Source organism: Nocardioides sp. Root190, from assembly GCF_001428565.1.
Taxonomy (GTDB): domain Bacteria; phylum Actinomycetota; class Actinomycetes; order Propionibacteriales; family Nocardioidaceae; genus Nocardioides.
Genome location: NZ_LMIA01000013.1, coordinates 338,278 through 392,480 on the forward strand (window position 1 = coordinate 338,278; position 54,203 = coordinate 392,480).

The 54,203-nt window shown below is 71.1% G+C and carries 48 protein-coding genes, 1 tRNA gene and 1 other RNA gene (1 of these 50 running past the window's edge); 29 read left to right on the plus strand and 21 right to left on the minus strand.

The features are described from left to right. Window positions 1-1,995 carry the 5' portion of an NAD(+) synthase gene (locus tag ASE01_RS22160; protein ID WP_056757879.1) on the minus strand. Its footprint begins 54 nt before the window's first position, so only the first 1,995 of its 2,049 coding nucleotides appear in the window; the start codon lies at window positions 1,993-1,995; its stop codon lies off the left edge, out of view. 22 nt (window positions 1,996-2,017) lie between these two features. Between ASE01_RS22160 and ASE01_RS22165 the strand changes: the two genes are divergently transcribed. The 3 genes from ASE01_RS22165 to ASE01_RS22175 all read left to right on the plus strand — a co-directional run bounded on the left by ASE01_RS22165 (window position 2,018) and on the right by ASE01_RS22175 (window position 4,744). After that, window positions 2,018-2,557 (plus strand): VOC family protein, encoded by a 540-nt coding sequence (locus ASE01_RS22165; RefSeq protein ID WP_235536149.1) that lies wholly within the window; start codon window positions 2,018-2,020, stop codon window positions 2,555-2,557. 104 nt (window positions 2,558-2,661) lie between these two features. Next, window positions 2,662-3,540, plus strand: a complete 879-nt coding sequence (gene panB, locus ASE01_RS22170) for a 3-methyl-2-oxobutanoate hydroxymethyltransferase (protein WP_056757887.1) — start codon at window positions 2,662-2,664, stop codon at window positions 3,538-3,540. 55 nt (window positions 3,541-3,595) lie between these two features. Continuing rightward, on the plus strand, window positions 3,596-4,744 hold the full coding sequence (locus tag ASE01_RS22175; RefSeq protein ID WP_056757891.1) for a PQQ-dependent sugar dehydrogenase: 1,149 nt from the start codon (window positions 3,596-3,598) through the stop codon (window positions 4,742-4,744). Between the two features lie 17 nt (window positions 4,745-4,761). Here ASE01_RS22175 and ASE01_RS22180 read toward each other — a convergent pair whose 3' ends face one another. Continuing rightward, window positions 4,762-6,789, minus strand: a complete 2,028-nt coding sequence (locus ASE01_RS22180; protein ID WP_056757894.1) for a M3 family metallopeptidase — start codon at window positions 6,787-6,789, stop codon at window positions 4,762-4,764. 9 nt (window positions 6,790-6,798) lie between these two features. Next, window positions 6,799-8,130 carry a hypothetical protein gene (locus ASE01_RS25085; protein ID WP_056757897.1) on the minus strand — a complete coding sequence of 444 codons (1,332 nt, stop codon included), beginning with the start codon at window positions 8,128-8,130 and terminating at the stop codon, window positions 6,799-6,801. A gap of 137 nt (window positions 8,131-8,267) precedes the next feature. Between ASE01_RS25085 and ASE01_RS22190 the strand changes: the two genes are divergently transcribed. Beyond that, window positions 8,268-8,933 (plus strand): thymidine kinase, encoded by a 666-nt coding sequence (locus ASE01_RS22190; RefSeq protein ID WP_056758238.1) that lies wholly within the window; start codon window positions 8,268-8,270, stop codon window positions 8,931-8,933. A gap of 1 nt (window position 8,934) precedes the next feature. On the opposite strand, the gene ASE01_RS22195 is transcribed toward ASE01_RS22190, so the two are convergent. The 3 genes from ASE01_RS22195 to ASE01_RS22205 form a co-directional block, all read right to left on the minus strand. Further along, a complete protein-coding gene (locus tag ASE01_RS22195) occupies window positions 8,935-10,074 on the minus strand; it encodes an alkaline phosphatase family protein (RefSeq protein ID WP_157537721.1) in 1,140 nt (379 codons plus the stop codon). Between the two features lie 5 nt (window positions 10,075-10,079). Then, a complete protein-coding gene (locus ASE01_RS22200; RefSeq protein WP_056757900.1) occupies window positions 10,080-10,649 on the minus strand; it encodes a DUF5998 family protein in 570 nt (189 codons plus the stop codon). A 74-nt stretch (window positions 10,650-10,723) separates the two neighbouring features. Continuing rightward, window positions 10,724-13,447, minus strand: a complete 2,724-nt coding sequence (locus ASE01_RS22205; RefSeq protein ID WP_235536150.1) for a bifunctional GNAT family N-acetyltransferase/acetate--CoA ligase family protein — start codon at window positions 13,445-13,447, stop codon at window positions 10,724-10,726. Window positions 13,448-13,539: 92 nt separating this feature from the next. Here ASE01_RS22205 and ASE01_RS22210 point away from each other — a divergent pair, with 92 nt between their 5' ends. Genes ASE01_RS22210 through ASE01_RS22225 form a run of 4 tightly spaced genes read left to right on the plus strand, consistent with a single transcriptional unit; the run spans window position 13,540 to window position 19,092 of the window. After that, window positions 13,540-16,089, plus strand: coding sequence for a DNA topoisomerase (ATP-hydrolyzing) subunit A (locus ASE01_RS22210; protein WP_056757903.1), 2,550 nt, complete (start codon window positions 13,540-13,542; stop codon window positions 16,087-16,089). Window positions 16,090-16,093: 4 nt separating this feature from the next. Beyond that, window positions 16,094-16,813 (plus strand): LppX_LprAFG lipoprotein, encoded by a 720-nt coding sequence (locus ASE01_RS22215; RefSeq protein ID WP_056757905.1) that lies wholly within the window; start codon window positions 16,094-16,096, stop codon window positions 16,811-16,813. A gap of 11 nt (window positions 16,814-16,824) precedes the next feature. Next, window positions 16,825-18,588: an MFS transporter gene (locus ASE01_RS22220; RefSeq protein WP_235536152.1), complete on the plus strand. Its 1,764-nt coding sequence runs from the start codon at window positions 16,825-16,827 to the stop codon at window positions 18,586-18,588. 9 nt (window positions 18,589-18,597) lie between these two features. Beyond that, the gene (locus tag ASE01_RS22225; RefSeq protein WP_056757912.1) at window positions 18,598-19,092 is read left to right on the plus strand and encodes a beta-class carbonic anhydrase; all 495 of its coding nucleotides are present in this window, start codon (window positions 18,598-18,600) and stop codon (window positions 19,090-19,092) included. A gap of 33 nt (window positions 19,093-19,125) precedes the next feature. Here the strand turns inward: ASE01_RS22225 and ASE01_RS22230 are convergent, their stop codons facing one another. Further along, the gene (locus ASE01_RS22230; RefSeq protein WP_056757915.1) at window positions 19,126-19,815 is read right to left on the minus strand and encodes a PaaI family thioesterase; all 690 of its coding nucleotides are present in this window, start codon (window positions 19,813-19,815) and stop codon (window positions 19,126-19,128) included. Window positions 19,816-19,895: 80 nt separating this feature from the next. Between ASE01_RS22230 and ASE01_RS22235 the strand changes: the two genes are divergently transcribed. Continuing rightward, window positions 19,896-20,864 carry a GlxA family transcriptional regulator gene (locus ASE01_RS22235; protein ID WP_056757917.1) on the plus strand — a complete coding sequence of 323 codons (969 nt, stop codon included), beginning with the start codon at window positions 19,896-19,898 and terminating at the stop codon, window positions 20,862-20,864. Between the two features lie 26 nt (window positions 20,865-20,890). Then, a complete protein-coding gene (locus ASE01_RS22240; protein WP_056757919.1) occupies window positions 20,891-21,625 on the plus strand; it encodes a DJ-1/PfpI family protein in 735 nt (244 codons plus the stop codon). Window positions 21,626-21,671: 46 nt separating this feature from the next. Here the strand turns inward: ASE01_RS22240 and ASE01_RS22245 are convergent, their stop codons facing one another. Beyond that, entirely contained in the window at window positions 21,672-22,046 is a 375-nt protein-coding gene (locus ASE01_RS22245; RefSeq protein ID WP_056757923.1) for a hypothetical protein, read from the minus strand. Between the two features lie 182 nt (window positions 22,047-22,228). On the opposite strand from ASE01_RS22245, the gene helR reads away from it, so the two are divergent. Both helR and ASE01_RS22255 read left to right on the plus strand, forming a co-directional pair. Then, window positions 22,229-24,457 (plus strand): RNA polymerase recycling motor ATPase HelR, encoded by a 2,229-nt coding sequence (helR, locus tag ASE01_RS22250; RefSeq protein ID WP_056757925.1) that lies wholly within the window; start codon window positions 22,229-22,231, stop codon window positions 24,455-24,457. A 65-nt stretch (window positions 24,458-24,522) separates the two neighbouring features. After that, window positions 24,523-25,542, plus strand: coding sequence for an LLM class flavin-dependent oxidoreductase (locus ASE01_RS22255; RefSeq protein WP_056757930.1), 1,020 nt, complete (start codon window positions 24,523-24,525; stop codon window positions 25,540-25,542). A 43-nt stretch (window positions 25,543-25,585) separates the two neighbouring features. Here the strand turns inward: ASE01_RS22255 and ASE01_RS22260 are convergent, their stop codons facing one another. After that, window positions 25,586-27,583 carry a DNA gyrase/topoisomerase IV subunit B gene (locus tag ASE01_RS22260; RefSeq protein ID WP_157537723.1) on the minus strand — a complete coding sequence of 666 codons (1,998 nt, stop codon included), beginning with the start codon at window positions 27,581-27,583 and terminating at the stop codon, window positions 25,586-25,588. A gap of 402 nt (window positions 27,584-27,985) precedes the next feature. Between ASE01_RS22260 and ASE01_RS22265 the strand changes: the two genes are divergently transcribed. The 5 genes from ASE01_RS22265 (at window position 27,986) to ASE01_RS22285 (ending at window position 32,218) form a co-directional block, all read left to right on the plus strand. Next, window positions 27,986-28,207 carry a hypothetical protein gene (locus tag ASE01_RS22265; protein WP_056757932.1) on the plus strand — a complete coding sequence of 74 codons (222 nt, stop codon included), beginning with the start codon at window positions 27,986-27,988 and terminating at the stop codon, window positions 28,205-28,207. 100 nt (window positions 28,208-28,307) lie between these two features. Continuing rightward, entirely contained in the window at window positions 28,308-29,321 is a 1,014-nt protein-coding gene (locus tag ASE01_RS22270; RefSeq protein WP_056757935.1) for an ABC transporter substrate-binding protein, read from the plus strand. 7 nt (window positions 29,322-29,328) lie between these two features. Then, window positions 29,329-30,372 carry a FecCD family ABC transporter permease gene (locus ASE01_RS22275; protein ID WP_082606314.1) on the plus strand — a complete coding sequence of 348 codons (1,044 nt, stop codon included), beginning with the start codon at window positions 29,329-29,331 and terminating at the stop codon, window positions 30,370-30,372. Continuing rightward, on the plus strand, window positions 30,369-31,427 hold the full coding sequence (locus ASE01_RS22280) for a FecCD family ABC transporter permease (RefSeq protein WP_056757938.1): 1,059 nt from the start codon (window positions 30,369-30,371) through the stop codon (window positions 31,425-31,427). The genes ASE01_RS22275 and ASE01_RS22280 overlap by 4 nt, the downstream gene beginning before the upstream one ends. Next, window positions 31,424-32,218, plus strand: coding sequence for an ABC transporter ATP-binding protein (locus ASE01_RS22285; RefSeq protein WP_056757941.1), 795 nt, complete (start codon window positions 31,424-31,426; stop codon window positions 32,216-32,218). Before ASE01_RS22280 ends, ASE01_RS22285 begins: the two co-directional genes overlap by 4 nt. Before the next feature lie 74 nt (window positions 32,219-32,292). Here ASE01_RS22285 and ASE01_RS22290 read toward each other — a convergent pair whose 3' ends face one another. From ASE01_RS22290 to ASE01_RS22300, 3 genes are all read right to left on the minus strand, one after another. Next, window positions 32,293-33,774 carry an RNA polymerase sigma factor gene (locus ASE01_RS22290; RefSeq protein ID WP_056757944.1) on the minus strand — a complete coding sequence of 494 codons (1,482 nt, stop codon included), beginning with the start codon at window positions 33,772-33,774 and terminating at the stop codon, window positions 32,293-32,295. A 195-nt stretch (window positions 33,775-33,969) separates the two neighbouring features. Then, window positions 33,970-34,530 (minus strand): HhH-GPD-type base excision DNA repair protein, encoded by a 561-nt coding sequence (locus ASE01_RS22295; RefSeq protein WP_056757947.1) that lies wholly within the window; start codon window positions 34,528-34,530, stop codon window positions 33,970-33,972. After that, on the minus strand, window positions 34,485-35,711 hold the full coding sequence (locus tag ASE01_RS22300) for an MFS transporter (protein ID WP_056757950.1): 1,227 nt from the start codon (window positions 35,709-35,711) through the stop codon (window positions 34,485-34,487). Before ASE01_RS22300 ends, ASE01_RS22295 begins: the two co-directional genes overlap by 46 nt. 152 nt (window positions 35,712-35,863) lie before the next feature. Between ASE01_RS22300 and ASE01_RS22305 the strand changes: the two genes are divergently transcribed. Then, the gene (locus ASE01_RS22305) at window positions 35,864-36,553 is read left to right on the plus strand and encodes a DUF6989 domain-containing protein (RefSeq protein WP_056757953.1); all 690 of its coding nucleotides are present in this window, start codon (window positions 35,864-35,866) and stop codon (window positions 36,551-36,553) included. On the opposite strand, the gene ASE01_RS22310 is transcribed toward ASE01_RS22305, so the two are convergent. From ASE01_RS22310 to ASE01_RS22320, 3 genes are read right to left on the minus strand one after another with little or no spacing between them, the layout of a single operon-like run. Next, the gene (locus ASE01_RS22310; protein ID WP_056757956.1) at window positions 36,554-37,162 is read right to left on the minus strand and encodes a TetR/AcrR family transcriptional regulator; all 609 of its coding nucleotides are present in this window, start codon (window positions 37,160-37,162) and stop codon (window positions 36,554-36,556) included. After that, window positions 37,163-37,474, minus strand: a complete 312-nt coding sequence (locus ASE01_RS22315; RefSeq protein WP_056757959.1) for a hypothetical protein — start codon at window positions 37,472-37,474, stop codon at window positions 37,163-37,165. Then, entirely contained in the window at window positions 37,474-37,725 is a 252-nt protein-coding gene (locus ASE01_RS22320) for a hypothetical protein (RefSeq protein WP_082606315.1), read from the minus strand. The genes ASE01_RS22315 and ASE01_RS22320 overlap by 1 nt, the downstream gene beginning before the upstream one ends. Window positions 37,726-37,816: 91 nt before the next feature. On the opposite strand from ASE01_RS22320, the gene ASE01_RS22325 reads away from it, so the two are divergent. The 3 genes from ASE01_RS22325 to ASE01_RS22335 are packed head-to-tail and all read left to right on the plus strand — an operon-like array spanning window position 37,817 to window position 41,147. Then, window positions 37,817-39,352: a circularly permuted type 2 ATP-grasp protein gene (locus tag ASE01_RS22325; RefSeq protein WP_082606316.1), complete on the plus strand. Its 1,536-nt coding sequence runs from the start codon at window positions 37,817-37,819 to the stop codon at window positions 39,350-39,352. Continuing rightward, window positions 39,352-40,302: an alpha-E domain-containing protein gene (locus ASE01_RS22330; RefSeq protein ID WP_056757964.1), complete on the plus strand. Its 951-nt coding sequence runs from the start codon at window positions 39,352-39,354 to the stop codon at window positions 40,300-40,302. Before ASE01_RS22325 ends, ASE01_RS22330 begins: the two co-directional genes overlap by 1 nt. Then, window positions 40,302-41,147, plus strand: coding sequence for a transglutaminase family protein (locus ASE01_RS22335; protein WP_200958965.1), 846 nt, complete (start codon window positions 40,302-40,304; stop codon window positions 41,145-41,147). The genes ASE01_RS22330 and ASE01_RS22335 overlap by 1 nt, the downstream gene beginning before the upstream one ends. A gap of 10 nt (window positions 41,148-41,157) precedes the next feature. Here the strand turns inward: ASE01_RS22335 and ASE01_RS22340 are convergent, their stop codons facing one another. Beyond that, window positions 41,158-41,613 (minus strand): tetratricopeptide repeat protein, encoded by a 456-nt coding sequence (locus tag ASE01_RS22340; protein WP_235536154.1) that lies wholly within the window; start codon window positions 41,611-41,613, stop codon window positions 41,158-41,160. A 21-nt stretch (window positions 41,614-41,634) separates the two neighbouring features. After that, complete coding sequence (locus ASE01_RS22345; RefSeq protein WP_056757971.1) at window positions 41,635-42,618, minus strand: NAD(P)-dependent alcohol dehydrogenase; 984 nt, start codon at window positions 42,616-42,618, stop codon at window positions 41,635-41,637. Window positions 42,619-42,774: 156 nt separating this feature from the next. Here ASE01_RS22345 and rnpB point away from each other — a divergent pair. After that, window positions 42,775-43,160: RNase P RNA component class A (gene rnpB / locus ASE01_RS22735), an RNA gene on the plus strand. Window positions 43,161-43,233: 73 nt separating this feature from the next. Beyond that, window positions 43,234-43,307: transfer RNA gene (locus ASE01_RS22350), tRNA-Gly, on the plus strand. 90 nt (window positions 43,308-43,397) lie between these two features. Here the strand turns inward: ASE01_RS22350 and ASE01_RS22355 are convergent. Genes ASE01_RS22355 through ASE01_RS22370 form a run of 4 tightly spaced genes read right to left on the minus strand, consistent with a single transcriptional unit; the run spans window position 43,398 to window position 48,583 of the window. Further along, entirely contained in the window at window positions 43,398-44,129 is a 732-nt protein-coding gene (locus ASE01_RS22355) for an ABC transporter ATP-binding protein (RefSeq protein WP_056757974.1), read from the minus strand. Next, window positions 44,126-45,991, minus strand: a complete 1,866-nt coding sequence (locus tag ASE01_RS22360) for a dipeptide/oligopeptide/nickel ABC transporter permease/ATP-binding protein (protein WP_056757976.1) — start codon at window positions 45,989-45,991, stop codon at window positions 44,126-44,128. The genes ASE01_RS22355 and ASE01_RS22360 overlap by 4 nt, the downstream gene beginning before the upstream one ends. Beyond that, window positions 45,991-46,986, minus strand: coding sequence for an ABC transporter permease (locus tag ASE01_RS22365; protein ID WP_056757978.1), 996 nt, complete (start codon window positions 46,984-46,986; stop codon window positions 45,991-45,993). Before ASE01_RS22365 ends, ASE01_RS22360 begins: the two co-directional genes overlap by 1 nt. A 7-nt stretch (window positions 46,987-46,993) precedes the next feature. Then, window positions 46,994-48,583 (minus strand): ABC transporter substrate-binding protein, encoded by a 1,590-nt coding sequence (locus ASE01_RS22370; RefSeq protein WP_056757981.1) that lies wholly within the window; start codon window positions 48,581-48,583, stop codon window positions 46,994-46,996. Window positions 48,584-48,728: 145 nt separating this feature from the next. Here ASE01_RS22370 and ASE01_RS22375 point away from each other — a divergent pair, with 145 nt between their 5' ends. The 6 genes from ASE01_RS22375 to ASE01_RS22400 all read left to right on the plus strand — a co-directional run. Then, window positions 48,729-49,307, plus strand: coding sequence for a TetR/AcrR family transcriptional regulator (locus ASE01_RS22375; RefSeq protein ID WP_056757984.1), 579 nt, complete (start codon window positions 48,729-48,731; stop codon window positions 49,305-49,307). Then, a complete protein-coding gene (locus ASE01_RS22380; RefSeq protein ID WP_056757987.1) occupies window positions 49,304-50,764 on the plus strand; it encodes an amidase in 1,461 nt (486 codons plus the stop codon). The genes ASE01_RS22375 and ASE01_RS22380 overlap by 4 nt, the downstream gene beginning before the upstream one ends. Window positions 50,765-50,775: 11 nt before the next feature. Beyond that, window positions 50,776-51,690, plus strand: coding sequence for an alpha/beta fold hydrolase (locus ASE01_RS22385; protein WP_157537725.1), 915 nt, complete (start codon window positions 50,776-50,778; stop codon window positions 51,688-51,690). Between the two features lie 4 nt (window positions 51,691-51,694). Further along, window positions 51,695-53,233, plus strand: coding sequence for an acyl-CoA synthetase (locus ASE01_RS22390; RefSeq protein WP_056757992.1), 1,539 nt, complete (start codon window positions 51,695-51,697; stop codon window positions 53,231-53,233). Between the two features lie 11 nt (window positions 53,234-53,244). Continuing rightward, window positions 53,245-53,529: a hypothetical protein gene (locus tag ASE01_RS22395; protein WP_056757995.1), complete on the plus strand. Its 285-nt coding sequence runs from the start codon at window positions 53,245-53,247 to the stop codon at window positions 53,527-53,529. 200 nt (window positions 53,530-53,729) lie between these two features. Continuing rightward, on the plus strand, window positions 53,730-54,203 hold a 474-nt coding region (locus ASE01_RS22400; RefSeq protein ID WP_056757997.1), incomplete at its 3' end, for a DUF222 domain-containing protein.

The following is a 54,203-nucleotide window of genomic DNA, read 5'->3' on the forward strand; positions in this document are numbered from 1 at the left end:
CGACGGCATCCGCCAGTCACCGCGCGGGGACATGGTCCCGCCGGCGCTGACCTTCGGACCGTTGGGCAGCGCCGAGCGCTTGAACTGACTGGCGAAGAACTTGCGGACGAAGACCTCGAGCCACTTCCGGACCGTCGGCAGGTCGTACGACGTCCGCCGCTCCTCCGGGAACCCGGGCGGCCACTCCCCCGAGCCCTGGTCGTGCCAGGCGTGCCAGGCGAGGAAGGCGATCTTGCTCGGTCGGTAGCCACGGCGGATCACGTGGAAGAGCGTGAAGTCCTGGAGCGCGTAGGGACCGGTGGAGTCCTCGGTCGCCTGCGGCTTCTTGCCCTCCTCGGTCGGGATCAGCTCCGGGGTGATCTCCTGCTCGAGGATCTCGCGCAGCACCTGGTCGGCCTCGTCGTCGTACGTGCCGTCGTGGAGCTGGTTGCTGTCGATGACCCAGCGGATGAGGTGCTGGATGAGGGTCTTCGGCACGCCGGCGTTGACGTTGTAGTGCGACATCTGGTCGCCCACGCCGTAGGTGCACCACCCCAGCGCGAGCTCGGAGAGGTCGCCCGTCCCGAGCACGATCCCGCCCCGGTGGTTGGCCAGTCGGAACAGGTAGTCCGTGCGCAGACCGGCCTGGACGTTCTCGAAGGTGATGTCGTAGACGGGCTCGCCGTCGCTGAACGGGTGGTCGAGGTCGTGCAGCATCTGGGTCGCGGCCGGTGTGATGTCGAGCTCGGCGAAGGTGCAACCGAGCGCGGTCGCGAGCCGGGTCGCGTAGGACTTGGTGAGGTCCCCGGTCGCGAAGCCGGGCATCGTGAAGGCGTGGATGTCGCTGCGCGGGCGCCCCAGCCGGTCCATCGCCTTCGCCGCCACGATCAGCGCATGGGTGGAGTCCAGACCACCGCTCACACCGATCACGATCTTCGGCTGGCCGATGGCCCGCAGTCGCTGCTCGAGCCCGGAGACCTGGATGTTGTAGGCCTCGTAGCAGTCCTGCGCGAGGCGGGCCGCGTCGTCCGGGACGAACGGGAAGCGGTCGACCTTGCGGAGCAGGCCGATGTCACCGGTCGGCGGGGCGAGGGTGAACTCGACGGTGGTGAAGCCGTCGACACCGACACCCCGGCGGTTGTCGTCGAAGGTGCCCTGCCGCAGCCGCTCCTGGCGGAGCAGGTCGAGATCGACGTCGACGACGGTGGCGCGCGCCCCGTCGGGGAAGCGCTCGGTCTCGCCGAGCAGGTCGCCGTTCTCGTAGACCATCGTCTGGCCGTCCCAGGAGAGGTCGGTGGTCGACTCCCCCTGCCCGGCAGCCGTGTAGAGGTACGCCGCGGCGCACCGCGCACTCGCCGACTGCACCAGCAGCCGGCGGCCGTCGGAGCGTCCGACCGTGATCGGGCTGGCCGACAGGTTGGCCAGCACTGTCGCCCCCGCCAGCGCGGCCTGCGCGCTCGGCGGGATCGGCACCCACATGTCCTCGCAGATCTCGACGTGCAGGTGCAGGCCCGGCACGTCGGTCGCGCTGAAGATCAGGTCCGGTCCGAGGGGGACCTCCTGTCCGGCGAGGTCGACGGTGCCGCCGACGAGGTCGTCGCCCGGCGCGAACCAGCGCCGCTCGTAGAACTCGCGGTAGTTCGGCAGGTAGGACTTCGGTGCGACGCCCAGGATGACCCCGCGGTGGATCACCACGGCAGCGTTCACCAGGCGCGTGCCGTACTCGATCGGCGCACCGACCACCAGGACGGGCAGCAGGTCCACGGACGCGGCAACGAGGTCCTCGATGGCGGTCCGGACCGCCGCGAGCAGGGTGTCCTGCAGGAACAGGTCGTCGACCGCGTAGCCGGTCAGGCTGAGCTCGGGGAAGACCGCGACGGCCACTCCCCGGTCGTGGAGCAGTCGGGTCTCGTCGAGGATGCGCGCAGCGTTGGTCGCGGGGTCGGCGATCGCCACCGGCAGGGTGACGGCGGCGACCCGGGCGAACCCGTGGGCATAGGCCGAGTAGAAGTCCACAGCAGGAGTCTAGGGATGGACGATGAGTACCGCGCCGGACGCCGGTCTCCCCTGCATGAGCATCACGAGCAGCCACATCCAGCCGTGCCTGTGGTTCGACGACCGACTCGAGGAGGCGGCGCGCTTCTACACCGGCATCTTCCCGAACTCCTCGATCGGTCACCTCAGCCGCTACAACGACGCCGGGCACGGCACCCCCGGGGCGGTGATGGCCGGCGAGTTCACCCTCGACGGCCTCGAGTTCCGCGGGATCAACGGAGGGCCGGAGTTCCGGTTCACCGAGGCCGTGTCGTTCTCGGTGAGCTGCCGCGACCAGAGCGAGGTCGACTACTACTGGGACTCGCTGAGCGACGGAGGCGAGGAGTCGGTGTGCGGCTGGCTCAAGGACCGCTTCGGGTTGTCGTGGCAGATCGTGCCCACCCGCCTCTACGAGCTGGTGAGCGATCCGGACCGGGAGCGGGCCGAGGCTGCGACCCGGGCGATGCTCGGCATGCGCCGGATCGTGGTCGCCGAGCTCGAGGCGGCCGCAGACGCCGCGGCACCCCCGTCCGGGCATGGGTGATCCAACACACAGCGCGGACCGGACGCCTCGCGACTAGCCTCGTTGTTGCCCTTCACGAACGTGGACCCGACCTCGGGCCGCGAGTCACCACAAGGAGCTCGACGATGAGCAGCAGCACCCCCGAAGAGACCGCGCCGTACGGCGGCGCACCCACCCCGGCAGCCACGGCAGCCACCGCGATCGCACCGATCAAGCGCGTCCGCACCCACCACCTGCGCGAGCTCAAGCAGCGCGGTGAGCGCTTCTCGATGCTCACCAGCTACGACCAGCTGACCGCGCAGATCTTCGACGAAGCCGGCATCGAGCTGCTCCTCGTCGGCGACAGCGCGTCGAACAACGTCCTCGGCAACACGACGTCGCTCCCGGTCACGGTCGACGAGCTGATCCCGCTGACCCGCGCCGTGAGCCGCTCGGTCTCGCGCGCGATGGTCGTCGGGGACCTCCCGTTCGGCTCCTACCAGGCCTCGCCCGAGCAGGGCTACCTCACCGCCGTCCGCTTCATGAAGGAGGGCGGCGCGCACTGCGTCAAGCTCGAGGGCGGCGTCGAGATGGCGCCGCAGATCGAGAAGATGGTCCAGGGCGGCATTCCCGTGATGGCCCACATCGGCTTCACTCCCCAGTCCGAGCACACCCTCGGCGGCTACCGCGTCCAGGGCCGTGGCGAAGCGGCCGAGCGCGTGATGCGCGACGCCCTCGCGGTCCAGGAGGCCGGCGCGTTCGCGGTCGTCATGGAGATGGTGCCCGGCGACGTGGCCGCCGAGGTCACCGCCAGGCTGGAGATCCCGACCATCGGCATCGGCGCCGGCAACCAGTGCGACGGCCAGGTCCTCGTCTGGCAGGACGCCTTCGGTCTGCGCACCGGCAAGCTCCCCCGCTTCGTCAAGCAGTACGCCGACCTCCGCTCCGTGCTCCTCGACGCTGCCCGTGCCTACGACTCCGAGGTCAAGGACGGGAGCTTCCCCGCTCCCGAGCACACCTTCTGAGCGCACCTTCTGAGCGCACCTTCTGAGGTGGGACCTGACGGCGTACCGTCGTCACATGCGTGCACGCATCGCCCTTCTCGGAGCTCTTGCCCTCGTGACGTCCCTCCTCGGCGGCGCCGGTCCCGGCGTCGCCGAGGCGGCGGCCTCGCCCGCCCTCGACGTCGAGGTGGTGGCCTCCGGCCTCGACCACCCGTGGGAGGTCGGTGTGCTGCCGGGCGGTCAGCTGCTCGTGACCCAGCGGGAGCGGCGGACGCTCACGCTGATCAACCCGACCACCGGCGCCAAGCGCGACCTCGCGTTCCCGAGCTCCTCGGTGTGGGCGCAGGGCGAGACCGGTTTGCTCGGCCTGGCCGTCGACCCGGGATTCGCCTCCAACCGGCGGATCTACACCTGCTCGGGCTGGAAGCTCTCGACGGGCGCCCACGACATCCGGGTGATCGCGTGGCGCCTCGACGCCGGACTGACCAAGGCGACCTCGGCCGGCACGCTGATCGGCGGGCTTCCCTCCAACAGCACCGGTCGCCACGGTGGCTGCCGCCTGATGGTCCAGAGCAGTGGCGCCCTGGTCATCGGCACCGGCGACGCCGCAAAGGGCACCAACCCGCAGTCCCTGAGCTCGTACGGCGGCAAGATCCTACGTCTGCACCGCGTCACCGGCAAGCCGTGGCCCAGCAACCCGTGGGCGACCAGCAAGAGCAACCGCCGCTTCATCTACAGCTACGGCCACCGCAACGTGCAGGGCCTGGCCCAGCGCCCGGACGGCTCGTTGTGGGCGGTGGAGCACGGCAGCTACCGCGACGACGAGATCAACCTGATCGGCAGCGGACGCAACTACGGGTGGAACCCCGTCCCCGGCTACGACGAGAGCCGACCCATGACCGACGGGAGCCTGCCAGGCGCCCAGTACGCCGCGCGCTGGCGCTCCGGCGACCCGACCATCGCACCCTCGGGCATGGACGTCGTCGTGGGCAGCCGCTGGGGCGACCTCAACGGCGCACTCGCCGTCGCCGTGCTCAAGGGCAAGCGCCTGATGTTCGTGAAGTTCGACCGCACCGGCCGCTACCAGTTCACCCGCTACCCCGCCGAGCTGCGCACCTACGGCCGCCTCCGCGACGTCACCCGCACCCCCGACGGCTCGCTCCTCGTCACCACCGACAACGGCGGCGGCAACGACCTGGTCCTGCGGGTCCGCCCCGCCACCTGACTCGAGCGGCGGAGAGATCAGGTCAGGCCGCGGCGCACCAGCAACGGCTCGATCGGCGCCGGGCGGCCACGCCAGGCGGCGTACGACTCCAGCGGGTCACGGGTGCCGCCGATCCCGATGACGTGCTCGACGTACTGGTCGCCGTTGGCGCGGGTGAGGCCGCCGTTCTCCCGGAACCACGCGACGGTGTCGGCGTCGAGCACCTCGCTCCAGATGTAGGAGTAGTAGGCCGAGGCGTAGCCGGAGCTGAAGCTGTGGGCGAAGTACGGCGTGGAGTAGCGCGGCGGCACGGCCGGGTTGTCGAGGCCCACCGCGGCCAGCGCCCGCTGCTCGAACGCCTGCACCTCGTCGGGGTCGGTCGGCACGTCCTCGGGAGCGAGCTCGTGCCAGGCGAGGTCGATCAGGGCGGCCGCGAGGTACTCGCTCGTGCCGAAGCCCTCGTTGAACGTCTCGGCCGAGCGGATCCGCGCGACGACGTCCTCCGGGATCGGCTCCCCCGTCTCGTGGTGCACCGCGTAGTTGGAGAGCACCTCGGGCCACAGGATCCACATCTCGTTGACCTGGGAGGGGTACTCCACGAAGTCGCGGAACACGGCCGTGCCGGCCTGTGAGGGGTACGTCGCCCGGGCCAGCAGTCCGTGGAGGGCGTGGCCGAACTCGTGGAACAGGGTGCGGATCTCGTCCCACGTCAGCAGCGTCGCCTCCCCCGCAGCCGGCTTCGGCACGTTGAGGTTGTTGACGACCACGGCGGTGTCGCTGCCGGTCAGCACGGACTGGTCGACGAAGCTGCTCATCCACGCGCCCCCGCGCTTGGAGTCGCGGGTGTAGAGGTCGAGCAGGTAGAGCCCGATCGGGTCGCCGTCGCGGCTCACCTCGAAGACCCGGACGTCGGGGTGGTAGCCCTCGAGGTCGTCGCGCTCGACGAAGGTGAGCCCGTAGAGCCGCTCCGCCGCGAAGAAGACGCCGTCGCGCAGGACCCGCTCGGCCTCGAACCACGGCCGCAGTGCGGCCAGGTCGACGTCGTACTGCGCGGCGCGGACCCGCTCGGCGTAGAAGGCCCAGTCCCAGGGCTCGATGGCGAAGCCGGCCTGGGCCGCCAGCGCCTCCTGCTCGCGGCGTGCGTTGCGGGCGGCGGGCGCCGCGAGGCGCTCGAGCAACGAGCGGACCGCCTCGGGCGTGCCGGCGGTGTTGTCGGCCGTGACCGCGGCAGCGTGACTGACGAATCCGAGCAGTCGTGCCCGCTCGGCGCGCAGCCGGAGGACGGACAGCGCGAGCGTCCGGGTGTCGTGCTCGCCGCCCCGCGCGCCACGGAGCCGCTGGGCCTGCGACAGCCGGCGGCGCACCTCGCGGTCCGTGAGGGCGGACAGGTGCGGGTGGGCGGTCGGCAGCACGAGCGTGAGGAGGTGCTGACCGGCGAGTCCGCGCGCCTCGGCCGCTGCCGCAGCGGCGGAGATCTCTCCCGGGGTGAGTCCGTCGAGGTCGGCGGCGTCCTCGACGACGAGGCCGAGGTCGTTGCTGTCGGCCTGGAGGGCGAGCTCGAAGGCCGTCTCGTTGCGGGAGATCTCCTCGTTGAGCGCGCGGAGCCGGGACTTGTCGTCCTCACCGAGCGCCGCACCCGCGAGACGGAAGCCGGTGACGTAGCGCTCGACCAGGTAGGCGGCCTCGGGCTCCAGGCGCTCTGCGTCCGCCGCGACGGCCTGGATCCGCTCCCACAGCACGGGGTCGAGCCGGATCGCGTCGGAGTGCGCCGCCAGCCGTGACGCGAACTCCGAGCGGACGACGTCGACGGCAGGCGTCGCGTCGGCGCTCGCCTTGTTGTGGAACACCCCCAGCACCCGCGAGAGCGTGCTCCCGCTGAGCTCGAGCGGCACCACGGTGTTCTCGAAGTCGGCCGGCGCCGGGTCGGCGGTGATCGCAGCGATCGCCGCGATCTGCTCCGCCATGGCGGCCTCGATCGCGGGGCCGTAGTCCTCGTCCCGGATCCGGGCGAAGTCGGGCAGCTGGAAGGGGAGGTCACTGACCCCGAGCAGGGCGTCCGTCGTCACCGGGCCAGCCTACGAGGCCGCGGGTGGCTCTCCCGCGGCTGCCGCCGGCGCCGGCTCCTCCGACGCGGCGGCGCCGTCCGGCTCGGTGCCCTCCGATGCCTCGCGGGCGCTGACCTGGTCGGCCTCGGGCGTCGGCTCCGGCTGAGGCGTCGGCTCCGGCTCAGGCGTCGGCTCCGGCTCCGGCTCCGGCTCAGGCGTCGGCTCAGGCGTCGGCTCAGGCGTCGGCTCCGGCTCCGGCTCAGGCGTCGGCTCAGGCGTCGGCTCCGGCTCCGGCTCAGGCGTCGGCTCCGGCTCCGGTGTCGGTTCGGGCTGCGGCTCCGGCGTCGGCTCCGGCGTGGGCTGCGGAGTCGGCTGCGGCGTGACGGGAGGTGTGAACCCGCCACCGGCGCCGGTCCCGACGCCGGTCGAGCTGCTCCCGGCGGCTGCGTTCTTCGCCTGCTCCAGCGCGGCACGGACGTCGTCGGCGCACGTGCACAGCTCGACGAGGTCGGTCGGCCACGGCGCGGTCGCCAGCATCGGGACGGCGAGCGAGACGTCGACGAGCTCCTCGGCGTACCTCGCAGCGAGGGCCAGCACGGTGTCGGCGAACCCCTCCGTCAAGTGGTACGCCGTGAGTGCGGCCGCCAGCTCCCGGGGGTCGTCGAGGTCCGGGCTGCCGGAGCACAGCAGGACGCTCGCGCCCAGGGCCGCGTCGTCGACGTCCTGCGGGTCGCGCTCGCCGTTGCCGTCGGCGTCCACCGCGACGTTCGACCAGGTCGCGGGCAGGATGCCGAGCGGTCCCACAGCGGCGTCCCAGCGCGGGTCTGCGTCGAGGGCGCCGGCATCGGTGTCGTCGACGAGCCCGCGTCCCTGACGTCCGTCGAGGGCCGGGCCGACGAGGGCGGGCGTGACGAGTCCGGTGCTCGAGACCTGGTGTCCACCGTCGATTCCGCGGCCGTGGTCGGACTCGATGCGAGCGATCGCTGCGAGCACCAGCCAGTCCAGGTTGCAGTCCGCAGCGGCGTCGATGATGGTGGCCGCCCGCTGGTAGGCCAGCAGGGATGCGGCCGGCGCGTCGAGCAGGAGCCCGTCGTAGCCGGCGAGTCCGTCGACCGGCGCCTGGCGCACGGCCGCGGGCTCGATCGCTGCGGCGGGCTCCGGGTCCGGCGCCGGCGCCGGGGGCACCTCGATCGGAGTCGGCGGGGCCGCCTCGGCGCCCGTCGGCGAGGGATCCGCGGCGGGAGCCCCCTGCTCCACGATGCCGGTGGTGGCCAGGATGACGGCCAGCACTGCGACCAGGCCGACGATGCCGATGGCGCGACGTACCCACGTCGATGCCTGGGTGGTGGTGACCCCCATCATCCACCTCACCTCTCCTTGAGATCCGGATCACCAGTGTTCGCCGCTTTCGGCTTGGGCGCAGGCGATTGCGGCGATCACCGTCCCCGAACCGACTGTCGGATCCGATGGACCCGATCCCGGATGAGAGGATGCGGTCCGTGGCCGAGCTGACCTTCCGAACCGGGACGATGGATGCCGGGAAGTCGACCCTGGCGTTGCAGACCAACCACAACCACTCAGCGCGGGGACGTGCCGGACGGCTCTTCACCTCGCACGACCGGGCCGGGACCGCGACGGTCTCCTCGCGGCTGGGGCTCTCGGCGCAGGCCGAGGAGGTCGAGCCGGAGTTCGACTTCTGGCGCTACACCGTCGATGCGCTGACCCAGGGCGCCCGGATCGACTACTTCATCTGCGACGAGGCCCAGTTCTACACACCCGAGCAGGTGGACCAGCTCGCGAAGGTGGTCGACGAGCTCCAGATCGACGTCTTCTGCTTCGGCATCCTCACCGACTTCCGCACCCGCCTCTTCCCGGGCGCCGCCCGCCTGGTCGAGCTCGCCGACCGCACCGAGGTGCTGCAGGTCGAGGCGCTGTGCTGGTGCGGCCGGCGGGCGACCCACAACGCCCGCACCGAGGACGGCGTGATGGTCACTGAGGGCGAGGTGATCGTCGTCGGTGACGTCGACGCCGACCACCCGCCCACCGCCGTCGACGAGGTCGACGTCGCCTACGAGGTGCTGTGCCGCCAGCACCACCGCCGCGGACTCACCGCGGCCCGGGCTCGCGCGGTCAGCCTCTCCGCCGAACCGCTGCCGTTCAGCTGACTCAGTCCACCAGGACGGGGATCAGCATCTCGTCGTGGGTGAGCGAACCGTGCATGCCGATGAGCTTGGCCTCGTAGGGGAAGCCCTCGGTGGAGAGCACCGCGAAGTCGTCGCGACAGGCGACGACGACGTCGCCGATCCGCGGCAGGACCGACGGGTCGACCGGACCGAACCAGCCCCGTCCGATCGCCTCGGCCCGGGTCAGGACGTCGGCGCGCGCGCCGAGCACCTCCTGCCAGGTGGTGATCACGTCGGGAACGGCGCCACCACGGCAGTAGAGGTGCCGGAAGCGGGCCTCGCCGCCGACGATCGCGACGCCGGAGCGCAGCTCGTCGTGCTCCGCGACGTCGATGCGCGACTGCTCCGACACGTCGACCATGCCGTGGTCGGCCACGACCACCAGCCGCCGGTCGACAGGCAGTGCCTCACGCAGCTGCTCGGCCTCGTGGTCGATCATCGCGAGCTGCTGCAGCCACTGGCTCGAGGCGACGCCCCAGCGGTGGCCGGTCCAGTCGAGGTCGCCGTCGTACACGTAGGTCAGCGCAGACTGGCGCGGACCCGGCGTCGAGGCCGCCACGACGGCCGCGATCCGCTCGCCGACCCGGTCGACACCGACGTAGTCGGCTCCGCGGTGCGCCGCGACCGTGAGCCCGCTGCCGTTGAACTCGCGCTTGTTGACGACCGTGACCCGCACGCCCGCCGCCTGCAGCGAGCTGAACGTCGTCTGGTGCGGCTGCCACTGGGTCGGGTCGATGTCGTGGTCCCACACCAGCGCGTTGAGCAGGTCGCTGGTGCCGGGGATCCGGGTGGTGAAGCCCACCAAGCCGTGCGCGCCCGGGGCCAGCCCGGTGCCGAGCGAGGTGAGCGAGGTCGAGGTGGTCGACGGGACACCGGCCGTGGCCGGGGCGGAGCCCGCGAGCAGCGAGGAGAGGTACGGCGCTGCGTGGGCGTAGCGCTCCAGGAGGCGGGCGCCGAGACCGTCGATGAGGAAGACGACGTACGACGCGGCATCCGGCAGCACGAGGTTCGTCGGGGCCGGTCCGAGCGGGCTGCCGAGGGCGTGGGCGGCGGCCGGGACCAGGTCGCCGAGGGAGCGTACGCCGTACGCAGGCTCGCAGAAGGCCTCGCCGCTGGTGCTCACCCGCCTCAGCCCCGGGTCAGCGCGGAGAGCGAGGCAGCGAACGACAGCATGCCGCCGACCGCGTCCGGACCGTCGGCCGCCGCGGAGACCCGCAGCGAGAAGTCGTCGGAGGACATGGTGCCGGTGTAGCCGTGGTCGGCCTCGCACTGCGGGTCGTCGCAGGCCGCGGGCTCGAGGTCGAGGCGACTGACCGCTCCCCAGCCGATGGTGAGGACTGCCTCCGCGGGCGGGCGCGGGCCCGACGTGGGGTTGGTCGTCATCCGGGTGACCACGACCGAGGCGACAGCGCGCAGGCTGACCGCCTCGGTGGAGGTGGAGGTGTAGGGCTCGGGCAGCAGGTCGTCGCCGGTGTGCTCATCGGTGTGGGCGAGGATCAGCCGGGTCGGGGTCAGCACGATCACCGTCTGGTGGCGCCGCACCTCGTCACGCTCGAAGGTCGGCTCGTGGTGCACGTAGAAGGACACCACGCTCTCGCCGCCGACGGCGCCGTCCACGGCATCGGCCACGACCTCGGGGTAGTAGCCGGTGCGGTCGATCGCACCGTTGAGCTCGGTACGGCGGTCCCCGTCAGTCATGCGCGCATCCTGCCACGACGGGTCAGGCCCGGAGGCGGCAGCGTGGCGGGAGCCAGCCGGGAGCCAGCGGGGAATCAGTCGGGAAGCGTGGTGACCAGGTCGGGCATCCGGCGCACCAGCGAGTCCGGTCGCGGGTCCTTGACGGCGGCGACCCGGGCCGAGGCCGTCAGCACCCGGGCACCGTCGACGCCCGCCAGCACCAGCGACAGCTCGAGCGAGCTGACCTGCGGGAGGTCGTTCTGCAGGTCGGCGACCCGGGCGATGAGGTCCTCGATGGCTGCCACGTCGACCGCGTCGGCACCGCGGTAACCGAAGAGCAGCGGGGCACTCTTCACCTCGCGCACCATGGCGGCCACCTCGTGGTCGCCGAGCGGCGGGATCCGGTAGGACCAGTCGGCCAGCAGCTCGATCACCGGACCGGAGATGCCGAAGGAGACGACCGGACCGAACAACGGGTCCTCGAAGGAGCGCACCGAGATCGGTACCCCGGTCGGTGCGTTGCGCTGCACGACGAACCGACCGGTCGTCGGGTCCACGAGCTTGCTCAGTGCGTCCCACGCCTCGTGCATGTCCCCGGCGTCCCCGATGTTGCGCCAGACGTGGATCTGGTCGGGACGCTCACGCACCGAGGACAGCGTCGACTTGAGCACGACGTCCCAGCCGAGCTCCTCGCCGGCCGCAACCGCGGCAGCGAGGTCGGGAACGGGGTGGGAGGGCCACAGCTCGATGCCGTAGGCCCCCAGGAGCCGGGAGACCTGGTCACGGTCCAGCTCGACCTCCCTGTCGGCGCTCGCGACCTCGGGGTCCGCCAGGATCGAGTCGACCAGCCGGCGTGCGGAGCGGTCGTCCACGCCGTCGGGGTTGGCGGGTGCGCCGTCCGGGGCGTGCAGCCACACGGCGTACTCCACCACCCGGGCCAGGGCCCGCACTGCCGCCTCGACGGCGGGGTACGACGGCACCGAGCCTCGACCGGCGGACGAGCCCGCGACATCGGGGACCCGCAGGAGCTCGGGCACGCCCTCGGCACCGAGGAAGGACGACACGAGCGGCTTGTCGGACTGCTCCCCCACGGCGGCCAGCACGTTGGCGACCTCTTCGCCCGACACGTCGAGCGGCGGGATGTACACGGCGATGACCGAGTCGACGTCCGGGTCGTCGATCGCCTCGTCGAGGGCGTCCTCGAAGTCCTCGGCGGTCGCGTCGGCACCCAGGGCGACCGAGCGGTTGACCACGAGCCCCACCGCGGAGGCCGCGTCGGCGGCGAGGAGGCCCAGCGCGTCGGAGTTGCCGACGATCGCGACCCGGCGTCCCCGCGGCAGCGGCTGGTGGGCGAGCAGCTGGGCGACGTCGAACATGTCGTCGAGGGTGTCGACCTGGATCACGCCCGCCTGGCGGAACATGGCGTCGACCGCCGCCTGCGGTGCCCCGATGCGGCGTACGGCGTGGCCCATCGGCACACCCTGGGTGGTCCGGCCGGACCGGACCGCCACGATCGGCTTGCGCTGGGACACGCGGCGCGCGATGCGGGAGAACTTGCGGGGATTACCGATCGACTCGAGGTACATCATCACGACCTCGGTGGCGTCGTCCTCCTCCCAGTACTGCAGGAGGTCGTTGCCGGACACGTCGGCACGGTTGCCGGCGCTGACGAACGTCGAGAGGCCCAGGCCCCGGTTGCGGACCTTCTCCAGGATCGCCGAGCCGAGCGCACCGGACTGGCAGAAGAAGCCGGCACGACCGCGGGTCGGCATCACCGAGGACAGGGAGGCGTTGACCTGGACGGTCGGGTCGGTGTTGATCACGCCGAGGCAGTTGGGTCCGATCAGGCGCAGACCGTAGGAACGGCAGAGGCCGGCCAGGTGCCGCTGACGGCGACGGCCCTCCTCGCCGGTCTCCGCGAAGCCGGACGAGATCACGATCAGTCCGTGGACGCCCTTGTTGGCGCAGTCGAGCACCACGTCGGTCACGGCGTCCGCCGGGACGGCGACGATCGCGACGTCGACGTCGTCGGGGATGTCGTTGACGTTCTTGTAGGCCGGCATCCCCGACACCGCGGGGGCGCTGGGGTTGACGACGTAGACGCGACCGGTGAAGTCGGCCATCACCAGGTTGCGGACCAGGACCTGACCGATCGTGTCCTGGCGGCGGCTGGCACCGATGATGGCGACCGACTTCGGGTGGAAGAAGCGCTGGATCGAGGCAGCCTCGGCCGCGTGCTCGCGACCGCGCATCACGCCGATCGCGGTGTCGGTCGGGTCGATGGGGAACTCGAGCGTGATGACACCGTCGTGGTAGCCGCTCGCCACGCGATAGCCCGCGTCACGGAAGGTCTGGATCATCCGCGAGTTGTCGGGCAGCACCTCGGCGGTGAACCTCTCGACGCCACGCTCCCGCCCGGCCTGCGCGAGGTGCTCGAGCAGCAGCTGCGCGATACCCCGGCCCTGGTGGTCGTCCTCGACGAGGAAGGCGACCTCGGCCTCGTTGTCGCCCACGACGTCATACCTGCCGACGGCGATCATCTGCTGCTGGACGACCAGCACGAGGGCCACCCGGTCGGTGTGGTCGACGTGGGTGAACCGACGGACGTCGCGCTCGGAGAGGACCGGCATCGGGGAGAAGAACCGGTAGTACTTCGACTCGTCGGAGACCCGCGCGTAGAACTCGACCATGAGCTCGTCGTCCTCGGGCCGGATCGGCCGGATGTGGGCCGTGCGCCCGTCACGGAGCAGGACGTCGCCCTCCCAGTGCGCAGGCGGCGCCTCGATCTCTTCGGTCGGGGTCGCATCGCCAGCACTCACGAGGACAAATCTATCGGTCCGGACCTACCAGTGGGACGCCCCCGGCGTGCCCAGTCGCACTTGGTCAGTGCTCAGGCGGAAGAATGAGGTCCATGGCACGGCGCAGCAAGCAGGATCCACTTCCGGAGGACTTCGAGGAGCACATCCTCGACACCGACATCCGAGACGAGATGCAGTCGTCGTTCCTGGAGTACGCCTACTCCGTCATCTACTCGCGGGCACTGCCCGATGCACGTGACGGACTCAAGCCGGTCCAGCGCCGCATCCTCTACACGATGAACGACATGGGACTGCGGCCCGACCGCGGCCACGTGAAGTCGGCGCGCGTCGTCGGTGAGGTCATGGGTCGGCTGCACCCGCACGGCGACGGCGCGATCTACGACGCCCTGGTCCGCACCGCCCAGTCGTGGTCCCTGCGCCTGCCCTTCATCGACGGGCACGGCAACTTCGGATCGCCCGACGACCCGCCCGCAGCGATGCGGTACACCGAGTGCCGCATGGCCCCCTCCGCGATCGCGATGACGGACTCGATCGACGAGGACACTGTCGACTTCAAGCCCAACTACGACAGCCGCGAGTACGAGCCCACGGTCCTGCCCTCGGCCATCCCCAGCCTGGTCGTCAACGGAACGACCGGCATCGCGGTCGGCATGGCCACCAACATGGCCCCGCACAACCTGGTCGAGGTCGTGCAGGCGCTGCGCCACCTGATCCAGCACCCGAAGACCGACGTCGAGGGCCTGATGAGGTTCATCCCGGGCCCCGACCTGCCGACCGGCGGCAAGATCGTCGGCCTCGACGGGATCCGCGACGCCTACGAGACCGGACGCGGCGTCTTCCGGATGCGTGCCACCGCCCGGATCGAGACCATCGGGCGCCGCAAGGGCATCGTGGTGACCGAGCTGCCCTACGGCGTCGGCACCGAGAAGGTCATGGAGCGGATCAAGACGCTGGTCCAGTCCAAGAAGATCCAGGGCATCGCGGACATGAAGGACCTCACCGACCGCGAGAACGGCCTGCGCCTGGTCATCGAGGTCAAGAACGGCTTCGTGCCCGAGGCGCTCCTCGAGCAGCTCTACAAGCAGACGCCGATGGAGGACTCCTTCGGCATCAACAACGTCGCCCTGGTCGACGGCCAGCCCCGCACCCTGGGCCTCAAGGAGCTGCTCGAGGTCTTCCTCAAGCACCGCTACGAGGTCGTGCGCCGTCGTACCCAGTTCCGCCGCAACAAGAAGGCCGAACGCCTGCACCTCGTCGACGGCCTGCTGATCGCGCTGCTCGACATCGACGAGGTCATCCAGGTCATCCGGACCAGCGACAACTCCGCTGCCGCCAAGGAGCGGCTCCGCAGCGTCTTCGACCTCTCCGACGCGCAGGCCGAGTACATCCTCGAGATGCAGCTGCGACGCCTCACCCGCTTCTCCCGGATCGAGCTGGAGAAGGAGCAGGAGGAGCTGCGCACGGCGATCGAGGAGCTCGACGCGATCCTCGGCGACGAGGCCCTGCTGAAGAAGCTCGTCTCCACCGAGCTCGCCGACGTGGCCAAGACCTTCGGCACCCCACGTCGTACAGTCCTGCTCGAATCGGCCGGCAGCACGGCCATCACCGCAGCCGCCGTGCAGCTCGAGGTCGCCGACGACCCCTGCTTCGCACTGCTCTCCTCCACCGGCCTGCTGGCGCGTACGACGGGCGCCGACGAGATCGGCACCGGCGGCGGCCGCGCCAACCACGACGTCGTCACCTCCGCGATCCGTACGACGGCCCGTGCCGACGTCGGCGTGCTCACCTCGCGCGGGCGACTGATCCGGCTCGCCGTGCTGGACCTGCCGGCGATCCCGCCGTCCGCCAACGAGCCCAACCTCCAGGGCGGCCTGCCCATCGCCGAGGTGCTGGAGCTCGCGACCGGCGAGCGTGCGCTGGGGCTCACCTCCCTCACCGGCGAGGGCCACGGACTCGCCCTCGGCACCCGCCAGGGAGTGGTCAAGCGGGTCAACCCGGAGGTCCTCGGCAAGGACGAGTGGGAGGTCATCTCCCTCAAGGACGGCGACGAGGTCGTCGGCGCCGTCGAGCTGCAGACCGGGCTGGAGGAGCTCTGCTTCGTGACCTCCGACGCCCAGCTCCTGCACTTCGCCGCGGACTCCGTGCGCCCGCAGGGTCGCTCCGGCGGCGGCATGGCCGGCGTCCGGGTCACCGACCGTGAACGGGTGAGCTGGTTCGGCGTCCTGGACCTCAACGCTCCCGGCGGAGTGGTCCTCGTGACGGCGTCGGGCTCCTCCACCGCCCTGCCCGGCACCGAGCCGGGCTCGGTCAAGGTCACCGACTTCTGGGAGTACCCCGCCAAGGGTCGCGCCACCGGCGGCGTCCGCTGCCACCGCTTCCTCAAGGGCGAGGACACCCTCGTCTTCGCCTGGGCCGGTCCCGCGCCGGCCAGGGCGGCTGCCGCGAGCGGTGCACCGGTCGACCTGCCCGAGGCCACCGGGCGACGTGACGGATCCGGGCTGCCCGGCAGCCAGGCGCTCGCCGCTGCCGCAGGCCCGCTCGTCGCATCGCTGAGCCTCGACCCGACCGCCGCGTCCGGCTCCGACGCGACCGCCTCCGGGGCGCCTGGGTCCGGGGCGTCATCCCCCGATGTGTCAGGGTGATTGCATGACGACCTCCACCCGTGTCGCCGCTGGCCTGCTCACCGCACTGGTCACGGCCAGCGCTCTCACCGCCTGCTCCGGCGACGACGGTGGCGGCGACGACGCCCCCTCGTGGACCGACACGGCCGCCAAGGCGAAGACGTTCCTCGACGACACCAGCGGAGTCGAGGTCAGCATCTCGACGGGCGACGACCCGGGCGTCGACTACCTCTCCGCGGCGAGCGGCACGATCGTCGCCGACCCGCCCGCCTTCGAGGGCGACGTCAGCGGTTCGGTGTCCGGACTGCCCGTCAGCGGCGTGCCGGTCATCTCCGTCGACGGCACGCTCTGGATCAACCACGCCCTCCTCGGCGGCTGGAGCGACCGCTTCCAGGCCGCGGACCTGTGCGCGCCCGACCCGGCCACGCTGCTCGACCCCGACACCGGCGTCTCCAACGTGCTGACCAGCAGCACGGACGTGAAGGCCGGCGAGTCCGAGCGGGGCGGCGAGGACAACAAGGAGATCTTCACCACCTACTCCGGCTCCGCCACCGGTGACTCGATCCGCGAGATCCTGCCCTGTGCCGAGGGCGACGACTTCGGCGCGACCTACCGCGTGGACGAGGACGGTCAGCTGCGCACCGCCCGGCTGACCGGTGTGTTCTTCCCCGATGCCGACGAGGTGACCTACACGATCGACGTGACGGCGTACGACGTCACCAAGGACATCTCCGCACCCGAATGAGCACGGCAGGGGTGACCGAACCGGTCAGCGGTCCGCTCGCCCGCGACCGCGCGCTGCTCGTCTTCTGCGCGGTGGCCGTGGCCTTCGCGGCGGTCGACACCTACGTCGTCGTCCTCGCGCTGCCGGACATGATGGCGGGCGTCGGCATCCCCGTGGACGAGCTCCAGCGGGCGGCGCCGATCGTGTCCGGGTTCCTGCTCGGCTACGTCGCGATGCTCCCGCTCATCGGCCGGATCGCCGACCTGCGCGGACAGGTCCCGGTCCTGGCGATGTCGCTGGTGCTGTTCTCGATCGGCTCCTTGGTCACGGCGGTCTCCTACGACCTCCCGAGCATGGTCGCCGGCCGCTTCCTCCAGGGCGTCGGCGGCGGCGGCCTCGTGCCGGCCACGATGTCCCTGGTCGCCGCCCTCTACCCGGTCGAACGCCGCGGACTGCCGCTCGGCCTGGTCTCGGCGGTCCAGGAGTTCGGCAGCGTGCTCGGCCCGCTCTTCGGCGCCCTCGTGCTCTCGTTCACCACCTGGCGCGGCATCTTCGCGATCAACCTCGCCGGCGGCGCCGTCCTGCTCGTCTCCGTCACCGTGCTCGCCCGCTCCCATCGTTCGTCGGGTGCCGGGCGCGAGGAACCAGCGACCGGTGCAGCCCGACGCCTCCCCACCGCCCTCACCCGCCCCGTGGCCCTCGTCCTGCTCGCCGTCACCACCGGCGCGGGCCTGATCACCTTCATCCAGCCCTCCAGCCTCCAGCGCGACCTCACCTGGGGCCAGCTCTTCATCCCGTACGTCGACGGGGGCAACCGCTGGATCACCCCCATCGGCGTCACGACGATCGTCGCGTTCGTTGCCTTGAGCCTGTGGTGCTGGTTCCTGCCGCGCGCGCTCGTGGACCTGCGCGGCTGGCTGGACCACCTGCTCGCCGCCGACCTGCTGGGCGCCGCCCTGCTGGCGCTCACCCTCGGCGGGATCGTCCTCGCCTTCGCCACCGCCGACCCGGAGGTCGCGGTGTTCTCGCCGCAGGGGCCGTGGTTCCTGGCCGGTTCGGGGATCGCCCTCGTACTCCTGCTCCTGCACCTGCGTCGCGCGGACGACCCGATCGTCCCGCGGGGTGCGCTGCGCGCCACTCCGGCGTGGGGCTCGCTCGTGGTGAGCTTCCTGGTCGGGTGGGCGCTGATCGCGGCCCTGGTCGACATCCCGCTCTTCGCCCGCACGACCACCGAGCGCGAGTCCCAGCTGGGAGCCGCGCTGGTGCTGCTCCGGTTCCTCGCCGCACTGCCCGTCGGTGCCATCGTCGGCGGCTGGCTGCTGCGACGGGTCAACGCGGGCGTCCTGACCGCCGCCGGCATGGCCGCGGCAGGGGTGTCCTTCCTGGTGATGGCGCAGTGGGACGCCACCAGCCTCGACGGCTTCGCGTCCAACCTGCCGCTGGTGCTCGGGGGCTTCGGCTTCGGTCTGGCGCTCGCGCCCGTCAACGCCGCGATCCTGGCCTCCACCGACGACGACGCCCACGGCCTGGCCAGCGCCCTGGTCGTGGTCGCCCGGATGGTCGGCATGCTCGTCGGCATCTCGGCACTCACGACCATCGGGCTGCGTCGCCTGTACGCCGCCCAGGAGGACGACCCGAGCCTCAGCATCCTCGAGCTCGGCATCGTCCAGGAGCACTCCGTCTTCGTCGGCGCCGCCGTGGCCGCCTTCGCTGCCGGCGTACTCGCCCTCGTGCTGTTCGCCCGGGCGAACACCCGAGGAGTGGACACGGCCGAGGTCCTGCACGCGGCTGGATAACCTAGGGCCGTGGGCGACTTCGATGACCTGTTGAAGGCAAACCGCGTTTTCGCGGACTCGTTCGACCTGGGTGGGTTCGATGGCAAGGCTCATGCCGGCGTCGCCATCGTCACCTGCATGGACTCGCGGATCGATCCGCTGGGCATGCTCGGTCTCAAGCACGGCGACGCCAAGATCTTCCGCAACCCCGGTGGCCGTGTCACCGAGGCGGCGCTGGAGGCCCTGGTCCTCGGCGCGCACCTGCTCAACGTGGACCGGATCCTGGTGATCCCCCACACCCGCTGTGCGATGGCGGCGAGCTCCGAGGCCGAGATCCAGGCGAAGATCGGCGAGGCGGTCGGCCAGGACGTCACCTGGCACGCCTTCCACGTGATCCCGAACCAGAAGCAGAGCCTGGCCGAGGACGTCCGCAAGGTCCGCGCCCACCCGCTCATCCCCGACTCCGTCAAGGTCGGTGGCTTCATCTACGACGTCGACAGCGGGCTGCTCTCACACGAGGTCTGACCTCCCGAGCCAACCCAGTCCGCCGGAGCCCACTCAGTCGAGCGAACCGATGTCCGCCTCGACCGGGTTCTCATGGGCCCAGCGCGGGACGATGAATAGTCCGTGCGCCTGCACCGCGGGACTGCCGTCGGAACCCTCTCCGGCTGCGGCGATGTGGGCGTCCACGACGACCTTGCGTCCCTCGACGCTGGTGATCCGGCCCTCCATCCGCACCGGCCCCAGCGGGAGCGGCTGGACATAGCGCAGGGTGAGGGTGCCGGTGACCGTCATCCGGGTGTGCCGCGCGCTCGCGGTCTCGCCCATCAGGTGGTCGAGCATCAGCGCCGACACCCCTCCGTGGACGCATCCCGGCGGTCCCTCGTAGGCCACGCCCAGGTCGAATGCGGACCACACTGTGTCGTCCTCGCCCCAGTTCAGGACCACCGGCGGGGCCATCGCGTTGCGCACGCCGACGACCGCGTTGCCCCAGTTCCAGGATCGGCCCTCGGCATTGAAGTGGATCCCGGCCGGGCCGCTCGCGGCCTCCTCGGCGAGGAGGAGCTCGGCCTCACGGACCAGCGCGCGAGCACGCGCGACCCGCTCCTCGTCGACGTCCGTGCGGATCGCCACGTCGACGAGCCGTCGCAGGTCCGCGGCCAGCGCGCCGTGCACGTGCTCGGACGCCTCGACCTCGGCGGTGCTCAGCGGGGAGAGGGAGAAGGAGTCGGAGGAGAGCGTGGACACCTGTCCAATCTATCGCCAGTGTCCTGATCTGTGGGGTCCTTGTCGTTGACGCCATCACAGAGCGCCGGGACAGTGAAGCCATGCGCACCGTGGTGGTCGTCGGGTACGACGGGGTCCAGGGCATCGACCTGGTCGGCCCCTTCGACGTCTTCACCGGCGCCACGACGTACCTCGCCAGCACCGGCCTCGACACCGGGTACGACGTCTCGGTGGTCTCGGTCGGCGGGCGGCCCGTCACGACCGGACCCGGCACCGGGCTGCAGATCGTCACGCAGCCGCTCCCGGGCGCCGACGGCCTCATCGACACCGTGGTGCTGCCCGGTGGCTTCGGTGTGGACGGCGCCCGCGCAGATGCGGCGCTGATCGACTGGATCCGTGGGGTCTCGCTCCGCGCGCGCCGTGTCGTGACCGTCTGCAGCGGTGCCTTCCTCGCCGCGGAGGCCGGACTCCTCGACGGCTGCCGAGCCACCACGCACTGGTCGGAGGCGGCACGGCTCGCCGCGGAGTACCCGGCCGTCACCGTCGACCCGGACCCGATCTTCGTCCGGAGCTCGGACCGGGTGTGGACGGCCGCCGGCGTGAGCGCCGGCATCGATCTCGCGCTCGCGCTGGTCGAGGACGACCACGGTCACGAGGTCGCCCAGACCGTGGCGCGCTGGATGGTGCTCCACCTGCGGCGGCCCGGCGGCCAGACCCAGTTCGCCGCCCCGGTGTGGATGCCCCGGGCACGAAGGGACCCCGTGCGCGACGTCCAGGAGCACATCGAGGCGGACCCTGCGGGCTCCCACTCGGTCACCGAGCTCGCCCGGCGTGCCGCGATGAGCCCGCGCCACTTCACCCGGGTCTTCACCGAGGAGATCGGCGAGGCGCCCGGCGCCTACGTCGACCGAATCCGCACCGAGGCAGCCCGGCGCCTCCTCGAGCAGACCGACGACCCGGTGACGGTGGTGGCCACCCGCTGCGGCTACGGCTCGGCCGAGTCCCTGCGTCGCAACTTCGGACGACGTCTCGGCATCTCCCCCGACCAGTACCGCAAGACCTTCGCCTGATCCCTCGACCCGCCAGGAGAACCACCGTGCAGATCGCGATCGTGCTCTACCCCGGCTTCACCTCGCTCGACTTCATCGGCCCCTACGAGGTGCTGCGGATGCTGCCCGACGCCGAGATCCGTTTCCTCTGGCACGAGCCCGGCCCCGTCCATGCCGACTCCGGCGTCCTGGTCGTCGCCGCGACCCACACCTTCGAGGAGACCCCGGCACCCGACGTGGTGCTCGTCCCCGGCGGCATGACGTCCGCGGAGCACGCACGCGACGAGAAGGTGCTGGCCTGGCTGCGCCAGGCGCACCGGACCTCGACCTGGACCACCTCGGTCTGTTCCGGTTCGGTGCTGCTCGGCGCCGCCGGGATCCTCGACGGTCTCCGCGCCACGTCGCACTGGTCCTGCGTGCCGCTCCTGAGGACCTTCGGCGCACGCCCGGTGGGTGACGAGCGGATCGTCCACGAGGGCAAGGTCGTCACCGCGGCCGGAGTGTCGGCCGGCCTCGACATGGCGCTCTGGCTGGCCGGCGAGATCGCCGGACCCGCACGGGCGGAGTCGATCCAGCTCGTCATCGAGTACGACCCCCAGCCGCCGTACGACGCCGGGCACCTCTCGAAGGCGTCCGCGCGGACCAAGGCATCGGCCACTGCGCTGCTCGCGAGCGACCTGGCCGCGACCGGTCAGCTGCTCACGCCCGGCCGCCTGCTCTGGGACCAGGCCGTCCGACGTGCCCGTTCGGGCCGACGGCGTACCAAGGTCTCCGCTGGCTGAGCCCCGCCGGTCGAGGTACGCCGAGGCTCGAGACCTCAGACCGGAACTACCCCAGTAGCTGTCGCAGCGACCGATCCACCAGCGCACCGGGCAGCTCGTCGAGCCGCTCCCGCAGCGCACCCAGGTCGCCGAAGCCGGAGACCAGGTCCACCAACGCCTCCGTCGCAGCAGCCGGATCCTCACCGAGGTCGACGTCCATCAGCAGGGGGCAGTCCACCGCGCCGCCGTCGGGCTCGGGTGGCAGGTCGGGGAGCCAGCAGCCGACCTCCAGGCGCAACGTGGCCGCTCGCCCGACGCCTTGGACCCGCGGGTCGACGTACCAGAACAGGTCACCGACCGGGATCCGGAGGTGGCCCTTGCGTGCCTTGGCGCCACGCGCCTTGAGCACCTTCACGACCGCTGCCCGGCTCTCGCTCACCACGTCCCCAGCATCACTCCTCACCACTCCCCCTGTCGACTCGGGGTGCGCACGGCGAGCGCGACCGTCCCGGGGAGGTGCGGAAATGACGAAAGGAAGGGGAGAACTGTCCCCTTCCACTCCCAAGATATAGCGCACCACGGGGCTTGCGGCAAGGCCCTGGTGGCATCGGAGAATCACCGGTCGTGACCCCTCGGACCGCCCCTGCCTTCGCCCTGCCACCACACCTCTCCGCCAAGTCCGCCCCCTCCCTGATCGGTCCCGACGAGGACCACTTCGCCGCCATCACGGCCGCCGTCGACCACGCCGTCGCCGACCTGACCGCCCGCCTCGACGAGGCGCGGCGTACCCCCGGCGGGCACGGCACCGCCGCCCTCGAGCGCGACCAGGAGGTGCACCGACTGACCTCCCGGCTGCGTACGTTGCGCCGCTTCGGCCGCGACCTCTGCCTGGGTCGGGTCGTGGCCACCGAGGACCCGGAGCCCTTGTACGTCGGCCGCCTCGGCCTCGTCGACAGCGAGGGCCGGAGACTGCTCGTCGACTGGCGCTCCCCCGCTGCCGAGCCGTTCTTCGCTGCGACCCATGCGCACCCGATGGGCCTGGCCAGCCGCCGCCGCTACCGCTGGACCCTCGACACCATCACCGACTACTGGGACGAGGTCTTCACCGCCGACGGCCTGGAGGGACACGCGGCGCTGGACGACCAGTCCGCCTTCATCGCCAGTCTCGGGAGCCACCGTTCCGCACAGATGCGTGACGTGCTCGGCACCATCCAGGCCGACCAGGACGCGATCATCCGGGCCGAGTCGCGGGGCACGCTCGTCGTCGACGGGGGGCCCGGCACCGGCAAGACCGTGGTGGCGCTGCACCGTTCCGCCTACCTCCTGTACGCCGACCCGCGCCTGGGCCATCGACGCGGAGGCGTGCTGTTCGTCGGTCCCCACCGGCCCTACCTGGCCTACGTGGCGGACGTGCTGCCGAGCCTGGGCGAGGAGGGCGTGCTGACCTGCACGCTGGCCGACCTGGTCCCGGAGAGCGAGGCTGCCGTTGCCGAGACGGATCCCGAGGTGGCGCGCCTGAAGGCCACGGCCGCGCTCGTCCGGGCCGTCGAGAAGGCCGTGCAGGTCTTCGAGGAGCCACCCTCAGCAGGGATGGAGGTCGAGACGCCCTGGGCGGACGTGTGGGTCAGCAGCGCCGACTGGGCCGAGGCCTTCGCCGCCCCCGAGCCGGGTGTGCCCCACAACGAGGCACGCGAGCAGGTGTGGGACGAGCTGCTCACGATCCTGGTCGACAAGATCACCGATGCCGACCCAGGTGCCGACCCAGGTGCCGACTCAGGTGCCGACTCAGGTGCCGACTCAGGTGCCGATTCAGGTGTCGACGCGAAGGCCGTCCGGGCCGCGCTGCGGCGCAGCCCGGCGCTCGTCGAGGCGATGGGACGCGCCTGGCCGATGCTCCGGGCGAGCGACCTGGTGGGCGACCTGTGGGCCGTGCCCGCGTACCTCCGCGCCTGCGCACCGTGGCTGACCGAGGACGAGGTACGGGTCCTGCGCCGATCCGAAGGTTCGCCCTGGACCACCGCGGACCTCCCCCTGCTGGACGCAGCCCGGCTGCGTCTCGGCGACGCCGAGGTCACCGCGCGCACGCGTCGCCAGGAGGCGGCCCGCGCCGCCGAGAAGGAGCAGATGGACGCCGTGGTGGACCACCTGGTCGCCAACGACGACTCGGAGATGAAGCTGATGTCGATGCTGCGGGTGCATGACCTGCAGGGCGCCCTGGCCGACGTCTCCCCCGACGACGGGCTCGTCACCGGAACCGACGGCCTCGCCGGGCCGTTCGCCCACGTCGTGGTGGACGAGGCGCAGGAGCTCACCGACGCGGAGTGGCAGATGCTGCTGGTCCGCTGTCCCTCACGGAGCTTCACGATCGTCGGCGACCGGGCCCAGGCCCGTCACGGGTTCACCGAGTCGTGGGAGGACCGCCTGGCACGTGCCGGGCTCGACCACGTCCGGATCGCTGCACTCAGCGTGAACTACCGGACCCCGGCCGAGATCATGGCCGAGGCGGAGCCGGTCATCCGGGCCGCGATCCCCGACGCCAACGTCCCGACCTCCATCCGCACCAGCGGCGTCCCGGTCACGCACGGCACGATCGACGACCTCGGGAGCATTCTGACCACCTGGCTCGCCGAGCACCCCGAAGGCACCGCCTGCGTGATCGGCTCCCCCACCACGACGGCGTTCCCGAGGGTGCAGTCCCTGACGCCCGAGCTGGCCAAGGGCCTCGAGTTCGACCTGGTCGTGCTGATCGACCCGGAGGCCTTCGGGGACGGCATCGAGGGCGCCGTCGACCGGTACGTCGCGATGACGCGGGCGACCCAGCGGCTCGTCGTGCTGGCTGATCGGACGAGCTGAACGGCAACGCGGCACGGCGCCGCCCCGGATGCGCGACAATCCGGGTCGAGGAGACGAGGAACTGCGTGGAGATCATCGCGTCGTGGCCGGCGAGCTCGCCGCTCGGTGAGGTGGCGGGCTGGGCACAGCGCGTCGAGGCCCTCGGCTTCGACGTCCTGCACGTCCCCGAGACGATCCACGACCCGTTCACGGTCGCCGCGCTCGCGCTGGCGAGCACCTCGACGCTGACCGTGCGGACGAGCATGGTGGTCGCCTTCGCCCGGAGCCCCATGCTGACGGCGTACTCGGCCTGGGACCTGGCGAGGTTCTCCGACGGGAGGTTCGAGCTCGGCCTCGCGTCGCAGGTACGCGGCAACATCGTCGGCAGGTACTCCGCCGAGTGGTCCGAGCCCGTCGCCCGACTCGGCGACTACATCAGCGCCGTCCGGGCGATCTTCCGCAGCTTCCAGACCGGAGCCGAGCTCGACCACGACGGGCCGCACTACCGGTTCACCCGGCTCCAGCCGTACTTCAACCCGGGCCCGCTCGACACGCCCGCACCGACCCTCTGGTCCGGCGGCGTCAACCGTGGGATGTGCGAGCTCGCCGGGCGCCTGTCCGACGGCTTCGTCTGCCATCCGACCAACTCCCACCCCGCGATGATCAGGTCGGTCATCCAGCCGGCCATCGACGCCGGTCGCACCGCCACGGGGCGAGCCGTGGGCCCCCGGCTCGTCGCCGGACCGCAGCCGATCATGGCGGCCACCACGGCAGAGCTCCAGGCCGTCCGCGACTCCCGCCGCGCCGAGCTGGCCTTCCTCTACAGCACCCCCGCCTACCGCCCCCAGCTCGACCTGTTCGGGCTCGGCGACCTCGCCGCGACGTTGTCGGGCATGGCGGCCGCAGTGGACTGGTCAGGCCTCGAGGGCCATCTCACCGACGACGTGATCGACCGGCTCGTCCCGCAGGGCACCTTCGACACCCTCCCCGACGTCCTCGAGCAGTGGTACTCCGGCCTCTGCGACGGCATCGTCCTGGGCATTCCCGAGGCCGCCGACGACACCGCCCTCACGACGCTCGTCGAGCGCTGTCGCGCGATCAGCTGACCGGCCTCACACACGGAGCTCTCGACGCACGTTGCGTCGTCGCTCACGCGTCCAGCGTCTCCAGGTCGACCTCGTAGGCACCCTGGATGATGAACTCCTTGCGCGGCGCGACGTCGCTGCCCATGAGCAGCTCGAACACCGCGGCGGCCCCCTCGAGCTCGTCGACCGTCAAGCGGCGCAGGGTACGACGACGGGGGTCCATCGTGGTCTCGGCCAGCTGGTCGGCATCCATCTCGCCGAGACCCTTGTAGCGCTGGACCGGGTCCTTCCAGCGCACGTTCTTCTTCTTGAGCTCGGCGAGCTTGCGCTGCAGCTCGTCGTCGGAGTACGTGTAGACGTACTTCTCCTGGCCCTTCCTCGGGTTGGAGATCTCGATGCGGTGCAGCGGCGGCACGGCGGTGTAGACGCGGCCGTCCCTGACCAGGTCGGGCATGTACTTGAAGAAGAGCGTCGCCAGCAGCGTGCGGATGTGGGCGCCGTCGGAGTCCGCGTCGGCCATGAAGATGATCCGGCCGTAGCGGCGGGCGTCGAGGTCGAAGGTGCGACCGGAGCCGGCACCGACGACCTGGATGATCGATGCGCACTCGGTGTTCTTGAGCATGTCGCCGACCGAGGCCTTCTGGACGTTCAGGATCTTGCCTCGGATCGGCAGCAGCGCCTGGAACTCCGCGTTGCGGGCGAGCTTGGCGGTGCCGAGCGCGGAGTCACCCTCGACGATGAACAGCTCGCTGCGCTCGTTGTCGGAGGCGCGGCAGTCGGCGAGCTTGGCCGGCAGCGAGGACGACTCGAGCGCGTTCTTCCGGCGTTGGGTCTCCTTGTGCTGACGGGCCGCGATCCGGGTCTTCGAGGCGCCGACGACCTTCTCCATGAGGAGCTTGGCCTGCGCCTTCTCGGCACGCTTGGTGGAGGTCAGGAACTCCTTGAGCTGCTGGGCCACCACCTTGCGTACGACGGTGCGGGCGGCCGGCGTACCGAGGATCTCCTTGGTCTGGCCCTCGAACTGCGGCTCGGCGAGGCGCACGGTCACGACCGCGGTCATCCCCTCGAGGATGTCGTCCTTGACCACGTCGTCGTCGTTGACCTTCAGCGCCTTCGCAGCGCGCATCGCCTCGTTGAAGGTCTTGGTCAGCGCCGTCTCGAAGCCGGAGACGTGGGTGCCGCCCTTGGGCGTGGCGATGACGTTGACGAACGAGCGCAGCTCGGTGTCGTAGCCCGTGCCCCAGCGCGCCGCGACGTCGACGACGAGCTCACGCTCGACGTCCTGCGGGGTCATGTGGCCCTTGTCGTCGAGCAGCGGCACCGTCTCGGTGAAGGTGTCGCTGCCCTGGAGGCGCAGGACCTCGGTGACCGGCTCGTCGTGCGCGAGGAACTCGCAGAACTCCGCGATGCCGCCGTCGTGACGGAACTTCTCCTCGGTCCACTCGGTGGCGTCGGCCGAGCGCTGGTCGCGGATGACGAGCTCGAGTCCGGGGACGATGAAGGAGGTCTGCCGGGCGCGGCCGATGAGTCCCTCGAGGACGAAGCCGGCGTCCTTGGTGAAGATCTGGCGGTCGGGCCAGAACCGGACGCGGGTGCCGGACCTGCCCTTGGCCACCCGGCCGCCCTTGCGGGTCAGCCCACCCATGGGGGTGAAGGCGGCGTCGGGGCCCTCGCCGTCGAAGGTGCCGGGCGCGCCTCGCTGGAAGCTCATGCCCTGGGTCGCGGGCGAGCGGTCGACGTCGATGTCCATCCGGCTCGACAAGGCGTTGACCACGGACAGGCCGACGCCGTGCAGGCCACCGGTGGCGGCGTACGACGAGCCGCCGAACTTTCCGCCGGCGTGCAGCTTGGTGGCGACCAGCTCGACACCGCTGAGCCCGCTCTTGGGCTCCTTGTCGGTCGGGATGCCGCGCCCGTCGTCGTACACCTCGACGGAGCCGTCGGCGTTCAGCGTGATGTCGACGCGGTGCGCGGAACCCGCGAGCGCCTCGTCGACGCCGTTGTCGATGATCTCCCAGAGGCAGTGCATCAGCCCCCGGGTGTCGGTCGAGCCGATGTACATCCCTGGACGCTTCCGCACGGCTTCCAGGCCCTCGAGGACCAGGAGGTGGGCTGCGTTGTAGGTGTTGTCGGCGATGACCGGCTCCTTCGATGGATGAACTGCAGACTCAGAATCTACCGGCGACACGCCGGAGACCGGTGCAGGCACACGGATGCCACCGGGAGGACGATGAGCGACATCGGCAGCGCCGCCGGTGGGACCAGGAACTCCTGATCGATCGGATGATCACAAGGGTGTTTCAGGTTGTGGAAAATCGGAACAAGAACAGTGACCAGGTGATGGGATGAACAGAACGGGAACGTGGAATGCGCCACACCCGATCGGGAATCTTTGAACCAGTCGCTACGTTGAACCCGATGTCACCCGATGAGGGTGTTGATCACCAGTGAAGAGAGGCCCGAGATGACAACAGCTCTTGCTCCCAGCGCCCCGCTCACCGCGGAGGACCGCTGCGACCGTTGTGGTGCCCAGGCCTACCTCCGCGTCGAGCTCACCACCGGTGGCGAGCTTCTCTTCTGTGCCCACCACGCGCGCGAGCACGGTGACGCACTCAAGGCCTTCGCGGCGAACGTCCAGGACGAGACCCACAAGCTGACCACCAAGCCGGCTCCGGCCGACGACTGATCACCGCTGCACGGCACCAGGGCCCCGGACGTCGTCCGGGGCCCTGGTCCGTTTTCCGGACAATGACCAAGGTTCTCCTTGGTTAGGTTAGCCTCCGCTCATGCGGAACCGTCTGGCGCTCGTCGCCGCCACCAGCCTCGCCCTCGCCCTCGCCGCGTGCAGCTCCGACGTCAAGGACGGCGGGGACGACCCGGCCTCCGGCGCCGCAGCCCCCGAGGGCCCGTGGAGCTTCACCGACGGATCGGGTGAGGTCGTCGAGCTCGACGACGCCCCGACCCGGATCATCGCCCACTCGGCCGAGGCCGCCGCGCTGATGTCGTACGGCATCAAGCCCGTCGGCATCTACGGTGACGAGTCGGTCGCGACCGACCCCAACCTCCAGGGACTGGACCTCACCGGCATCGAGATCCTCGGCGAGGAGTGGGGCGTCATCGACGTCAAGCTGGCCTCCACGCTCAGCCCGGACCTGATCGTGGCCGACTGGTGGCCCGCCGAGAAGGCGCACTCCGGCATGGAGGAGGGCGTGAAGGCCGAGAGCAAGAAGATCGCCGACCTGGCGCCGGTCGTCGGCGCCACCCAGGGTGGGTCGATCCTCAACCTCGCCGAGGGCTACGAGGAGCTCGCCCGCAGCCTGGGCGCCGACGTCGAGAACTCGCAGGGCGCCGAGGACAAGGCCGCCTTCGAGAAGGCGCGCGAGGAGTTCTCCGAGGTCGTCGAGGGCAAGGACCTGACCGCGCTCGCCGTCTCGCCGGCCACCGACCTGTTGTACGCCGCCAACCCGGAGTACGCCCCCGAGCTCCTGGACTTCGAGAAGTGGGGCCTGGACGTCGTCGAGCCCGACGCCCCCGACGCCGGCTTCCCCTACTGGGAGAACCTCAGCTGGGAGAACGCCGACAAGTACCAGCCCGACGTGCTGCTCCTCGACAGCCGGACCTTCGACGAGGCCCTGAAGACCGCGAAGTCGCAGCCGACCTGGAACAGCATCCGTGCCGCCAAGGCCGGGCAGGTCGTCGAGTGGCCCGCGTTCTGGCTGCACACCTACGGCCACTACGCCACGGCCCTCGGGAAGCTCACCGCCGACCTGAGCGACCTCGACGACACCATCGGCGACTGAGGACGACGTGACCGCCGCTCCCGCGGCGCCGGTCGCCCCGCCACGAGCCCGTCCCACGACGCGGCTGGTGGCGGGGCTCATCGCGCTCGGCCTCCTCCTGATCGCGCTGACCTTCGCCAGCGTCGCCCTCGGCGCGCGCGACATCGGTCTGCGCGACGTGGCCGACGCCTTCGTGCACTTCAACAGCGGCGCCACCGACGACACCGTCGCCGTGCAGGTGCGGGTCCCCCGGACCCTGCTCGGCCTCCTCGTCGGGGCCGCCCTCGGGTTGTCGGGAGCGATCCTGCAGGGGCTGACCCGCAACCCTCTCGCGGACCCCGGGATCATGGGCATCAACGCCGGCGCCACCCTCGGTGTGGTCGCTGCGATCACCCTCCTCGGCCTGTCCGGCATCGGTCTGCTGATCTGGTTCGGGTTCGCCGGCGCCGTCGTCGCCACCGTCCTCGTGTACGCCGTGGGCTCACTCGGCCGCGACGGCGCGACCCCGGTCAAGATGGCCCTCGCCGGCGCCTGCGTCACCGCGGGCCTGCTGGCGATCTCCACCGGGCTCCTGCTCGGCGACATCGACGCCATCAACCAGCTGCGCTTCTGGCAGGTCGGCTCGCTGGCGGGACGCTACGCACCGATCGTGGAGGGCATCGCGCCCTTCCTCGCCGTCGGGATCCTCGGCGGACTCCTGTGTGGACGGCCGCTCAACGCGCTCGCCCTCGGCGAGGACGCAGCCCGCGGGCTGGGCCTGTCGATCGGGAAGGCACGCGTCGGGCTGCTCGCCGTCGTCGCCGTGCTCTGCGGCGCCGCCTGCGCCGCGTGCGGACCGATCGTCTTCGTGGGCCTGGTCGTCCCCCACGTCGCCCGCTTCATCTGCGGCCCCGACTACCGCTGGATCCTCCCCTACACGGTCGTCCTCGGCCCGCTGATGCTGCTCGGGTCCGACGTCCTGGGTCGCCTGCTCGACGGGTCCGGCGAGCTCCAGGTCGGGGTGGTGCTCGGCATCATCGGCGCGCCGTTCTTCATCCTGCTCGTCCGCTTCAGCAAGCTGACCGAGCTGTGAGCGCCCGCCCGACCTCGCCGGCCCCACCCACGGCGGTCGCCGTCCGACAGGTCCGCCGCCGCCAGCGCCGTCGCGCGGTCGTCGTACCCCTCGTGCTGCTGGCGCTCGTGGTCGTGCTGTCCGTCCTCACCCTGTGCTTCGGATCGGTCCGGCTCAGCGTGGACCAGGTCCTCGCCTCGCTGCTCGGCACCCGCGAGAACGGCGCCGTGGACTTCATCGTCCAGGAGGTGTCCTTCCCGCAGGTCAAGGCCGCGATCGCGGTCGGGCTGGCCCTCGGCGCGGCCGGGACGATCTTCCAGCAGCTCCTGCGCAATCCGCTCGCCTCACCGGACTTCGTCGGCATCTCCTCCGGTGCGAGCGTCGCCGCGGTGTCCGCCCTGGCCATCCCCGCGTTCTCCGGCGCCAGCCTGCCGGTGATGGCGTTGATCGGGGCGGCGGTGACCGCGGTGCTGATGTACCTGCTGGCCTGGCGCGACGGCGTGAGCGGCTACCGGTTCATCCTGATCGGCATCGGCGTCTCGGCGTTCGCGACGGGCGTCATCGGCTACCTGCTGACCCGTACCTCGCTCAACGAGGCGCGCCAGGCGCTGCACTGGCTGACCGGCTCGATCGGACAGGCCGGAGAGCACGAGACCGACCTGCTCCTGATCACCCTGCTCGCCATCAGTCCGCTGGTCCCGACCCTCCAGCGCGCGCTGCGCAACGTCGAGCTCGGCGACGACACGGCCCGCGTCCTGGGCAACCGGGTGGAGCTGACCCGGCTCGGGCTGCTGGCCGTCGGCGTGGTCCTCACCGCCGGAGCCACGGCCGTCGCCGGCCCGATCGCCTTCGTCGCGCTGGTCGCCGGGCCGGTCGCGGACCGCCTGCTCGGCACCGCGCGCGGGGGCATCCTCGCCGCCGCCGCAATGGGAGCTGTACTGTGCCTGGTCTCGGACTACATCGCCGCCGAGGTCCTGCCCGTCGCAATGCCGACCGGCGTCGTCACCGGCGCCGTCGGCGCGCCGTACCTGCTGTGGCTCATCGCCACGACCAACCGGAGAGGGATGGGCGGATGACCGTCACCGCGACCACGCGCCTGACGGCGCGCAGCCTGAGCCTGGGGTACGACGACCGCACGGTCGTCGACAGCCTCGACGTCGACATCCTCGACGGGAAGGTCACCGCCATCGTCGGCGCCAACGCCTGCGGCAAGTCGACCTTGCTGCGCGGGCTCGCGCGACTGCTGCGTCCGTCGTCCGGCGAGGTGCTGCTGGACGGTACGCCGATCCTGGACCGCGGCACGCGTGAGGTCGCCCGCATCCTCGGGCTGCTCCCCCAGACCCCCGTCGCCCCCGACGGCATCACCGTCGCCGACCTCGTGTCGCGCGGTCGACACCCCCACCAGGGCTGGTTCCGGTCCTGGAACGACGGCGACGAGGCCGCTGTCGCCAGGGCACTCGAGGCGACCGACACGGTCAACCTGGTCGACCGGCCGCTGCACGCCCTGTCCGGCGGACAGCGTCAACGGGTCTGGATCGCGATGGCCCTGGCCCAGGAGACCGACCTCCTGCTGCTGGACGAACCGACGACCTTCCTCGACATCGCGCACCAGGTCGAGCTGCTCCGGCTGCTGCGCGACCTGAACCGGGCCACCGACCGCACCATCGTCGCGGTCCTGCACGACCTCAACCTCGCCTGCCGCTACAGCGACCACCTCATCGTGATGGGCGGCGGCCAGATCCTCGCCGAAGGCCCTCCGTCCGAGGTCGTCACCGCCGAGCTGGTCGAGCGGGCCTTCGGGCTGGCCTGCCTGGTGATCCCGGATCCGGTCGCGGGGACGCCGATGATCGTGCCGGCCGGGGACTGATCCCGGCCCGACCCGTGGCAACGCAGGAGCCCCGCCGCGAACCAGGTTCGTGGCGGGGCTCCTCGAAGCGGAGATCAGTCCAGGTAGTCGCGCAGGACCTGGGACCGGCTCGGGTGGCGCAGCTTCGACATCGTCTTCGACTCGATCTGACGGATCCGCTCGCGGGTCACGCCGTAGACCTTGCCGATCTCGTCGAGCGTCTTCGGCTGGCCGTCGGTCAGGCCGAAGCGCATCGACACCACGCCGGCCTCACGCTCGGAGAGCGTGTCGAGCACGGCGTGGAGCTGCTCCTGCAGGAGCGTGAAGCTGACCGCGTCGGCCGGGACGATGGCCTCGGAGTCCTCGATCAGGTCACCGAACTCGGAGTCACCGTCCTCGCCGAGCGGGGTGTGCAGGGAGATCGGCTCGCGGCCGTACTTCTGCACCTCGACGACCTTCTCCGGGGTCATGTCGAGCTCCTTGGCGAGCTCTTCCGGAGTGGGCTCGCGACCGAGGTCCTGCAGCATCTGCCGCTGGACCCGGGCGAGCTTGTTGATGACCTCGACCATGTGCACCGGGATACGGATGGTGCGGGCCTGGTCGGCCATGGCGCGGGTGATGGCCTGACGGATCCACCAGGTGGCGTACGTCGAGAACTTGTAGCCCTTGGTGTAGTCGAACTTCTCGACCGCGCGGATCAGACCGAGGTTGCCCTCCTGGATCAGGTCCAGGAAGAGCATGCCGCGGCCGGTGTAGCGCTTGGCCAGGGAGACGACGAGTCGCAGGTTGGCCTCGAGGAGGTGGTTCTTGGCGCGGCGACCGTCCTCCGCGATCCACTCGAGCTCCTCGGAGACCTTCGCGGACAGCTTGCCGCCGCGGGCGAGCTTCTCGTCCGAGAACAGACCGGCCTCGATGCGCTTCGCGAGCGAGACCTCCATCTCGGCGTTGAGGAGCGGGACCTTGCCGATCTGCTTGAGGTAGTCCTTGACCGGGTCGGCGGTCGCGCCGGCCACCATGACCTGCTGGGCAGGCTCATCGGTGTCGTCGGCGGCCGAGACCACGAACGATGAGGTGGCGGTGGCCTCTTCCTCGTCGGCCTTGATGGTCGGGTCGGCGGCAACGTCCTTCTCGAACACCTCGTCGGCGATGTCGGGGAGGATCTTCTTGCCGTCAGGGCCGACCGCGACGACGGCGACGTCACCGGCGGCCGGCTTCGCGGCAGCAGCCTTCTTGGCAGGCGCAGCCGCGGCCTTCTTGGCGGGGGCGGCGGCAGCAGCCTTCGCCGGGGCAGCGGCCTTCTTCGCGGTGGTGGCCGTGGTGGCCGCCGTCTTCCGCGCAGCGGCGGCGACAGCCCGCTGGTCGGCGGGGGCGCCGAGCTCGACGGCGATCCCCAGACCTGCGAGATGTGCCATGAGGGACTTCAGGTGGGCCGGCGCGACGTCAGCAGCGCCGAAGGCCTGGCGCACCTGCTCTGCAGTCACGCTGCCCGCAGGCGCGCCACACTCGATCAGCGCGACGATGGACGGGTGCGTGAGCACGGCGGGCGGGACCGAACGATGGTTCGAGGACACGAACACCTCTCGATATTGCGGGTCTAGGGCGCGGCGAGGCCCGGAGGCGTCAAGACCGCTTGGTCATTCTGCCACGGGAGTCCTGAGGAGCCCGCACTCGGGGGGCCTCCGGCTCTCAGGCCCCTCTCAGGGCCAGTTCACATCCCGTTCAGACGAGCGAGGAATCTCTGGGTCGATCTCGTGGTCGATCCCGGTGCGGGCTCAGGCCTTCGCGGCTGCCTTCGCCGCCTTCTTGTACTCACGCACCTTCTGCAGCGAGGCCGGGTCGACGACGTCGGCGACGGAGCGGAACCCCTCGAGGGAGTAGTCCCCGGCTGCCTTCTCCCACCCGGTCGGACGTACGTCGAGCTGCTTGGCCACGAGCGCCACGAAGATCTTCACCTTCTGCGCCCCGAAGCCGGGCAGCGCCTGCAGCCGCTTGGCCAGGTCCTTGCCGTCGGCGGCCTCGGTCCAGATCCGGGACGCGTCGCCGTCGTACTCCTCGGTGACGATCCGGGCCAGCTCCTGCAGCCGCGCCGACATCGATCCGGGGAACCGGTGGATCGCCGGGGTGGTCGCGCAGATCGCGGCGAACTCCTCGGGGTCGGCCGCCGCGATCGCCGCCGGGTCGAAGCTGCCGAACCGGCCGATGACCTTCTGCGGCCCCATGAAGGCGTGCTCCATCGGGTACTGCTGGTCCAGCATCATCCCGACCAGCAGCGCGAAGGGGTTGGTCGTCAGGAGCTCGTCGGCGTCCGGGTCGTCGGTGATGTGGATGGCCATGGCCCCATGATGCCGGAGCACCCTGCAGCGACCGTCGAGAGCAGGGCAGCCAGCAGGAATGCGGTCCCGATGCCGTGGGGGACGACGAGCCCGGCGAGCGCCGTACCAATGGCCGCGCCGCCGTTGATGCCGACCGTCACCCACGTCGACATCTCGGTCCGGCGCTCGGGCGGCACGAGGGTGTCGGCGAGGGTGAAGGCGACCACGAAGACGGGCGAAGTGGCGAGCGCGCCCATGGCGAGGGCGAGACCGACCAGCACCGGCTGGGGTACGGCGACCGAGGCCGCCACCTGCGCAAGGGCGACGATGACGAGCAACCCGGCGAGCACCGGGCCGGCGCTTCGCTGGCGCCGCGACCTCGCCCACAGCAGTCCGCCGAGGACGGCACCGACGGCCATCCCGGTCTCGACGAGTGCGGCGACGGCGGGCCGACCGAGATCGTCGGCCAGGGCAGCGATGGCGACGAACGCGACCGCTCCCCCGGCGCCGAAGAGTGCACCGGTGCCGAGCAGGGCCGCGACGCCGGGCGGCAGACCTGCTCGTCGCGACACCTCGGCGGGGTGCGGCGCCGGGGCAACGGCCTCGGGTCGGTACGGCGAGAGCACCAACCCGGCGACGCCGCACCACACCAGTCCCGCGGCGACGAGCAGTCCGAGCCAGGCCGGACCGGACGTGAGCACCAGCCCGGCCACCAGTGGGCCGAGCAGGTAGAGCGATTCCTCGCAGACCGCGTCGAGGGAGTAGGCCCGTTGCCGCTGCACTCCCTCCGGGGCGATCTCGCGCCACTGCGCGCGCATCGAGGGGCCGAGCACGGGTCCGGTGAGCCCGAGGAGGACGCCGTACCCCAGCCAGGCGGCGGGTGGCAGCGACACCTGGGCGATAACCGCGCCGAGGACGAGCAGTGACGAGTACGCCGCCGCGGCAACGGGCAGGACCCGGTGCTGTCCGCAGCGGTCGATGAGCCTCGCCTGCGCGGGCATGACGAGCGATGCGAAGCCGACGGCCGCGGAGCACCCTGCGGCGAGGGCGAACGAGTCGGTGGCGTGACGGACGGTGAAGAACAGGCAGAGCGGGAGGACGCCGTAGGCCAGTCGGCCGAGCAGCGCGAGCACGAAGGTGCGCGCGACCGCCGGCCCGCTGAGCAGCAGGCGCAGACTCCCGGCGTCGGGGACGCCGGTCATGGGATGACTCCGGTTTCAGCAGGAGGAAAAGGGCGCGGGAGCACGGCGACCGGCGATGCCGGTCACCCGCGGCCTAGTGCTGCGTGGAGGTCATGGGGTGGACTGTAGTCCACGCCGGTCCCGGCCCCCGGAGTACTCGCTACCTTGTCCCCGTGACCACCACCGCCACGGCCTCAGGCCTGTCCCGCAGGGGTCTCGGCCCGATCATCGGCGTCCACGTGGCGCTGCTCGCCGGAGGCGCCGTCGCCCTGTCGCTCGACGAGCCCGCCCAGGGCTGGGGCGTCCTGGTCTGCGTCGTGGGCTACGTGGTCGCGCTCCTCGCCGTGTGCCGGGCGAAGGGCAACGCCGACCTGCTCGCGCTGGCCGGGTTCCTGGCGTTCGTGTCGGTCTTCCAGGTGCTGCCGGACTGGGTGCTCGCCGACCTGGTCGGGACCCTGCGCTTCCCCGACACCGGCGGCCCACGGGTCGACGACGTCATCCCGCTGGCGATGGCAGCGATGTGGGTCGCGCCCCTGTTCGCCGCGGTCGCACTCGCGGGCGGTCGGCCCGGGCTGGCCGCACTGCTGGCAGGCGCGATCTTCCTCGGCACCGAGCTCCTCGCCCCTTCCCTGGGCCTGTGGGAGCCCACCGGCGACACCCAGCGCTGGAACGGCGTCGCGGTCTACGTCCTGCCCGCCGAGGCGGCCCTCGGCTGGGCCACCGCGACCGCCTTCGCGCACGTTCGCCGCAGCCCGGTGAGCGTCCGGATCGGCGCGGCGCTCGCGGTGTCGACCTTCTACCTCGGTGCTCTCGTGCTGTCGCACTTCGTCATCGACGTGGCCGAGTGGCGGATCACCCACTGATCAGCCGTTCTGCTCGGCGATCCGCTCGAGGCCGGTCCACAGCACGTCCATCAGCCGCTCGACCATGACCTCGGTCTCGATGTGCGGGTGGCGGCGCCACCACTTGGCGGCCTGTTCACCGGCACCCGACACCGCGTGGGCGTACGTCGACGCGGAGTCCTGGTCCAGGTGCGGGGCCGCGCCGAGGATGAGCGCCGTGATCACCTCGGCCGTCTCGTAGCGGTGGCGGGAGGCGGCCTCCGCCACGCGCCCGGCGACAGCGGCGCCGCCACCGAAGAGCACGTCCCAGGTCGAGCCGCGGTCGCGCACGAAGAGGAAGTAGGACCGCAGGCCCGCCCGCAGCTGCTCCTCGGGGGACTCCACTCCCCCGGCGGCCGCGACGACAGCGGCGTCGAGCTCGCCGCGCGCCACGCGGAGGCACTCGAGATAGATCTCGTCCTTGTCGGCGAAGTACTTGTAGATCAGCGTGCGGGTGACGCCGGCGGCGGCAGCGATGTCCTCGACCGCCGCACCCTGGTAGCCGAGCCGGACGAAGACGTCCTCGGCCGCGGAGACGAGCTGCGCACGGCGTACCTCCGGGGCCAGACGACGGCGTGGCTCGCCCGCCACTCAGGCCGTCCAGTCGAGGAGGAGGCCGCCCGCGGTGATCGCGGCGAACCACCAGAGGTAGGCGACGACGCCGAGCACGACCGTGCGCCTCGGGTGCGGGGTCCACCAGACGAAGACGAGCACGAACATCACCAACCACGTCACCAGGAGCACCGCGACGGCCCAGCCCGGAGCGAGGAGCCCGGAGAAGGCGTAGAGGAACAGCGACGACACCACGAGGACCAGGCCGACGAACGGCCAGGGCGAGATCGTCCTGCCGGTGGCAGGGTCGATGGCGACCGCGCGCACCCGGCGCCGACGGGAGAACGGCACTAGCGGTCCCGCTCGTCCGGATCGGCGGACCCGGCAGTCCCGGCAGTCCCGGCAGTCCCGGCAGCCTCGGCGTTGTCGTTCCAGTCGGGATCCGTGTCCCACGCCTGCGTGCGCTCGGCAGCATGCTCCACGGCGCGCGCGGCTTCGGCCTGCGTGGGATAGGGGCCCAGACGGTCCTTGTTGGGGCACCCCTCGGCGCCCTCGACCGTGTGGTGCTTGAGGCAGAACCAGTACTCGCCCTCACTCGACATGCCCCGAAACTACTCCGGATCCCGGCCACGATGTCCTCGGGCGGTCACGTCTTGCAACATTCGTGTTACGCGACGTGGGTAGTGTCCGGACATGAGCACCATGTTCGAGGGCTACGGGACCGGCGGGCCTGCCTACGACGAGATGTTCGACGGAGCCCAGCTGAGACCGCCGTATCTGCGGATGCGGGACTCGCTGGACAAGATGAGCACTCCCGAGCTGATCACCAGGGTGGAAGCGCTCCAGGCGAGCTATCTGGATCAGGGCATCACCTTCGACATCGGCGGCGAGGAACGGGCGATGCCGCTCGACATCCTGCCGCGGGTGATCGAGATGGACACCTGGACGGTGATCGAGAAGGGCCTGCAGCAACGGGTGCAGGCGTTGGAGATGCTCCTGGCCGACGTGTACGACGCCGGCAACGTCTTCAACGACGGCGTCCTCCCCCGCAAGGTGATCACCACCAGCTCCCACTTCCACCGGCAGGCCGCGACGATCCGGCCCGCCAACGGAGTGCGGGTGCACGTGTCGGGCATCGACCTGATCCGCGACAACAACGGCGAGTTCCGGGTGCTCGAGGACAACGTGCGCGTCCCCTCCGGGGTGTCCTACGTGATGACCAGCCGCCGCGCGATCTCGGCGGCCCTGCCCGAGACCATCGCGCAGCACCGGATCCGGCCGGTCGCCAGCTATCCGCAGCGGCTGCTGGCCGCACTGCGTGCCGCGGCCCCGGCCGGCGTCGCGGACCCGACGGTCGTCGTACTCACGCCGGGGGTCTACAACGGCGCGTACTTCGAACACACCCTGCTGGCGCGGACGATGGGCGTCGAGCTCGTCGAGGGGCGCGACCTGGTCTGCCGGCGCGGCGAGGTGATGATGCAGACGACCAAGGGGCTGGCCCCGGTCCACGTGATCTACCGCCGCGTCGACGACGAGTTCCTGGACCCGGTGCACTTCCGGGCCGACTCGATGCTCGGCTGCCCGGGACTGATCGACGCCGCGCGGGCGGGCAACGTGACGCTCGCGAACGCGGTCGGCAACGGGGTCGCGGACGACAAGCTCGTCTACACCTACATGCCCGACGTCATCCGCTACTACCTCAACGAGGAGCCGGTGATCCGCAATGTCGACACGTGGCGGTGCGGTGAGCCCGAGGCCCTCGAGGAGGTCCTGGACCGACTCGACGAGCTGGTGCTCAAGCCGGTCGACGGCTCCGGCGGCAAGGGCATCGTGATCGGTCCACGGGCGACGAAGGCCGAGCTCGACGAGCTCCGCGGCAAGGTGATCGAGGACCCGCGGTCCTGGATCGCGCAGCCGGTCGTCCAGCTCTCGACCGTTCCGACGTTCGTCGACGGCGAGCTCGGACCGCGCCACGTGGACCTCCGCCCGTTCGCCGTCAACGACGGCAACCGCGTGTGGGTGCTGCCCGGTGGCCTGACCCGAGTCGCGCTCGGCAAGGGCGAGCTGATCGTGAACTCCTCACGCGGCGGCGGCACCAAGGACACCTGGGTGCTCGCCGGACCGACCTCTCCCGGCCAGCAGCAACAACAGCAGCAACAGACACAGGCGGTCGAACCGCCCGTCGAGGCGGCTGCGGACCTGCCGATCACCGACCGGGAGGTGAGCTGATGCTCAGCCGGATCGCCGAGTCCCTCTTCTGGATCGGCCGCTACATCGAGCGCGCCGACGACACCGCCCGCATCCTCGACGTCCACACCCAGCTGCTGCTGGAGGACGCCGGCGTCGACGAGACACAGACCTGCCGCGACCTGCTGTCCTGCATGGGCATCGAGCCCGACGATGCCGCGAAGGCGGGCGTCGACCTCGACGCGGTGACCATCGACCAGGTGCTGCGGCTGCTGGCCTACGACCCGCAGTCGTCCTGCTCGATCGCCGCCATCTTCGCTGCTGCTCGCGAGTCGGCTCGTGGCGCACGGGAGACGCTGACCGTCCCGATGTGGGAGGTCATCAACACCACGTGGCGACCGATCCCGTCGGGCCACTTCGAGGCGCTGCGTCCGCCGTACGTCTTCCAGTGGGTGCGCGAGCGCGCCGCCCTGATCACGGGCACGGCCGACGCGACGATGACCCGCGACGAGGGCTGGCAGTTCATCGTGCTGGGCCGCAACATCGAGCGTGCCGACATGACCTCGCGACTGCTCGCGACCACGGCGCTGTCCAACGGTGCCGGGCAGTGGACCTCTGCGCTGCGCGCATCCGGGGCGTACGACGCCTTCCTGCGCACCTACCGCGGGATCGAGACCGACCGCGCAGCGGCGGAGTTCCTGCTGCTGGACCGGCTCTTCCCCCGCTCGGTGATCTTCGCGCTCAACCGCGCCGAGCAGGCGCTCGACAACCTCGGTGGCGATCCGCGGCGCGCCGGGTTCCAGGACGAGGCACACCGGCTGATCGGGCGGATGCGCGCCGAGCTGGAGTACCGCGCCCTGACCGACCTGGTCGCCGACCTGCCCGACGAGATGGAACGACTGCAACGCACGTGCGCTGCTGCGACGGATGCGATCAGCCGGCGCTACTTCGCCGGCGCCGAAGCCGTGGCCTGGAAGGGAGTGGGTGTCTGATGTCGATGCAGCTGAGGATCGTGCACACCTCCGAGTACGTCTACGACGGACGCGCCATGGCGTCGTACAACCAGGCGCGGATGACGCCCGTCACCACGCCCGAGCAGATCGTCGTGCACCACCGGCTCGACGTCAGCCCGAAGCCGTGGACCTACACCTACACCGACTACTTCGGCTGCACCGTCACGGCGTTCGAGGTCGTCGACCCGCACGACGCGATGACCGTCACCGCGACGTCCACCGTGCAGATCAACCGCAACGGCTTCCCCGTCGCGACGTCGGAGTGGGAGGCGTACGGCGCCCGCGAGGTCCGCGACCGGTGGACGGAGTTCCTCGTGATCTCCGACCTGGTCGCGCCGCCCGACGACTTCGCCGCGCTGGTGAAGGACATCGGGGCCAGCTCGTCACGGCCCGGCGACGCCGCACTGGCGGTGTGCGCGCTGGTCAGCGAGCAGATCGAGTTCCTGCCCGGCGCGACCGACGTCCACTCGCCGGCGGCGCACGCCTGGGAGCAACGTGCCGGCGTCAACCAGGACATGGTGCACCTGGCCATCGGCGGCCTGCGCTCCCTCGGCATCCCCGCCCGCTACATCTCCGGCTACGTCCACCCGGTCGAGGCGCCCGCCATCGGCGAGACCGTGGCCGGCGACTCGCGCGCCTGGTTGGAGTGGTGGGACGAGGGCTGGCAGGGCTTCGACCCGACGACCAACACCGCCCCCGGCGAGAGGTACGTCGGCATCGGGCACGGGCGCGACTACTCCGACGTGCCGCCGCTGCGCGGCATCTACTCGGGAGCAGACACCGCGCAGCTCGACGTCACCGTGGACATCACTCGCCTCACCTGAGGTCGGGACCTCAGCCGAGCTTGCCCGCGACCCGCTCGACCCGCAGCGCGTCGTACTCGTGCTCCGGGTCGCCGGTCATCGCGGCGGCCAGCCGCAGGTGTGGCAGCGCCTCGTCGTACTTCGACTGACGCTCGAACGCGCGCCCCAAGGCGTGGCGGGTCCACGCGTCCGACGGGTCCTCGGCGACCAGATCGGCCAGCTCGTCGCTGGCCTTCGTGAGCTGGGCGCGCATGAGGTAGGCCCAGGCCCGCAGCGAGCGGAGCCCCCGGTTGGTCGGCTCCTCCTCGAGGGCCGGCTCGAGGACCTCGAGGGCCTCCCGGGGTGCGCGGCGGCTGAGCAGGTCGTGGGCGGTGCGATAGGCACTCGCGTGGTTGCCGACTGCTCCGGGGAACAGGATCGCCGGCGCCTGGACACGGAACTGCGGCTCGGTCATCTCGTTCATGTGGACCTCAACTCCCGCGGGCACGGCGTTGTTCCTGCGAGACCGTCAGCCGGCGACGACGATCTTGCCCCGCGCGTGGTCGACCTCGAGGTGACGGACGGCCGCTGCGGCGTCGGCGAGCGGGTAGGTCCGGTCGATCACCACGCGGATCTCGTCGCGCGCCGCCATCGCGGCGATCTCGGTCAGCCGGACGGCATCCGGCTTCGCCATCGGGATCGCCACCCGCAGGCCGAGGAGGCGACCGAACAGACCGCCCTTGGCCATCAGTCCGACCGGCCCGAGAAGCGCACCCTCGCCGGGGTTGCCGCCGCCGGACAGCACGAGCGTGCCGCCCTTGGCCACGACGCGGCGCAGGTCCCGCAACGTGCGGTTGCCGACCAGGTCGAGGACGACGTCGTACCTCTCCCCGGTCCTGGCGAAGTCGTCGCTGGCGTAGTCGATCACCTCTGCGGCGCCGAGGGACTCCACGAGAGCGAGGTTGCGGGAGCTGCACACACCCGTCACGACAGCGCCCTGCGCCACGGCGAGCTGGACCGCGAAGGTGCCCACCCCGCCCGATGCCCCGATGACCAGGACGCGGCTGCCTGCGGCGGTCCGGCCGGCCGTCAGGCAGAGATCGGCGGTGGTCGCGGCCAGCGGCAGCGCAGCCGCCACCTCGAAGGTCAGGTCAGAGGGCTTCCGCGCCAGGCAGGACGTGGGGACGACGGCGTGCTCCGCGAAGGTCGCCTCGTCCTCACCCAGCACCTCCTCACCCACCTGCCAGTCGGTGACACCGGGTCCGACGGCCTCGATGGTGCCGGCGAAGTCACGACCCCGGATCCGTTCCCGCGGAGCCCTGCGCCCGAAGATGCGTCGATCCATCATCCGCGCCACGCGGGGTTCGCCACGCATGATGTGCCAGTCCGCCGCGTTGACGGAGGCGGCTCCGATCCGGACGAGCACCTCACCCTCCGCCGGCACGGGCATGGCGACGTCCTCCAGCCTGAGTACGTCGGAGGTGCCGTAGATGTCCTGGACCAACGCCTTCATGGGGATCCTCGCTCGAGGAGCCGGCGGATCCGGCCCATGGCTCGACGCTAGGGAGCGGAGATCGCGGGGTACATCGGGATCAACCCTGAGCTGACCCCGGCAAACCACCCCACGAAACCCCCACCGGGCCGATTGACCACTAGGCTCCGGATCGGACGGGCTGGCCGGGCGACCGCGTGATCCATCGCCGCGAGGCGTCGGATCCCGAGGAAAGTCCGGGCTCCACAGAGCAGGGTGGTGGGTAACACCCACCCGGGGCAACCCGCGGGAAAGTGCCACAGAGAACAGACCGCCTCGCTCCTCCGGGAGCGCGGTAAGGGTGAAACGGTGGGGCAAGAGCCCACCAGTGGACCGGGAGACCGGTGCAGCTAGGCAAACCCCACCCGGAGCAAGACCAGACAGCACACGCCGGTTTCGACTGAAAGGGCTGCTCGCCCGAGTGTGCGGGTAGGTCGCTCGAGGCTGTCGGCAACGGCAGTCCTAGATGGATGGTCGCCCCCTGGCAACAGGGACAGAACCCGGCTTAGAGGCCAGCCCGTCCCCACCCCTCCCCACCCGTGCCCGGATGGTGGTCCATACTTGGAACGCGCGTCAGGCTCGACAGAGGCTGGCCCTGCGGACGTGGTGTAGTTGCAGCACGCTTCCCTTCCAGGGAAGGGGTCGAGGTTCAAATCCTCGCGTCCGCTCCAGCTCTCGACGACGGACCTCAGCGGACGTCGTGCCTGACGGCGGGGCGAACCTCCGAGGTCGAGCCCGCACCCGGGCGAGGTTCGTTGCGGTCAGGCGCCCGCTCCTGGCACAGCCTCCAACAACGTCCGCGTGTACTCGTCCCGCGGGACGGTCAGGACCTCGTCGCTGGGACCGCTCTCGACGATGCGCCCGTCCTGCATCACCGCGACGTCGTGGGCGACGTACCGGACGACGGCGAGGTTGTGGGAGATGAACAGCATCGACAGGCCGAGCTCGCGCTGCATCTCGCGGACGAGGTTCAGGACAGCAGCCTGGACCGAGACGTCGAGGGCGGAGGTGATCTCGTCGGCGACGACCACCTCGGGTCGACCGGCGAGGGCACGGGCCAGCGCGACCCGTTGGCGTTGTCCACCGGAGAGTCGGCCGGGGAGGCTCTTGGCCCGGGCGGGGTCGAGGTGGACGAGGTCGAGGAGGCGCGCCACCTCGGTGCGCCTCGCCACCGGGCTCAGCCGTTCCGCGAAACCCTCGGCGATGCTCTCGCCGACGCTCATGCGGGGGTCGAGCGAGGAGTACGGGTCTTGGAAGACCATCTGCACCGGGCGCCTGCGGCCACGTCGGGGCAACGGCCGTCCGCCGAGGAGGACGTGTCCCCCGGTCAACGGCACGAGTCCGACGATGGCCCGCGCCACCGTCGACTTGCCGCACCCCGATTCGCCGACCAGGCCCAGGGTCTGGCCGGGCTCCACCGTCAGCGACACCTCGTCGACGACGGTCGACCTGCCGTACCTGACGGTGACCTGGTCCAGCACGAGTGGGCTCATCGACGTACCTCCGCCTTCTCCATCAGCACGGACCGGGCCTCGCCAGGGTGCCAACACGCGACCCGCGCGCCCGACGGCAGCACCTCGAGCACGGGTTCCTCGACGCCGCATCGCACGGAAGCACGGGGACATCGAGCGGCGAAGGCGCACCCGGCGGGCGACTCCGACGGATCGATCATCTGGCCGGGGATGACGGCCAGCGGGCGGTCGGTGTCCGTCTCCATGTGGGGCACGGCTGCGACCAGCGCCCGCGTGTAGGGATGCGATGACTCGTCGAGCTCCGATGCCGGCAGGTCCTCGACGATGCGGCCGGCGTACATCACCAGGACGCGGTCGCAGACCTCGCGTACGACGGACACGTCGTGGCTGATGAACAGCAACGCGGCGCCCTCCTGCTCACGGATCTCCCCGAGCAACGCGAGCACCTCCTTCTGCACCGTCACGTCGAGCGCGGTCGTGGGCTCGTCGGCGATCACCAGCCGCGGCGAGCCCATCAGTCCCATCGCGAGCATGGCGCGCTGGCGCATTCCGCCGGAGAACTCGAAGGGGTACTGCCGGGCGCGACGCTCGGGCTCGCGCACACGGACGGCCTGCAGCCGATCGACCGCGCGAGCCCACGCAACGCGACGACCGAGTGCCTGGTGGGTGCGCCCCACCTCGGCCAGCTGGGCGCCGATGCGGTGGGCCGGGTTGAAGGAGGTCATCGGGTCCTGGAACACCATTGCCAGCGACGTCCCCAGCAGGCGGCGATGGTCTCCTCCGTCGAGCAGGTCGGCGCCGTCGAAGCTCAGGCGCCCCGCGTCGACGACACCCGCCTCGTCGACCAGTCCCGCCACGGCCAGGGCGGTCATCGACTTGCCCGACCCCGACTCCCCCACGATGCCGACGGCCTCGCCGGCCTTCACGCTGAACGAGACGCCCCGCACCGGCCGGCTCACGCCGCGCGACGTCGTGAAGTCGACGCGCAGGTCCTCGACGGTGAGCAGGTCCGGCTGGTCCTGGCGCCGCAGGGAAGCAGGAACGCGCCTCGGCGGGGCCACGGGCCGTCGTACGTCGTCCCGGGTGCCGAAGGAACGGGCAACGGCCTCACCGATGAAGTTGAAGGCGAGCCCGGCGATGACGACGGCGAGGCCGGGGCCGATTGCCGCCAAGGGGTCGGTGTAGATGCGCGACAGGTTGTCCTGCATCAGCTGGCCCCAGTCGTACGACGGCACCTGGACGCCGAGGCCGAGGAACGAGAGCCCGGCGAAGGCCAGCAACGTGTAGCCCATGTCGATGGTCGCGCTGACGACCAGCGGTTCGGCGACGTTCGGCAGCACGTGACGGAACAGGATCCGCGGTCGGCTCACCCCCGCGGTCCGCGCGGCCGCGATGTAGTCGCTGGCCTCGACGCTGGCGAAGAGCGTGTGACAGAGCCGCGCGAAGCTCGGCGCACCGGCGAGCCCGATCGCGAGGACGGCACCGGTCGCGCCGACCCCGAAGATCGTGGCGAGGAAGAGGACCACCAGGAGCGCCGGGAACGCCACCAAGATCGTGACGGCGGCCATCACCACGCCACCGAGACGGCGGCCCAGGAACATCGGCGCCGTGCCGAGGAGCAGGCCGACCGCGACCCGGATGACGGTGGCGATCGCGGCGAGCTCCAGTGAGAGCCGGGTGGCGACGAGCACGCGGGCGAACAGGTCCCGCCCGAGTGCGTCGGTGCCGAGCCAGTGTTCCGAGGAGGATCCCTGGAGCGCGGAGGGGACGTCCACGGTGGTGGCGCGATCACCCCAGATGCTCGGCGCGAAGACGGCGAGGAAGAGGATCAGCGCCAACAGGGCGAACCCCGTGATGCCGAGGGGTGTGAGGACGCGGCGCATCAACTGTCTCCGATCGTGGAGCGCGGGTCGAGCAGGGCGAGGAGGACGTCGACCAGCGTCTGGACGAGGAGCACGAGCACGCCGTACACGAGGACGATCCCCTGCACCAGCGGGTAGTCCTTGCCGAGCATCGAGCGGACGAGGGTGCCACCGAGGCCTGGCCAGGCGAAGACGTTCTCGACGAGAACGGTGCCTGCGACCAGTCCGCCGAGCAGGAGTCCGCCGATGGTCAGGGTCGCGGTGACGGCGTTGGGCAGGGCGTGGACGAGGTACGTCCGCAGCGGCGACAGCCGCTTCGCGCGGGCCGTACGCATGTAGTCGGCCTCGAGGACCGCGAGCATCTCGACGCGCATGATCCGCGACAGGATCGCCACGGCTCCGGCGGCCAGGGCGATCACGGGCAGCACGTAGGACTCCGGGCCGCTGCGACCGGCGACCGGGAACCACTGGAGCTCGACCGCGAACAGGTAGACGAGCAGCACGCCGAGCAGGAAGTCCGGGATCGTGCCGAGGACGACGCTGGTCCCGGCGAACGCGAACTCCGTACGACGGGCCCGGCCGCGGCGGGTCAGGACGGCGATGCCGACCCCCAGCGGGATGGACACCGCGACGGCGAGCACGAAGGCCGCGACGGCCAGGGTCAGGGTGCCGGGAAGTCCGGTCCGGATCGTCTCCGAGACCTCGACCTGGGTCACGATCGAGGAACCGAGATCACCGGTGACCAGGCCCTGGAGGAACGAGAGGTACTGCTCGAGCAGCGGCCGGTCCAGGCCCAACGACGCACGCTTGGCCTCCACCAGGCTCGCCGGAGCGTTGGCGCCGAGGGCCGCGCGGACCGGGTCGCCCGGCACCGCGTGGACCATCAGGAAGGCCGCGGTCGCCAGCACCCAGACCGAGACGAGCAGGCGTCCCGTACGACGCACGGCGAACCGCACCCACCGTCCGCCCAGCCACGAGGCCGGGCGGACGGCGGGCGCTGCCAGTTGCAGGGTCATGTCGCGATCAGCCGAGCATCTTGATGCTCGTCGCGATGATGCCGCCGGCGGACTCGAAGCTCGCACCCTTCGAGAAGGTCCGCAGCACCGTGTTGGCGAACACCACGAGGTCGGCCTGCTCGAACAGTGCCGCCTCCGCAGCCAGCCACTCGGAGCAGCCCTCGGCGCCGTCGAGGGTCATCGCCTTGGCGACATGGGCGCTGTAGTCGGCGTTCTCGATCGAGGCGAAGTTGTTGCCCTCGGGTGCGGTGGGTCCGGAGAGGATCGACACGAGCTGGTCGGGGCTGCTCGCGTTGAAGGGTACCCAGAGCACGTCCCAGTCGCCGCTGACGGCCAGCGCCGTGAAGTCGGTGAGGGTGATCCCCTTGATCTTCACCTCGACGCCGATCTTCTCCCAGGCCATCGCCGCCAGCTCGGCAGCGGCCGAGGCGCCCGGCCCCAGGAAGGTCAGGTAGTTGAACTTCACGGTCAGCTTCTTGCCGTCCTTGACCCGGACCCCGTCACTGCCCTCGACCCATCCGGCACCCTCGAGTGCTGCCTTCGCGGCTTCGACGTCGGTGTCCGGGAAGGCTCCCTCGACCGAGTTGCCCGTGCAGGCAGCTGGCGCCGTGACCGCCAGCTGGGTCGCGGGCTCACCCTTGCTCGAGGTGAGCACGCTCTGCAGCTCGCCGAGGTCGAGCGCCTGGGTCAGCGCCCTGCGCACCTCCGTGCTGGCGGTGACGTGGCCCTCGGCGTGGTTGAAGGACTGCTCACCCGCGAGCGAGAGCTGCTCGTGCGCGTCGAGGCCCGCCGCGGCGAGCCGGTTCGCGTCGCTGGCGCCCTTGATCGTCGCCGCGTTGAGCTGCCCGGTCAGCAGCTCGTTGGCCGCCGTCGTGTCGTTGGCGATGACCTTGACGTCGATCTTCACGGGCGTGCCGGGGTCCGCGGTCGTCGCGTCACCGGTCCCCCAGACGTAGTCCTCGCGCACGTCGTACTCGTACTGGCTGCCGGCGACGGCCTTGCTGAGCACGAACGGACCGGTGCCGGAGGTGGTGGTCGCCAGGGACGCCCGGTCCTTCAGCCCGGCGTCGCAGACCATCGACAGGTCGGCGAGCCCGTTGAGCAGGAACGGCGCCGGAGCGGCGAGGGTGACGGTCAGCGTCGCGCCGTCCGCCGTGGCCGCGGCCCCCGGCGGGAGGTAGATCCCGAGGTACTGGCTCTGGTTCGTCGGGTCGGCGACGTAGTTGATGTTGTCGGCGGCCGTCTGGGCAGTGAAGTCCGAGCCGTCGGAACAGGTGACACCGCCGCGCATCTCCATCGTGAGCGTCGTGCCGTCCACCTTCCACGACGATGCGAGTCGCGGTCCGATCTTTCCGTCGGCGTCGACCGCGACGAGGCTGTCGTAGGCGAAGCGGTTCAGCTGGACGAGGATCCCGCTGACCGCCTGCTGCGGGTCGAGCGAGCCCGGATCGTCGGTGATCGCAAGGGTGAAGGTCTTGCCGTCGGCATAGGCCGGGTCGGCGTCGGACGAGTCGCTGGAGCCGCCGCAGGCCGCGAGGCCGAGAGCCGCGACGGCGAGGGTCAACGCCGTGGCGACGGTTCGTTGGTTGAGTCTCATGACGTTCCTCGATCACTAGGAGTGGGGCCGCGCCCGAGCGGGCGATGCGTCGCAGGAGACCTTGCGATGCTGGGGATGCGAGGACGACCATATTCCGCTACGGTGTGTTGCGCAACACATTGTCGTTTAAATCGAAGGAGCGCCCATGGCTGGCCGACCGAGAGACCTCGAACTGGAACAGCGCCTGCTCGCAGCGGCCTGGTCGCTGCTCGTCGACAAGGGGTACGAGGCGCTGAGCCTGTCGCAGGTCGCTGCCCAGGCGGGCGCCCACCGCTCCGACGTCTACCGCCGGTGGTCGACCAAGGCGCAGCTGGTCTCCGACACGCTGACCGAGCACCTGCCGGCCGTCTCCGCCTTCGACACGGGCGCGTTGTCCTCCGACCTCGAGGCGTACGTCGCCGACCTCGCCGAGGCGTGGTCCTCCCCCTGGGTCGACGGGCTGGTGGGCTGGTTGGCCGATCTGCGCGAGGACTCCGACGCCGCAACCGCCTTCGACGCCATGGCCAAGGGCCGAGGCCGCAACCTGGGCAATGCGATCGAGCGAGCGGTCGAGCGAGGAGAGATCACGGCGGTCTCCGGCGAGGACCTGCACCTGCTGGCCGAGCTCCTCGAGGGGCCGCTCATGCACCGACGGCTGCTCAGCCGGATCCCGCTCACCGAGGACCACCTGGCGGCGGTGGCAGCCACCGCACACGGCTGGCTCACCCGGACCGCGTCGCCGTGAGCGACCTGCACGAGCTCAGCGCGACGGAGCAGGTGAAGGGACTTCGGACGCGCGAGATCAGCTCCGCCGACCTGACCCGTCACTACCTCGACCGCATCACCCGACTCGATCCCGACCTCGGCGCCTTCGTGACCGTGGACGGCGACGCCGCGCTGCAGTCCGCGGCGCGTGCCGACGAGCTGCTCGACCAGGGGGCTGACCAGGGCGCTGACCAGGGCGGCAAACAGGGCGTGCTGCCGGCTCTCACCGGGCTGCCCCTCGGCATCAAGGACCTCGCCCCCACGGCCGGTCTGCGCACGACCTTCGGCTCAGCGCCCTTCACCGACCACGTGCCCGCCGAGGACTCCTGGACCGTCGGCCTGCTGCGACGGGCCGGAGCGGTCTTCGTCGGCAAGACCAACACCCCGGAGTTCGGCGCCAGCTGCTTCACCGAGAACGACGTCACCGAGCGCCCGTCCGTCACGCCCTACGCGACCACCCACTACTCCAGCGGGTCGAGCGGTGGCGCGGCGACGGCGGTGGCCGCGGGCCTGCTCCCCCTCGCCCATGCCAGCGACAGCGCGGGATCCATCCGCACACCGGCGTCGGCCTGCCACCTCGTCGGCATCAAGCCGAGTCGTGGCCTGGTGAGCTCGGCGCCGGCGTCCGCCTTCATGGCCGTCGGCACCGAAGGGCCGCTGGCCCGCACGGTCGCCGACGCGGCCCTCCTGCTCGACGTGATGGCCCGTCCCGCCCCCGGCGATCTCTACGGATGGACCTCGCCCTCACGCTTCACCGACGCCGCGGCGAGCGGGCCCGGGCGTCGCCTGAGGATCGCCGCGTGGACCGACCCCGGACTCGCTGCGGACCCGCATCCCGAAGCCGTCGCCGCCGTACGACGAGCTGTCGACCTGTTGCGGGAACTGGGCCATGACGTCCGCGAGATCCCGAACCCGGGCGTGGGCGACAAGCTGGTCCGGGACGCGCTGGAGACGTGGTTCGCGACGACCGTCGCACACGCAGCCACCCTGATGGCGCCGGTCGGGTCGCGACCGCAGCTCCGGAGCTACACCCGGCACCTGATGGACGTCTGCGGGCAGCTCTCCGCCCAGGACGTGCTGACGGCGCACTCCGTGCTCGCCGGGCATGCGAGCTCGATGCTGTCGGTGTTCGAGGACATCGACGTCGCCCTCACCCCCGCGACGAACGGTCCGCCGGTCCCGATCGGGCACTTCGCCCAGCAGGGCGTGGAGAACGTGTCGAGCCTGATGCTCGACTGGTCCTGCTTCACACCCTGGGTGAACTTCACCGGGCAGCCGGCCGTCGCCGTGCCCTCCCACCTGGACGAGGCCGGCCTTCCCCACGGCGTGCAGCTGATCGGGCGACCCCAGCACGACGCAGCGCTGGTCGCCCTCGCCGCCGAGCTCGAGGCGGCCGCGTCCTGGCAGGACATCCACCCTCCCCCTTGGTACCAGTGAAGGACCACGTCATGGGCTCACGACCAACACCCACCCCGCGCACGCTCGACCCCGGCGCAGGCCTCACCGAGCAGCACGTCTCGCTGCCCGACGGCCGACGGATCCGCGTCGTCGTCGCAGGCACCGGCACCGGACCGCTGGTCGTCCTCGAGGCCGGGATGAGCGCACCGGCGGCCAGCTGGGTGCACACGCAGCGGGAGATCAGCGCCCGCACCCGCACGCTGTCCTACGACCGCGCGGGCTACGCCGGCAGCGACGTCGACGCCCACCCGAGGACGCTCGAACGACTGACCGACGACCTGACTGCGGTGCTCGACGCACTGGACGAGACCGCGCCGGTCGTCCTCGTCGGACACAGCTGGGGTGGCCCGATCCTGCGCTGCTTCGCCGACCGGCACCCCGACCGGGTCGCCGGCCTGGTGTTCGTCGACGCGACCCTCGCCGAGGCGATGGACGCCGGCTCCGCGCGGATCACCTCGCGCTCCCTGCAGCTGATGTCGCTCCTGGCGCGGGTCGGAGGGCGGCGCCTGATCGAGAAGCTGGCTCTGCCCCACGGGGCCTCCCCCGAGATCAGCGCGGCCGACCTGACGACGATCATGCGTGACTACGCCTGCACCGAGGCGATGCGGGCCGGAGCGCGCGAGGCCGCGCAGATCGGCGCAGCACTGCCGGTGATGGTGGCGCTGCAGGAGGCCGGAACCCCCGACGTGCCCACCGTCTGCCTGCAGGGCGGGCGAGTCGACCGCGGCATGGCCACGTTGCGGCCACTGCTCAACCGGACCGCCGCGACGCTGATGGAGGCCGCCCCCCAGGGGCGGGTCGTCATCGTCGCCGACGCCGGTCACCTCATCCCGCAGGAGTCCCCCGGCGTCGTACGCGACGCGGTCCTCGACGTGCTCGACGCCCTCGACGCAGTTCCGGAGTGATGACATGTACCTCACGCAATCCCTGCACCGACTGCTCCAGCAGAACCCCCACGCGCCGCTCACCATGGACGGCGACCGCGTGCGCACCGTGCGCGAGTCGGTGGACCGGATCGCCCGACTGGCCGGCGCCTTCAGGGACCTGGGCGTCGCACCGGGCGACCGCGTCGCGATCCTCGCGCTCAACTCGGACCGCTACCTCGAGTACCTCCAGGCCTGCTGGTGGATGGGCGCCGCGGTCAACCCGGTCAACATCCGGTGGGCGGAGCCGGAGATCCGCTACTCGCTCGAGCAGTCGGGCACGCGGGTGCTGCTCGTGGACGACATGTTCGCGCCCGTCGTCGACTCGCTGCGCGAGGTCCTCGACGTCGTCATCCATTGCGGCCAAGGCCCCACGCCACCGGGGATGCACGACTACGAGACCCTCGTGGCCGACGCCGATCCCGTGCCGGACGGGCGCCACGGCGGCGACACCCTCGCCGGGGTCTTCTACACGGGCGGGACCACCGGCTTCCCCAAGGGCGTGATGCTCAGCCACGCCAACCTGCTGGTCTCCTCGATGGGCAGCCTGGCGGCCGAGCCGATCGCCGTCCCGGGCGGGCGGATGCTGCACGCCGCTCCCCTGTTCCACCTCGCGGGACTCACGACGTGGAACATGCAGACCCTCGTCGGCGGCACGCACGTCGTCGTACCGTCCTTCGAGCCGGTCGCCGTCATGCGGGCCATTCAGCAGCACCGGATCACCACGGCCATGCTGCCGCCGATCATGATCCAGATGGTCGTGGACCACCCCGACCGTGCGGACTACGACCTGTCGAGCTTCCAGGCAGTGCTGTACGGCGCATCGCCGATGCCGGAAGCCCTGTTGCGGCGGGCGATGGCGACCTTCCCGGAGGCGCGCTTCGTGCAGGCCTACGGCATGACCGAGCTCGCGCCGGTCGTCACCCTCCTCACCGCCGACGACCACGTCGACGGCACCCGACTGCGTTCGGGCGGACGATCAGCGCCCCACACGGAGATCCGGATCGTCGACGCCGACGGCGCAGAGCTGCCCAGCGGCACCGTCGGGGAGATCACGGTCCGCGGTGGCCACGTGATGAGCGGCTACTGGAACAAGCCCGACGAGACGACGTCAGCCCTGCGCGACGGCTGGATGCACACCGGCGACGGGGGCTACCTGGACGACGCCGGCTACCTCTTCATCGTCGACCGGATCAAGGACATGATCGTCACCGGCGGCGAGAACGTGTACTCCGCCGAGGTCGAGAACGTCCTCGCCCAGCACCCCGCCGTCGCGGCCTGCGCCGTCATCGGCGTCCCCGACGAGGTGTACGGCGAGCGCGTGCACGCCGTCGTGACGCTCCTGCCCGGCCACACGGCCACGGAGAACGAGCTGCGCGAGCACTGCAAGGCCCTCGTCGCCGGCTACAAGGCCCCGCGATCGGTCGACTTCATCGACGCCCTCCCCCTCTCCCCGGCCGGCAAGGTGCAGAAGCGGGAGCTGCGCGCGCCGTACTGGGCGGGCACGAGCCGGGCCGTGAACTGATGGGGCCGGACATGGACCTGATGGATGCGGACCTGACCGTCGACCTGACCGTGGAGGCGACCCACGAACAGAGCCTCGTGGGGCGGCTCGCCGTACTCCTCAATGCCCACGAGGTGACCGCTTTCGTCTACCGGACCGACCCGCAACGCCACCTCGCCACTGTCGAGGTGAGCGTGGCCGGCGGCGAGCTCCAGGTCGAGCGCGCGGCCCATCGCCTGCGTCGGGTGATCGGGGTGCACCGCGTGACGACCCGGGACCACGCGTACTTCGGCGAGGTCTCCGTCTCCACACAGTGAATGATCGTCTTGCGCGGACATTCGAACAGGTGTACGATCGTGCCACGGCCGACGGCCGGGACGCATCGAGAGGTCCCGGGCACCCGAGGTCTGAGTTCGTCAGGACATGACACGCACCGTCCGGGTGTGGAGTCGCTGCACCACCGGTGCCTCCTGGAGGGCGACAACCCCGTTGTCGTGCCTGCCCGAGGAGCCCCCGGATGTCCGTCGCCACCGCCACCCGCACCCACCCGATCCTGGGGTGCGCGCGGGAGGTACGCGCGGCACTCGCTGCGGTGGGTGAGGTCCAGCCGGTCTTCATGGACACCGCACAGAAGCAGACCGCGCTGGTCGAGCTCGCCCAGGCCGAGGCCCAGCTCACCGAGCTACGGCTCCGGGTCCTCGCCGCAGCAGACGACATCGGCCAGGAGTCCGGCGCCCGCGACGCCGCGGCCTGGCTCTCCCACGCGACCAGGACCGATCCAGCCCTCTCACGAGCCGACGCCCGGCTCGCGAAAGCACTCGAGATCCGCACCACTGTCGCCGCCGGCCTGCGCACAGGCCAGGTGACGGCCGCACAGGCCCGCGTGATCACCAACATCCTGTCCGAGCTCCCCACCGACCTCGACCCACAACTGGTCCAGGACGCCGAGACCACACTGGTCGGCTACTGCGACCAGTTCCGACCCATCGAG

Excerpts from the sequence above, each read along its gene's own strand:
- ASE01_RS22165 (WP_235536149.1), top strand. The coding sequence starts at position 2,018 with ATGAGTACCGCGCCGGACGCCGGTCTCCCCTGCATGAGCATCACGAGC.
- panB (WP_056757887.1), top strand. The coding sequence starts at position 2,662 with ATGAGCAGCAGCACCCCCGAAGAGACCGCGCCGTACGGCGGCGCACCC.
- ASE01_RS22175 (WP_056757891.1), top strand. The coding sequence starts at position 3,596 with ATGCGTGCACGCATCGCCCTTCTCGGAGCTCTTGCCCTCGTGACGTCC.
- ASE01_RS25085 (WP_056757897.1), bottom strand. The coding sequence starts at position 8,130 with ATGATGGGGGTCACCACCACCCAGGCATCGACGTGGGTACGTCGCGCC.
- ASE01_RS22200 (WP_056757900.1), bottom strand. The coding sequence starts at position 10,649 with ATGACTGACGGGGACCGCCGTACCGAGCTCAACGGTGCGATCGACCGC.
- ASE01_RS22210 (WP_056757903.1), top strand. The coding sequence starts at position 13,540 with ATGGCACGGCGCAGCAAGCAGGATCCACTTCCGGAGGACTTCGAGGAG.
- ASE01_RS22215 (WP_056757905.1), top strand. The coding sequence starts at position 16,094 with ATGACGACCTCCACCCGTGTCGCCGCTGGCCTGCTCACCGCACTGGTC.
- ASE01_RS22235 (WP_056757917.1), top strand. The coding sequence starts at position 19,896 with ATGCGCACCGTGGTGGTCGTCGGGTACGACGGGGTCCAGGGCATCGAC.
- ASE01_RS22260 (WP_157537723.1), bottom strand. The coding sequence starts at position 27,583 with ATGTACATCGGCTCGACCGACACCCGGGGGCTGATGCACTGCCTCTGG.
- ASE01_RS22265 (WP_056757932.1), top strand. The coding sequence starts at position 27,986 with ATGACAACAGCTCTTGCTCCCAGCGCCCCGCTCACCGCGGAGGACCGC.
- ASE01_RS22270 (WP_056757935.1), top strand. The coding sequence starts at position 28,308 with ATGCGGAACCGTCTGGCGCTCGTCGCCGCCACCAGCCTCGCCCTCGCC.
- ASE01_RS22285 (WP_056757941.1), top strand. The coding sequence starts at position 31,424 with ATGACCGTCACCGCGACCACGCGCCTGACGGCGCGCAGCCTGAGCCTG.
- ASE01_RS22295 (WP_056757947.1), bottom strand. The coding sequence starts at position 34,530 with ATGGCCATCCACATCACCGACGACCCGGACGCCGACGAGCTCCTGACG.
- ASE01_RS22300 (WP_056757950.1), bottom strand. The coding sequence starts at position 35,711 with ATGACCGGCGTCCCCGACGCCGGGAGTCTGCGCCTGCTGCTCAGCGGG.
- ASE01_RS22320 (WP_082606315.1), bottom strand. The coding sequence starts at position 37,725 with ATGTCGAGTGAGGGCGAGTACTGGTTCTGCCTCAAGCACCACACGGTC.
- ASE01_RS22325 (WP_082606316.1), top strand. The coding sequence starts at position 37,817 with ATGAGCACCATGTTCGAGGGCTACGGGACCGGCGGGCCTGCCTACGAC.
- ASE01_RS22330 (WP_056757964.1), top strand. The coding sequence starts at position 39,352 with ATGCTCAGCCGGATCGCCGAGTCCCTCTTCTGGATCGGCCGCTACATC.
- ASE01_RS22335 (WP_200958965.1), top strand. The coding sequence starts at position 40,302 with ATGTCGATGCAGCTGAGGATCGTGCACACCTCCGAGTACGTCTACGAC.
- ASE01_RS22345 (WP_056757971.1), bottom strand. The coding sequence starts at position 42,618 with ATGAAGGCGTTGGTCCAGGACATCTACGGCACCTCCGACGTACTCAGG.
- ASE01_RS22355 (WP_056757974.1), bottom strand. The coding sequence starts at position 44,129 with ATGAGCCCACTCGTGCTGGACCAGGTCACCGTCAGGTACGGCAGGTCG.
- ASE01_RS22360 (WP_056757976.1), bottom strand. The coding sequence starts at position 45,991 with ATGCGCCGCGTCCTCACACCCCTCGGCATCACGGGGTTCGCCCTGTTG.
- ASE01_RS22365 (WP_056757978.1), bottom strand. The coding sequence starts at position 46,986 with ATGACCCTGCAACTGGCAGCGCCCGCCGTCCGCCCGGCCTCGTGGCTG.
- ASE01_RS22370 (WP_056757981.1), bottom strand. The coding sequence starts at position 48,583 with ATGAGACTCAACCAACGAACCGTCGCCACGGCGTTGACCCTCGCCGTC.
- ASE01_RS22375 (WP_056757984.1), top strand. The coding sequence starts at position 48,729 with ATGGCTGGCCGACCGAGAGACCTCGAACTGGAACAGCGCCTGCTCGCA.
- ASE01_RS22385 (WP_157537725.1), top strand. The coding sequence starts at position 50,776 with ATGGGCTCACGACCAACACCCACCCCGCGCACGCTCGACCCCGGCGCA.
- ASE01_RS22390 (WP_056757992.1), top strand. The coding sequence starts at position 51,695 with ATGTACCTCACGCAATCCCTGCACCGACTGCTCCAGCAGAACCCCCAC.
- ASE01_RS22395 (WP_056757995.1), top strand. The coding sequence starts at position 53,245 with ATGGACCTGATGGATGCGGACCTGACCGTCGACCTGACCGTGGAGGCG.